Genomic DNA, 56,176 nt, shown 5'->3' with positions numbered 1-56,176 from the left:
CTTCGGCGGTGAGCCCGTAATCGGCGAGGGAATATTTGTGCTTCGGCGCCCGGGGACCGGTCTGGCTCTCGGCGTGGCTGTCCTGCATCGCCTTTCGTGCCTCATCGGTGAGCGTCAGGCCGAAATGGCGGTAGACGCTTTCGACCGTTCCCAGCGGATCGGCGATCAGATCGTGGTAGTCGACGTCAAAGAACTGGGCAGGGTTGTGTTTGGCACGTTCGGTGTTGAATCGATGCAAACCGCGCGACCAGGTTTCCATCGCGTCGGCGCCGATCTGAGCGCCGTGGAACGTCGTCGACCATCCTTCGGCGGTGTGCTGCGCCAACGAGCACATCGATGCCAGGATCGTCTCCACCGGCCGATGGGTCTGGATCACCAGCGCATCGGGGTAGGTGGCCAGCAACGCGTCCAGCGCGAAGAGATGGCTGGGATTTTTGAGCACCCAACGTTTTTCGACGTCGTTAAGTCCGATCAGCGCGAGGTTGCGACGATGCCGCCGGTAGGACGGCGTCCAATCCTGCTCCGAAAGCCAGTGTGCGTAGCCGGGTAGGTGCGCCAGCGTCTCGTAGGACACCGAATGCAACGACTGGCGCAGCAGCTGCCAGCACTCCTCCAGCTCGTAGGCTGCCATGAAATGCAGGCCGGTGTAGTCCGGGTTCTCCTGGTGATGCTGGGTGAACTGCGCGTCCAATTGGCGATACCACGGGTTGGATGCCCAGGTGTCGCGCGGTGGACGCGGCTGCGGAAACTCGGCCAGCCACAGATGCAGGCCCTGGTGGTGGGGGTCTGCACCCAGCAGGCGGTGCAAGATCGTGGTGCCGGTACGTGGCAACCCGGTGACGAAGATCGGTCGTTCGATGGCGACGTCGGCGTGCTGCGGGTACTGCTTCCAGGCGGCCTCGGAAAGCAGCCGAGCCACCAGCGCGCCGCGCAAAAAGAAACGATTCATCTTGCTGCCCAACACCGTCAGGTTGGCGTCGCGCTGGTAGGAGTCCAGCAGCACGCTCAGCGCTTCGCGGTAGTTGTCGTCGTCGGGACCGAAGTCGTCGAGTCCGACCAGCTTGGTCGCCGACGCGTGCAGGTCTTCGACGGTGCCGATGTCGGTCCGCCCGGCTAGATCAGTCATCGTCTTCCCTCATCGCTTCGTCCCGCTCGCCGCCCGGCGGCTGGGGGCGCCCCACCGCATGGTCGACGGCGGCATCAGGTGTGGTATTCCCCGCAGTTGACGTCCAGTGTCTGCCCGGTGATGCCGCTGGACAGATCGCTCGCCAAGAACAGGATCGCCGAGGCGACCTCATCCTCGGTGGGCAGCCGCTTGAGGTCGGAGTTCGCCGCGGTGGCCTGGTAGATCTGCTCGGCGGTGGTGCCGTACTTGCCGGCTTGATGGTTGAAGTACGACTGCAACGTGTCGCCCCAAATATAGCCGGGTGCAACAGAATTGACTCGAATTCCCTGATCGCCCAGCTCGGTGGCCAGCGAGTGCGACATCGACAGCAACGCGGATTTGGCCATCTTGTACGCGCCGTACTTCGCCTGCGAGTGCCGCAACACCATGGAGTTGACGTTGACGATCGACCCGTGCGAGGTGGCCAGCGCCGGGGTGAACGCCTGGATCAACCGCAACGCTCCCAGCGCGCTCAACTCGATCGCGTCGCGGATGTGCGCAAAAGTAGTGCCGGCCAACGGCTTCATCGAGGGCACCCGAAACGCATTGTTGATCAGCACGTCGGCCTTGTCGTAGGTGGCCATCGTCTGCTCGACGAGGTTGTTCACCTGATCGTCGTCGGTGATGTCGGTACACACCGCCAACGCCTTGTGGCCAGCGTCCTTGATCTGCTGAGCGACGTCCTCCAGCCGCTCCGCGGTGCGCGCGGCGAGCACCAAATCCGCCCCGTCGCGCGCACATCGGTGCGCCAGCGTGGTGCCCAGACCCGGGCCGACGCCGCTGATGATGACCACCTTCTTGTTGAGCATCCCGAGCATCGTCACCCCAGCATCCTTGCTTGAATTTGCTGCTGGCGCAGTGCAATTCGTGATCGCCAGTCGTCTTCGGAAATCTTGTTGTGGTCGAAATACGGCAGCGCGGCGGGCACCTGATCGATGTCGACAATCTCCACGGTGGGCCCGTCCGCGTCGGTGAGCTCCCGTGACACCCGCTGCCAGCGGAACTGCAGGAAGCCACGCCGATGGCCCACCGTCTCGACCCAGTTGGTCACGCCCGGACTTTGGTCGGCGACCACAAGGCGCACCATGCCATCCGGATCCGCTTGCGCCTGAGTGTTGTTCAGGGACGTCTGGTGGTTGATGTAGTCCAGCGAGATGTACCAGAGACTGCCCAGTTGGAAGCCGAGGTAGGGCGCATCCGACACCGGGATCGTGATCACCATCGCCTGATCGGGCCGCAGGTCGAAGTGCCCCACCGACGAGTACTGAGTGGCCAGTCCGCCGGGTGTCAACCGCGGCGCCACCATCGTGTTGACCGGGATGTCCAGGTAGAACCACTGCGGAAACTGCAGCCAGGTCTTCACCCGTTGCACCAGCTGCTTTGCGGCTGTGGCATAACGCTTTTCGATGGTCTGCCGGGTCAGCGGCGGCGGCGCGGTGCCGGCGGTGTCCAGTCGGGAGATCGCCAACGTGCCGCGCCGGGCCGACCAGTCGCCGTACACCTCACGGATCACCAGCTGTCCGGGGCTGGTCGGTCGCACCCGCCACTCGAAGGTGCCGTCGGCCGCGATCTCCAGTTCACGGTCGTCGAAGGCGGCCTGGCTGACCGGCACGAAGTCGTCGGTGTATTCACCGCCGAGTAACTGGAAGCTCAGGTCGGTGGTGGTGCCGCGTACCCCGCTGACCACGTAGTCGTGGTTTGCGTGCACGCGGGTGCCGAAGTAGAGGGTGTCGGGATTGTCCAGACCCATCTTGGTGAACGGTCCGGTGCCCGACTGCAGGAACGGATGGTCGCGGTCGTAGTCGAAGGCCAGATGGGTGCAGGCGGCGATGCAACCGGCCAGATATTGCAGCCCCTCGAGCAGGTCGGCCTCGGTCTCGATGAATGGCGCCTCGGCGACGAGTTGCTCGGCCTCGGCGATCGCCGAAGTCAGGGGAGCGGAAAAGGCATGGGTAGACACGCCTAGACGCTAGAACGTGTTCTACTTTTTAGTCAATGGCGAACATCCCCGCGCGTCGTCGCCGACGTTTAGCAACGAGGCCCGCTCGCTAAGAGGTGCACTGCTGGGATAGGTCGATCAGGTGCTGCCGGACGTCGGGATGCCGGTTGAGGTAGTCGATCACGTTGGGTCCGCCGCCCTCGGCCTGCGACCTGGCGGACAGCTGCGCCTTGACGTCCGGGTGCCGGGTCAGATACGCGTCGATGGACTGGCCCACCGTCTGGTTGCAGGGTTGCGCGTTCGCGGCCGCCGCCAGCGGCAGCGCGATGACCGTCGCGGCCGTAGCGGTCAGTAGCCCCCCGGCGAGCAGGCCGTACAGTCCGCGGCGACGGCCGCATGTGTTGGATGTGCTCATGGCGTCAGGCTACCCGCGCCGGCTGTGGTCCGGCTGTGCCGCGGCTGTGCGGTATGCCAATCCGGTCAGCGCGCTGCGGCGCCGTCCCGCTCACGCTTGATTTCCAACGCGATGTCGATGAGCTGGTCTTCCTGACCGCCGATCAGCTTGCGCTGACCGGCGCGGTGCAGCAGTTCGTGGGCGGGCACGCCGTAGCGCTCGCCTTGCCGGACCGCGTGCTTGAGGAAGCTGGAGTAGACCCCGGAGTAGCCCATGATCAGCGCGTTGCGGTCGAGCAGACATTCGGCGGGCATGGCGGGGCGCACGATGTCCTCGGCGGCGTCGGCGACGTCGAAGAAGTCGATGCCGGTCTTGACGCCGATCTTGTCGAACACCCCGATCAGCGCCTCGACCGGCGCGTTGCCCGCACCGGCCCCGAACCGGCGCACGCTGCCGTCGATCTGCTTGGCACCCGCGCGCACGGCTTCGACCGAGTTGGCGACGCCCAGACCGAGGTTCTCGTGCCCGTGGAACCCGACTTGGGCGTCGTCGCCGAGCTCGGCGACAAGCGCCGCGACCCGGTCCGCCACCCCTTCGAGCACCAGGGCGCCGGCGGAGTCGACAACGTAGACGCACTGACAGCCGGCGTCGGCCATGATGCGTGCCTGGGCGGCCAGCTTCTCCGGCGCGATGGTGTGGGCCATCATCAGAAACCCGACCGTTTCCAATCCCAGCTCGCGGGCCAGACCGAAGTGCTGGATCGACACGTCGGCCTCGGTGCAGTGGGTGGCGATGCGCACGATCGAGCCGCCGTTGTTCTGGGCCTCCTTGATGTCCTCTTTGGTGCCGACGCCGGGCAGCATCAGAAACGCGATTTTGGCATTTTTGGCCGTCTCGGCGGCGAGCTTGATCAGCTCCTGCTCTGGGGTTTTGGAGAAGCCGTAGTTGAACGACGACCCGCCCAGTCCGTCGCCGTGCGTCACCTCGATCACCGGCACGCCGGCGGCGTCGAGGGCGGCGACGATCGCCTGGACCTCATCCTTGGTGAACTGGTGGCGTTTGTGGTGGGAACCGTCGCGCAGCGACGTGTCCGTCACGCGTACGTCCCATACCGGGTTGAAGAAGATGTCAGATGTCATTGCGCCACTCCTCCGGTGACCGCGAGCGTCTCCTTGGCGATCTCCTCGCCGACCTTGGTGGCCGCCGCGGTCATGATGTCCAGGTTGCCGGCATACGGCGGCAGATAGTCGCCCGCGCCTTCGACTTCGACGAACGTCGTGACCAGATGATTGCCCCCGTTGACCACCGAGGGTTCGTCGAACTGCGGCTCGTTGAGCAGTCGGTAGCCGGGGACGTAGGTCTGCACCTCGGCGACCACGTCGCGGATGGATTGGGCGATCGCGTCGCGGTCGGCGTCCTCGGGGATGGCGCAGAAGATGGTGTCGCGCATGATCATCGGCGGATCGGCCGGGTTCAAGATGATGATCGCCTTGCCGCGCGCGGCGCCGCCGATGGTCTCGACGCCCTTGCTGGTGGTCTTGGTGAACTCGTCGATGTTGGCCCGGGTGCCCGGCCCTGCCGACACCGACGCCACCGACGCCACGATCTCGGCGTAGGGCACTCCTCCTTTGTCGACCCCTTTGTCGACCAGCGCCCGACTGACCGCGTACACGATCGGAATCGTGGCCTGCCCGCCGCAGGTGATCATGTTGACGTTCGGCGCATCCAGATGCTCACGCAGGTTCGCCGGCGGAATGACCGCCGGACCCACCGCGGCCGGCGTCAGGTCAATGGCCCGGATGCCGGCGGCCTCGTACTTCGGCGCCGCGTCGCGGTGCACGTAGGCGCTGGTGGCCTCGAACACCAGGTCGGGTTTCTCGGACTGGGCGAGCAGCCAGTCGACTCCTTCGTGGGTGGTTTCCAGTCCCAGCTTGCGGGCCCGTGCCAGGCCTTCGCTGTCCGGATCGATGCCGACCATCCAGCGCGGTTCCAGCCAGTCCGACCGCAGTAGCTTGTAGAGCAAGTCGGTGCTGATGTTTCCCGACCCGACAATCGCCACACTCGCCTTCGACGGCATGATGCTCCTTTGCGAGGCTTTAAATCACCTGATTCAAAGCTAATCGGTGCCTATTCAAACGACAAACGAACAGATCCCAACCCGGCGAAGTCGGCGACGAACTCGTCGCCCGGGCGGGCATCGATCGCCCTGGTGCACGAGCCGGGAAGCACGACGTCTCCCTTGCGCAGCCGTACCCCGAAACTTTCGACCTTGCGGGCCAGCCAGGCCACCGCGGTCACCGGATTTCCCAATACGGCGTCGCTGCGCCCCTGGGCGATGACTTCGCCGTTGCGAGTCAGCACCGCGTCGATCGTCTTGACGTCGATGTCGGCCGGCGACACACGCGCCTCGCCCAGCACGAAACCCGCCGACGACGCGTTATCGGCGATGGTGTCGCACAGCGCGATCTTCCAGTCGGTGATCCGGGTGTCGATCAACTCGATCGCCGGCGCCAGCGCCTCGGTCGCGGCCAGCACGTCCTCTTCGGTGCAGCCGGCCCCGGGCAGGTCCTCGGCCAGCACGAAGCCCACCTCGACCTCCACCCGCGGGTAGAGATAGTTGCTCGTCTTGACCGGAACGTCCTCGAAGACTTCCATCTCGTCGAGCAGGTGACCGTAGTCCGGCTCGTCGACACCCATCATCTGCTGCATCGCCTTGCTCGACAGGCCCACCTTGTGGCCCAGCACCCGGGCGCCCTCGGCCACCCGCTGCCGGATGTTGATCAGCTGAATCTCGTAGGCGTCGACGACGTCGATGTCGGGGTTCGCGGACGTCAACGGCGGAATCGGCGCACGGCTGCGCTCGGCCTGCGCCAGGTCGGCAGCCAGCTCGTCGCGGGTCGCAGAACTGAGCATTTACCGAAGTCCCCTCGTTCGTTTGACCGGGCCGGTAGCGGCCAGCCCGGGCAATTCTATAACGTGTTCTACATGACAGCGCAGGAGTACGACGTCGTGGTGGTCGGAAGCGGCGGAGCCGGCATGGTGGCCGCCCTTACCGCCGCGCACCGCGGACTTTCGACAGTAGTCCTGGAAAAGGCGCCCCACTTCGGCGGTTCCACCGCGCGCTCCGGCGGCGGTGTCTGGATCCCGAACAACGAGGTCCTCAAGCGCGATGGGGTGCGCGACACCCCGGAGGCGGCCCGCACCTACCTGCACGGCATCATCGGCGACGTCGTGGAGCCGGAACGCATCGACACCTACCTGGACCGCGGTCCGGAGATGCTGTCGTTCGTGCTCAAGCACACCCCGTTGAAAATGTGCTGGGTGCCCCGTTACTCCGACTACTACCCCGAGGCGCCCGGCGGTCGCGCGGAGGGACGCTCGATCGAGCCCAAGCCGTTCAATGCCCGCAAGCTCGGCCCCGACGAGGCTGGACTGGAGCCGGCATACGGCAAGGTTCCGCTCAACGTGGTTGTGATGCAGCAGGATTACGTGCGGCTGAACTTGCTCAAGCGGCATCCGCGCGGGGTGCTGCGCAGCCTGAAGGTGGGCGGGCGCACCATGTGGGCCAAGGCGACCGGCAAGAACCTCGTCGGGATGGGCCGGGCGCTGATCGGGCCGTTGCGCATCGGGCTGCAGCGGGCCGGGGTGCCAGTGCGCCTCAACACCGCGCTCACCGAGCTCTATGTCGAGGACGGCGTGGTGCGTGGCGTCTACGTCTGTGACACCGACGCGCCGGAGTCGTCTGAACCGCAACTGATCCGGGCTCGCCGCGGGGTGATCCTGGCTTGCGGCGGCTTCGAACACAACGAGCAGATGCGAGTCAAATATCAGCGCGCACCGATCACCACGGAATGGACGGTCGGCGCCAAGGCGAACACTGGTGACGGCATCATCGCCGGCGAAAAGCTCGGCGCCGCACTGGATATCATGGAAGACGCTTGGTGGGGACCGACGGTGCCGCTGGTCGGGGCGCCATGGTTCGCCCTATCCGAACGCAACTCGCCGGGGTCGATCATCGTCAACATGTCGGGCAAGCGCTTCATGAACGAGTCGATGCCCTACGTCGAGGCCTGCCATCACATGTACGGCGGAGAGTTCGGTCAGGGCCCCGGTCCCGGGGAGAACATTCCCGCGTGGCTGGTGTTCGACCAGCAGTACCGAGACCGCTACATCTTCGCCGGATTGCAACCGGGGCAACGTATTCCGAACAAGTGGATGGAATCCGGGGTCATCATCCGTGCCGACACGCTCGAGGAGCTGGCCGAGAAGGCCGGCCTGCCGGTCGCCGAGTTCACCGCGACGGTGGCGCGATTCAACGGCTTCGCCCGCTCGGGTGTCGACGAGGACTTCCACCGCGGCGAAAGCGCCTATGACCGGTACTACGGCGATCCGACCAACAAGCCCAACCCGAATCTTGGTGAGCTCAGCCACGCACCGTATTACGCCGCCAAGCTGGTGCCCGGCGACCTCGGAACCAAGGGCGGTATCCGCACCGACGTGCACGGCCGCGCGTTGCGCGACGACGGCAGCATCATCGATGGCCTGTACGCCGCGGGTAACGTCAGCGCCCCGGTGATGGGGCACACCTATCCGGGGCCGGGCGGCACCATTGGGCCGGCGATGACCTTCGGGTACCTCGCCGCATTGCACATCGCTGGAGAGAACTGATATGCCGATCGACGTCGACGTCGCGTTGTCCGCCGAGCTGGAGCCGCTCCAATTCTCGTGGTGCAGCAGCGACATCCAGCTTTACCACCTGGGGCTCGGGGCGGGGAAAGACCCGATGGATCCGCGCGAGCTGCGCTACCTTGTCGACGACACCCCGCAGGTGTTGCCGACGTTCGGCAACGTCGCGGCGTCGTTTCACATGACCAAGCCGCCGACCGTGCAGTTCCCCGGAATCGACATCGAGTTGAGCAAGGTGCTGCATGCCAGCGAGCGGATCGAGGTGCCCGGCCCGCTGCCACCGTCCGGTTCGGCTACCGCAGTCACCCGGTTCACCGATATCTGGGACAAGGGTAAGGCCGCGGTGATCTGGAGCGAGACGACGGCGACCGCGCCGGATGGCACGCTGCTATGGACGCAGCGGCGGTCGATTTACGCGCGTGGTGAAGGCGGGTTCGGTGGCGAGCGTGGGCCGTCAGGGACGATGGATGGGTCGCACGCGGCGCCGGACCGGGCCCCGGACCTGGAGCTCGAGGTGCCGATTCTGCCGCAGCAGGCGCTGCTGTACCGGCTGTGCGGCGACCGCAACCCGCTACACTCCGACCCCGAATTTGCCGCTGCTGCAGGGTTTTCCCAACCGATCCTGCACGGATTGTGCACGTACGGCATGACCTGTAAGGCCATCACGGACGCGCTGCTGGACGGGGACGCCGGGTCCGTCGCCGCCTACGGGGCACGCTTCTCGGGTGTGGCGTTTCCGGGTGAGACGCTGCGCGTCAACGTGTGGAAAGAAGACGGCCGCTTCTTGGCCGGCGTCATCGCGCCCTCGCGCGATGACGCCGTGGTGCTCAGCGGCGTCGAGCTCGTCCCCGCTTAGGCGTTGCCCCTGCCGAGCGTGAAGTTAACTTCACGCTCGCGGCCCAGCGTGCAACTAACTTCACGCTCGACGGGCGCGGGCGGCGCGAACACGTCGGATGATCTCCGCGGGCCTATCCCCCGCGACCACCCGGACGACGATCCAGCCGAGTTGATCGAGCCGTTCTAACCGCCGGACATCCCAGGTGTATTGCCGTCGGTCATTGCGGTGCTGCTCACCGTCGTATTCGACCGCGACCTTGAGGTCCTCCCAGTCCATATCGAGATAGGCGATCGCACTGCCGAATTCATCGCACACCGGAATCTGTGTCTGCGGCCTTGGTAGGCCGGCTTCCACCAGAAGGAGCCGCAGCCATGTCTCCTTCGGCGACTGCGCACCCGCGTCGAACAGAGCAAGCGCACGGCGAGCTCGTGTGATGCCTCGTCGTCCTGGATAGCGCTGAGCCAACAGCTCTACATCGGCCGCTTTGACTTCCACGGCACGAGCCAACGAATCGATGGCGGCAACCGCGCTGGTGGTTGGATACCAGCATCCCAAATCCAGCACCGTCCTCGCCGGCGTCGTCGTCGGAACATTGTTGACGATGCCGATCTCGTCTTCCTCGATGCGGTCCCCCCGCGTGTGAATGCCTGGCAGCCGGTGGCGTTCTCGTGGATCAAATCGACCGTCGTCGCGCCATCGACCCATTTGCTGCCGTATAACGCGGCCGCAGACAGTCCCGCGACAACGCCTTGTCGCTTCGCCCACAGCCATCCCGCTTGCGCGCGCAGTGCGGCAGTGATCTCTACGTCCCGATGCACATAGACGTCGCGGAGCAGCCGGGTATGTCGGGTGACTAGCTGACTCGCAGTGACCAGTCCGCACGCGATCGCCTCGCTACCGACGAAGGGCTCAGCCATCGCCGCAGCGTCGCATGGCCCGCGCCCTGCGTCACTTCACCCAACGAGCGTGAAACTAACTTCACGCTCGGCCGCGATCGTGAAACTAACTTCACGCTCGGCGCGAAAACGTAAGGGAGCTGCCGAGGATCAGTCCCGACGTGGGGACGCCCGTTCCCGCGGTGACGAGCACATGCTCGACGTCGGGCACCGGGTTGACCGAGGTGCCGCGCAGCTGCCGCACGCCCTCGGCGATTCCGTTCATCCCGTGTATGTAGGCCTCGCCCAGCTGGCCGCCGTGAGTGTTGATGGGCAGCCGGCCGCCGATTTCGACCGCACCGTCGGCGATGAAGTCCTTGGCCTCGCCCTTGGCGCAGAAACCCAACTCCTCCAATTGGATCAGCGTGAACGGCGTGAAGTGGTCGTAGATGACGGCGGTCTGGATGTCGGCCGGCGACAGCCCCGACTGCTGCCACAGCTGCTTGCCCACCACACCCATCTCGGGAAGTCCGAGTTCGGGACGGTAGTAGCTGACCATCGTGTACTGGTCGGGGCTGGAGCCCTGCGCCGCCGCCTCGATGACTGCCGGACGCTGTTTGAGGTCTTTCGCGCGCTCCGCCGAGGTCACCACGATCGCGACCGCACCGTCGGTCTCCTGGCAACAGTCGAGCAGCCGCAATGGCTCGGCGATCCACCGCGAATTCTGGTGTTCCTCAATGGTTATCGGCTTCTCGTAGAAGTACGCCTTCGGGTTCTTGGCGGCGTGCCTGCGGTCAGCCACCGAGATGGCGCCGAAGTCGCGGCTCGTCGCGCCCGACCAATGCATGTAGCGCCGGGCGATCATCGCGACCTGCGCGGCCGGCGTCGACAGACCATGCGGATAGGAGAACGAGTTGTCCGCGGCGGTCGAATCGGCTTGCACCCCGGCGTTTCCCACCAGTCGGGTCTGCACCTGGCCGAACCGCATGCCGGAGCGTTCGTTGAACGCCCGGTAGGCCACCACGACGTCGGCCACCCCGGTCGCGACGGCCATCGCCGCATGCAGGATGGTTCCGCACGCCGCGCCGCCGCCGTAGTGCGTCTCGGCGAAGAACTTCAGGTCGCCGATTCCCACCGCCCGCGCCACCGCGATCTCGGTGTTGGTGTCCATCGTGAAGGTAGTCAGGCCGTCGACGTCCGACGGGCTCAAGCCCGCGTCGTCGAGCGCGTCGAGCACCGCTTCGGCGGCCAGCCGCAACTCGCTTCGACCGGAGTTCTTCGAGAAGTCGGTCGCACCGATACCGGCGATCGCCGCCTTACCCGACAGCATCAAGCGTCCCCAATCGTGAGTGTCACCGTCGCGATGACGTGATCTCCAAGGCTGTTGCTTCCCAGCACTTTCACCGTGATCACGCCGTCGTCGACCGCGGTGACCTCACCGGTGAAGGTCACCGTGTCGTAGGCGTACCACGGCACTCCCAGGCGCAGACCGATCGATTTGATCAGCGCGGACGGTCCGGCCCAGTCGGTGACGAAGCGTTGCACGAGTCCGGTGTCGGTCAGGATGTTGACGAAGATGTCCTTGGATCCCTTGGCCTGCGCCAGGTCCCGGTCGTGATGCACATCCTGGAAATCGCGGGTGGCCAGCGCCGTCGAAATGATGAACGTCGGATCGCCGTAGAGCTTGAGCTCGGGCAGCGTTGTGCCCACCTCGATGGCCGGTGCACTCATGCTTGTGGCTCCCACGCGTAGAGGGTCCATGCCGGACCGGATTCGCCGTCCGGGAAGTCGATATAGGTTGCCCGGACCGGCAATCCGATCTGCACCTCGGCGGGGTCTACCCCGCGCAACTCGCCGAGCATGCGCACTCCTTCGTCAAGCTCCACCAGCGCGATCACGAAGGGCAGCGTGCGGCCGGGGACCTTGGGCGCGTGGTGCACGACGAAGCTGTACACCGTGCCCGTGCCGCCAGACACCACATAGTCGGTCGGCTGCTCCTTGTCCTGCCACACCGCGGGCACCGGCGGATGCTGCAGGCTGCCGTCGGGCCGCCGCTGGATCCGCAACTCGTGCGCCGCGACGCCCTCCCAGAAAAACGCCGTGTCCCGCGACACCGCGGGCCGCATCATCGCGTCGGCGCCCAGGTCCGGCGGCACGGCAGACGCTTCTGCAGCTTCGCGCGGTTTGAATTTGAGGATGCGCCAATTCATTTCGGCGACATCCTCGTCACCGACCCGCCAGATGATGTGCTGGTTGATGAAGTAGCCCTCACCCAGGGCGGTCTGCTTGGGACCGACCACCTCACCCATCTCGGAGGTGATGCTGACTTCCTCGCCGGGGCGCAGATAGCGGTGATAGGTCTGTTCGCAGTTGGTCGCGACCACGCCCACATACCCGGCGTCGTCGAACAGCTTCATCATCGGGCCCATCGGGTCGTCGGCAGGCCGCTCGCCACTCAGGCCGAACATCGTCCACACCTGAATCATGGCCGGAGGGGCCACAATTCCCGGATGACCGGCGGCCCGGGCCGCGGCCTCGTCCACGTAGATCGGGTTGCGGTCGCCGAGCGCTTCCACCCAGTTGTTGATGATCGGCCGATTCACCGGATCCCGGCCCGCGCGGGGCTTGGGTCCACCGGCTGCCTTGATTTCCGCGATCGCCTCGGCGATCTCGGCCGGCCCGGTCATCGGGGCACCCTCGGCACCTTCAGCCCTGCCGCCGCGATCATTTCGCGCATGACCTCGTTCACGCCTCCACCGAAAGTAATCACCAGATTGCGTTTGGTCTGGGAGTCTAGCCACTCGAGCAGCTCGGCGGTGTCCGGGTCTGCCGGGTTGCCGTATTTGCCGACGATCTCCTCGGCGAGCCGCCCGATGTACTGAATGCGCTCGGTGCCAAAGACTTTCGTCGACGCCGCGTCCGCCACGTTGATGTCTTCACCGGCGGCGGCGACCTGCCAGTTCAGCAGCTCGTTGATCCGCCACATCGAGTAGATCTCACCGAGCGCCCGCTTGACGTCGGAGTGTTCGATCGGCGTGACGCCGTCACCGCCGGGCTTGGACGCCCAGGCCCGCAACCGGTCATAGATGCCGGCGGTACGGCCGGCCGGTCCGAGCATCACCCGCTCGTTGTTGAGCTGGGTGGTGATCAACCGCCATCCGCCGTTCTCCTCGCCGACCAGCATGTCGGCCGGCACCCGCACATCGTTGTAGTAGGTGGCGTTGGTGTGGTGGGCTCCGTCGGACAGGATGATGGCAGTCCAGGAGTAGCCCGGATCCTTGGTGTCGACGATCAGGATGGAAATGCCCTTGTGCTTAACGGCTTCCGGATCGGTGCGACAAGCCAGCCAGATGTAGTCGGCGTCGTGTGCACCCGTGGTGAAGACCTTCTGGCCGTTGACGATGTACTCGTCGCCGTGGCGCACGGCGGTGGTCCGCAACGACGCGAGGTCGGTGCCGGCCTCCGGCTCGGTGTAGCCGATCGCGAAATGCACCTCGCCGGCCAGGATCGCCGGCAGGAACTTCTTCTTCTGCAACTCGCTGCCGTATTGCTGCAGGGTCGGCCCGACCGTTTGCAGCGTGACGGCGGGCAACGGCACATCGGCACGGTGCGCCTCGTTGACGAAGATCGACTGCTCGATCGGTCCGAAACCCAAGCCGCCGAACTCCTTCGGCCAACCGACTCCGAGCTTGCCGTCCTGGCCCATGCGCCGGATCACCGCGCGGTATGCCTCGTTGTGCCGGTCGGACTCCATCGCCTTCGCCTCTTCGGGCGAGATCAGGTTCGAAAAGTATTCGCGTAGCTCCGCTTGCAACTGCCGCTGCTCCGGAGTCAGGTCTATGAACATTGCGCTCCCACCAGATCTAGACGATGAGAAGGCCCACCCAACAGTCGGGTCAGGTCCTTGATCGTGGAGTAGTACCGATGCATGGGGTAGGTGATGTCCATTCCCATGCCGCCGTGCAGGTGGTGGCAGATCTGCATCACCGGCGGGGCCTGCGAGGCGATCCAGTACCCGAGCACGTCCAGGTCGGCCTGTCCGTCCCGACCTTCGGACAGCCGCCAAACCACCGCTTTCGCCGCCAAATCGATGGTGCGCGAAGCGATGTAGACCTCGGCCAACTGCGCGGCCACGGTCTGGAAGGTCGACAGCGGCTTGCCGAACTGCTTGCGCCCGGCCACGTAGTCCGCGGTCAGCCGCAGCGCGCCGGCCACCAGGCCGTCCGCGACGGCGCCGATCGCCGCCAGCGCCAGCTCGTTGACCCGGCGCGCGGTCGCGCCACCGAGCACGTCGGTTTCGGGCACCGCGACAGCGGCGAACGTCACGGTGTACTCGTCGGCACCATTGGACGTCGGCGTGCGAACAAGCTGCACGCCATCGGCTTTCGGCGACACCACGACGACCGCGTTGTCGGCCGTCACGATGAGCCACTCGGCCTGTTCGGCATAAGCCACTGCGACCTTGGTGCCCGACAACCGACCGTCGGCGAACGTGGTGACGGGCCGGTCGGGCAGCGCCCGGCCGGGCTCGTTAAGCGCCGCGGTCAGCACCGTGCCCTTGGGCACGCCCGCCAAGAAGCGGTCCTGTTGTTCGGCGGAGGCCAAGTCGAGCAGCGTCAACACGCCGAAGCCCAGCGTTGCCAGCGCCGGGGTGATGGCCCCGTGGCGGCCCACCTCGGTCAGCACCGTAGCCACCTCGGGCAACCCGACGCCGTCGCCGCCGAGGCGCTCGGGCACCGGCAACGCCGTCACACCCCCGCTGACCAGCGCGTCCCAGCTGAGATCCCGATCGAGTACCGACGTGGCAACATCGGCGACAGCCTGTTGTGTCGCAGTGGGATTGAAGTCCATCAGGACGTCACCGCGCTCTTTCCGGTGTAGTCCACCTGCCAGTGCTTGATGCCGTTGAGCCATCCCGACCGTAGCCGCTCCGGCTCGCCGATCGACTTCAGGTCCGGCATGTGATCGGCGACCGCGTTGAAGATCAGGTTGATGGTCATCCGGGCCAGGTTCGCGCCGATGCAGTAGTGCGCGCCGGTGCCGCCGAAGCCGACGTGCGGGTTGGGGTCGCGCAAGATGTTGAACGTGTGCGGGTCGTCGAAAACCTCTTCGTCGAAGTTGGCGGACCGGTAGGACATCACCACCCGCTGCCCCTTCTTGATCAGCACACCGCCCAGCTCGACGTCTTCGTTGGCGGTACGCTGGAATGCCGAAACCGGTGTGGCCCAACGGATGATCTCGTCGGCGGCCGTGGCCGGCCGGTCCTTCTTGAACAGCTCCCACTGATCGGGGTTGTTGGCGAAGGCGATCATGCCGTGGGTGATCGAGTTGCGGGTGGTTTCGTTGCCCGCCACCGCGAGCATCACGACGAAGAAGCCGAACTCGTCATCGGAGAGCTTCTCGCCGTCGATGTCGGCCTGGATGAGCGTGGTGACGATGTCGTCGGTCGGGTTCTTGCCCCGCTCCTCGGCCATCGCCATGGCGTAGGCGATCAGCTCCATCGACGACTGCGCCGGATCGACCGTGGCGTATTCGGGGTCGGTGCCGCCGGTCATCTCGTTAGACCAGCGGAAGAGCTTGTCGCGATCCTCCTGCGGCACGCCGAGCAGGCCGGCGATGGCCTGCAGCGGCAGCTCGCAGGACACCTGCTCGACGAAATCACCGCTGCCCTCGGCCGCGGCGGTCTTCGCGATGTTCTCGGCGCGCTGAGCCAGTTCGGCCTCCAACCGTCCGATCGCGCGCGGGGTGAATCCGCGGGAGATGATCTTGCGCAACCGGGTGTGGTGCGGTGCGTCCATGTTGAGCATGACGCTGCGCTGGAGTTCGACCTGCTCGCGCTTCATCTCCGGCGGCCAGGTCGGGATAGCGCCGTTCTGCCAGCTGGAGAAGACGTCGCTGCGCCGCGACACCTCCTTGACGTCGGCGTGCTTTGTGACGATCCAGTAGCCGTGGTCCTCGAAGCCGCCGGTACCGCCCGGTATGTCGACCCAGTGAATCGGCTCCGCCTTGCGCAGCTCGGCCAGCTCCGCAACGGGCAGCCCCGCGAGGTTCACGTCGGGGTCGAGAAAATCGAAGTCTGCGGGAATGTTGGGGGGTGCCATGTGAGTGCGCTCCTTTTACAACACTAATTGCAACGTGTTCTAGTGCCAGTAAAACACGGCTCCTGCGCAGATAAAAGGCAGGTCATCATCGCCGCTTGTCAGAGTAATGAAACGTGTTCTAGCCTGACCGAATGGGTAACCCTGTCATTGTTGAAGCCACACGCAGCCCCATCGGCAAACGGAACGGATGGCTGTCCGGCCTGCATGCCACCGAGTTGCTGGGGGCCACGCAGAAGGCACTAGTCGAGAAGGCCGGTATTGACCCCGGCATGGTCGAGCAGGTGATCGGCGGCTGCGTCACGCAGTTCGGCGAGCAGTCCAACAACATCACCCGGGTCAGCTGGCTCGTCGCCGGTTTGCCCGACCATGTCGGCGCGATGACCGTCGACTGCCAGTGCGGCAGCGGTCAGCAGGCCAACGGTCTGATCGCCGGCCTGATCGCCGCGGGGGCCATCGACGTCGGCATCGCGTGCGGCATCGAAGCGATGAGTCGCGTCGGGTTGGGCGCCAACGCCGGGCCCGACCGCAGCATCCTGCGGCCCGCGTCGTGGGACATCGACCTGCCCGACCAATTCACCGCCGCCGAGCGCATCGCCAAGCGCCGCGGCATCACGCGTGAGGACATCGACCAGCTCGGCTTCGACTCACAGCGCAAGGCTCAGCAGGCGTGGGCCGAGGGCCGGTTCGACCGCGAGATCAGCGGCATCGAGGCGCCGGTGCTCGACGAGAACAAGCAACCGACCACAGAACGCCACGTCGTCACCAAGGACCAGGGCCTGCGTGACACCACCCTCGAGGGCCTGGCGTCGCTGAAGCCGGTGATCGAGGGCGGAATCCACACGGCGGGCACGTCGTCACAGATCTCCGACGGTGCGGCCGCGGTGTTGTGGATGGACGAGGACAAGGCCAAGGCGCTGGGGCTGCGGCCGCGGGCCCGCATCATCAGCCAGGCGCTGGTCGGCGCGGAGCCCTACTACCACCTGGACGGCCCCGTGCAATCGACCGCGAAGGTGCTCGAGAAGGCCGGCATGAAGATGGGCGACATCGACATCACCGAGATCAACGAGGCATTCGCGTCGGTGGTGCTGTCCTGGGCTCGCGTGCACAACCCGGACATGGACAAGGTGAACGTCAACGGCGGCGCGATCGCGTTGGGTCACCCGGTGGGCAGCACCGGCAGCCGGCTGATCACGACCGCGCTGCACGAGCTGGAGCGCACCGATCAGAGCACCGCGTTGATCACGATGTGCGCGGGCGGCGCCCTGTCCACCGGCACGATCATCGAGCGCATCTAACGCATTGATCGTCTCCGAGGAGAACCGCATCGCCGCGGCGCAGGCCTACATCGACGCGCTTGTCAGCCATGCCGGCGATGCGGTTCCGTTCGCGGCCGGCTGCACCCGCACCGAGCAGGGAATCAAGAACGGGTTCTCCGGAAACCACTTGCGGCGCAGCCTGAATCGTGGTCTGCAGTATCGCCTGATCGCCGAGACGACATCGCCGGACTATTCCATCGCCGGCGACGAGGTGCGGGCGGAGTACGTGGTGTTGACCAAGGCGGCATTCGGCGGTCGCAGGCTGGCCGCCCGGGTTGACGAGACGTTCCTGATCCCCGCCGAAAGCCCAACCGGGCAAGCCGAAATCCAGCACATCAAGGTTCGGTTTCATCCGTTCATTCAGCGCTAAGGGGCCGAGCACATGGAAAAACCGAAAGCTCTCAACTCGCCCGTCGTCGGCTTCTTCATCAAGTGGATGTCGAAGGGCAACGCGTGGATCTACAAGCGCAGCAACGGAAATTTCGGCGGCGTCTTCCAGAAGAGTCCGGTTGCACTGCTGACCACGACCGGCCGCAAAACCGGCCAGCCGCGGGTGAGCCCTCTGCTATACCTGCGCGAGGGCGACCGCGTCGTCCTGGTCGCCTCCCAGGGCGGCCGCGACAAGCACCCATTGTGGTACCTCAACCTGAAGGCCGATCCCAAGGTGACCGTGCAGATCAAGGACGAGGTGCTGCAGTTACAGGCGCGGGACGCCACCCCGCAGGAGCGCGCCGAGTACTGGCCGAAACTGGTGGCGACGTACCCGAACTTCGATGACTACCAGTCGTGGACCGATCGGGTTATTCCGGTGGTCATCTGCGACCCCTAGCGTTTCGGGATGCTCCGGGCGGGAATCATCCGGACACCATGTCTCAGCAACGGTGGATTCGTAATTCTCGGCTATTAGCCGTCCTGCTCAGGTATTTCGCGCGCGCCCACATTTTCGTGTACCGCCACACCGACGGCATCCTGGGCGCGCGGCTGCTGTGGTTGCCGGCGGCATTGTTGACCACGATCGGGCGCAAGTCCGGGGAACCGCGCACCACCGCCACGCTGTACCTGCGCGACGGTGATCGGGTCGTGCTGCCGGCTTCCTTCGGCGGGCGCGACGAGCATCCGCTGTGGTATCGCAACCTCAAGGAGAATCCACACGTGCAAGTGCAGATCGGTGCCGAGCATCTGCAGCTGCGGGCTCGCGACGCCACCGATGCCGAACGCGCCCGGTATTGGCCGCCGTTGATGCGGATGTACCCGCCTTACCGGAACTATCGTGCGGCGGCCGACCGGGTGGTTCCGTTGGTCATCTGCGAACCCTAGCCGCTGCTATCCCGCAAACGTGCACTCAGTACGCCCAATCAGCGGCGCTGTCAATGCACATTCGGGCGGAAGGGTCAGGCGCCGTAAACCGGGACCGGTGGACGCGACTTGGCCAACAGGTCGGCGACGACCGGGCCCAGCTCGGCGGGGTCCCAACGCGCGCCCTTGTCGATCTGCGGCCCGTGCGCCCAACCCTCGGCGATGCGGATCTTGCCGCCCTCGACCTCGAAAACCTTCCCGGTGACGTCTCGGGACTCGACGCTGCCCAGCCAAACCACCAGCGGGGAAATGTTTTCTGGTGCCATAGCATCGAAATCCTGGTCCTGCGTGGCCATCATCTCGGCGAAGACCGTCTCGGTCATGCGGGTGCGCGCGGACGGCGCGATGGCGTTGACTGTCACGCCGTAGCGGCCCATCTCGGCAGCGGCGACCAGCGTCATGGCGGCGATACCGGCCTTGGCGGCGCTGTAGTTGCCCTGCCCGACGCTGCCCTGCAGGCCCGCACCCGAACTGGTGTTGATGATCCGTGCATCAACGGTTTTGCCCTCTTTGGACTGGGCACGCCAGTACGACGCGGCGTGGCGCATGGTGGCGAAGTGGCCTTTCAGATGCACGGCGATGACGGCGTCGAACTCTTCCTCGCTGGTGTTGGCCATCATCCGGTCGCGCACGATGCCCGCGTTGTTCACCAGGACGTCGAGCCCGCCATAGGTGTCGACGGCGCTCTGGATCAGGGCGGCGGCCTGCTCCCAGTCGGCGACGTTGGAGCCGTTGGCGACCGCTTCGCCACCGGCCGCGGTGATCTCGTCGACGACCGACTGTGCGGCGCTGCCGCCAGTAGCCGGTGAGCCGTCCAGACCCACACCGATGTCGTTGACGACGACGCGCGCACCTTCGGCCGCGAATGCCAATGCGTGCGCGCGGCCAATTCCGCCGCCCGCTCCGGTGACGATGACGACACGGCCGTCAACTAGCCCCATATTTTCTCGTCTCCTCTACTTGATCGCGCTGGCGTTCGTGGTCGCCAGATAATGTGGCGGCTCGCCGCCCCCGTGCACCTCCAGCGACGCGCCGCTGATGTAGCCCGCGGCGTCGGAGGCCAAAAACGCTGCGGCCCAACCGACATCCTCGGGCTTGGCCATCCGTCCCAGCGGCACGTTCCGGGAGATCGCGGCGATCGATTCGGCGTCGCCGTAAAAAAGGTCGGCTTGTTCGGTTTCGACCATGCCGACCACGCAGGCGTTGACCCGCACATTCGGTCCCCACTCCACCGCCAATGTCTGGGTGAGGCTTTCCAGCCCGGCCTTGGCCGCTCCGTACGCTCCGGTGCCCGGGGAGGGGCGTCGGCCGCTGAGACTGCAGATGTTCACAATCGACCCGCCGCCCGCCTGTTGCTGCATCTTCTCGTTGGCGAACTGCGAAACCAGCAGCGGGCCAATCAGGTTGAGCTCGATGATCTTGCGGTTGAACTTCGGACTGGACTCCGCCGTCAGGACGTAGGGCGACCCACCGGCGTTGTTGACCACGACGTCGAGACGGCCGTGCCGTTCGACGATCGTGTTGATCAACGACTTGACGGCTTCCTCGTCGCGAACATCGCAGGGATGAAATTCATGCGGCAGCCCCTCGACGGCGCGGCGTGCACAGGTGACGACGGTCGCGCCCTGCTGCGCGAAGACCGCACTGATGCCGAGGCCCACACCGCGGACCCCACCGGTCACCAGAACCACCCGCCCGGCCAATCCAAAATTGATGGCGCCCACGGAAAGGGGGCCTGCCTCGGCGCGAGTCACTGTGCTAGCGTACCAAGCAAGTGCTTGCTTAGGTAGTCGGCCGCAATTTGTTCAGGAAGTGCCAATTGACGATCACATCCACCAGCACCGAACCGGGCATAGTCGCGGTCACCGTTGACTATCCGCCCGTCAACGCCATCCCGTCGCAAGGCTGGTTCGAACTCGCCGACGCGATCACGGCGGCGGGCGCCGACCCCGAAACCCACGCCGTGATTCTGCGGGCCGCGGGCCGCGGGTTCAACGCCGGCGTCGACATCAAGGAGATGCAGCGCACAGAGGGTTTCACCGCGCTCATCGACGCCAACCGCGGGTGCTTCGCCGCCTTCCGCGCCGTCTACGAATGCGCCGTACCCGTCATCGCGGCCGTGAACGGTTTCTGCGTCGGCGGCGGCATCGGACTGGTCGGCAATGCCGACGTCATCGTCGCCTCCGACGACGCCACCTTCGGGCTGCCCGAAGTGGAACGCGGCGCCCTCGGCGCGGCGACACATTTGTCCCGGCTTGTCCCCCAACACATGATGCGGCGACTATTCTTCACCGCGGCCACCGTGGACGCCGCGACCCTGCACCACTTCGGTTCGGTGCACGAAGTGGTGCCACGCGACCAGCTGGACGAGGCCGCACTTCGAGTGGCCCGCGACATCGCAGCCAAAGACACCCGCGTCATCCGCGCGGCCAAAGAAGCGCTGAACTTCATCGACGTCCAGCGCGTCAACTCGAGTTACCGCATGGAACAAGGCTTTACGTTCGAGCTGAACCTGGCCGGTGTGTCGGACGAGCACCGCGACGCGTTCGCCGGCACCAGCAAGGGCGAGAGGAGCGGCGCGTAGTGGCCGACAAGAGAACGACGCTGGGCGAAGCGGTCGCGGGATTGCGCAGCGGCATGACCATCGGCATCGGGGGCTGGGGCTCGCGACGCAAGCCGATGGCGTTCGTGCGCGCCATCCTGCGCACCGATATCCAGGACCTGACGGTGGTCAGCTATGGCGGACCCGACCTCGGCCTGCTCTGCGCGGCGGGCAAGGTCAAACGCGCCTACTACGGCTTCGTCTCGCTGGACTCCCCGCCGTTCTACGACCCATGGTTCGCCAAGGCCCGCGGCGCCGGCCAGATCGAGGCGCGAGAGATGGACGAGGGCATGCTGCGGTGCGGACTGCAGGCCGCAGCCCAACGGTTGCCGTTCCTGCCGATTCGTGCCGGGCTGGGCAGCTCGGTGCCGGACTTCTGGGAGGGCGAGTTGCAAACCGTGACTTCGCCCTACCCGACCGATGGCGGCCACGAGACCCTGATCGCCATGCCGGCACTGCGCCTGGATGCCGCGTTTGTCCACCTGAATCTCGGTGACAGTCAAGGCAATGCCGCCTACACGGGGATAGATCCCTACTTCGACGACCTGTTCCTGATGGCCGCCGATCGGCGCTACCTCTCGGTGGAGCGCGTCGTCGCGACCGAGGACCTGGTCAAGGCGGTGCCTCCGCAGGCGTTGCTGGTCAACCGCATGATGGTCGATGCCGTCGTGGAAGCGCCCAACGGCGCCCACTTCACCACCGCGGCACCGGATTACGGTCGCGACGAGAAGTTCCAGCGGCACTACGCCGAGGCTGCATCGACCGAGCAGGGCTGGCAGAAGTTCACCCAAACCTATCTGTCCGGCAGCGAAGACGACTATCAAGCCGCCGTGCGCGCGTTTGGCGAGGAGGCCGTGAAATGAGCGCCACCCGGGCCGAAGTGTGTGCGGTCGCCTGCGCCGAGTTGTTCCGGGACGCCGGTGAAATCATGGTCAGTCCAATGACGAACATGGCGTCGGTGGGGGCGCGGCTGGCCCGGCTGACCTTCTCCCCCGATATCCTGCTGACCGACGGCGAGGCGCAGCTGCTGGCCGACACCCCGGCCCTGGGCACCCCGGGCGCCGTCGAAGGGTGGATGCCGTTCGGCCGGGTCTTCGAGACCCTGGCCTGGGGCCGGCGGCATGTGGTGATGGGCGCCAATCAGGTTGACCGCTTTGGAAATCAGAACATCTCGGCGTTCGGACCACTGCAGCGGCCCACGCGGCAGATGTTCGGTGTGCGCGGCGCACCCGGCAACGCCATCAATCACGCGACCAGTTACTGGGTGGGCAACCATTCCAAGCGGGTGTTCTGCGAAAAAGTGGACATCGTCTGTGGAATCGGCTGGGACAACGTCGATGCCGACAACCCGGCATTCCGCTTCGCCAACACCTATCGAGTGGTGTCCAATCTCGGCGTCTTCGACTTCGGCGGCCCCGACCGGACCATGCGAGTGGTGACCCTGCACCCCGGGGTGACGCCCGACGCCGTGCGAGATAACACCTCGTTCGAGATTCACGGCCTTGACTCCGCCGGGGAGACTCGGCTGCCGACCGACGAAGAGTTGCGCCTGATCCGCGAGGCTATCGATCCGAAATCGCTGCGCGACAGAGAGATTCGGTCGTGAGGCTGCGCACTCCGCTGACCGAGCTGGTCGGAGTCGAGCATCCGGTGGTGCAAACCGGGATGGGTTGGGTGGCCGGTGCGCGGCTGGTGGCGGCCACCGCCAACGCGGGCGGGCTCGGGATCCTGGCGTCGGCCACCATGACCCTGGACGAGTTGGCGACGGCCATCAAGAAGGTCAAGGCCGCGACCAACAAGCCGTTCGGCGTCAACATCCGCGCCGACGCCGCCGACGCCGGCGATCGGGTCGAGCTGATGATCCGCGAGGGCGTCAAGGTCGCGTCCTTCGCGCTGGCGCCCAAGCAGGAGTTGATTGCCCGCCTCAAAGAGGCCGGCGCCGTGGTGATCCCGTCGATCGGCGCGGCCAAGCATGCGCGCAAGGTGGCGAGCTGGGGGGCCGACGCGATGATCGTGCAGGGCGGTGAGGGCGGGGGTCACACGGGTCCCGTCGCGACGACCCTGCTGTTGCCGTCGGTGCTGGATGCGGTCCGGAGCAGCGGCATCCCGGTCATCGCGGCGGGCGGGTTCTTCGATGGCCGTGGTCTGGCCGCGGCACTGGGCTACGGCGCGGCCGGGGTGGCGATGGGTACCCGGTTCCTGCTCACCTCGGATTCGACCGTGCCGGACGCGGTCAAGCAACGCTATCTACAGGCGGCGCTGGACGGCACCGTGGTTACCACTCGCGTCGACGGGATGCCGCATCGCGTGCTGCGCACCGGACTGGTTGAAAAGCTGGAAAGCGGTTCGCCGATAAGGGGTTTCACCGCCGCGGTGCGCAATGCCGGGAAGTTCAAGCACATGTCGCAGATGACGTGGCGGTCGATGATCGCCGATGGCATGGCGATGCGCCACGGTAAAGACATGAGCTGGTCGCAGGTCGTGATGGCGGCCAACACGCCGATGCTGTTGAAAGCCGGCCTCGTCGAGGGGAATACGGAAGCCGGTGTGCTGGCGTCGGGTCAGGTCGCCGGCATCATCGAGGATCTGCCGTCGTGCGCCGAGCTGATCGAGTCGATCGTGGGGGATGCGATCAAGCACCTGCAGTCGGCGGCCGCCCTGATCGAGGACTGACGGCGCCTCGACTGTTGCGCTGCGGCTTTGACAGTCACGCCACGGCGTGGTCCGTCGGCGTGTCGCCGCCCGGGACGCACACCCAAAGCCGCAGCGCAACAGTCGAGGCGGTGATGCGTCGTTTACCCTGCCAGTGTTGCACCGCGCCATCGGCTACAAGCGCTCGATGATGGTGACGTTGGCCGTGCCGCCGCCCTCGCACATCGTCTGCAAACCGTAACGGCCGCCGGTACGCTCGAGCTCGTTGAGCATGGTGGTGAACAGCTTTGCGCCGGTGGCGCCCAGCGGGTGACCGAGGGCGATCGCGCCACCGTTGGGGTTGACCTTCTCCGGGTCGGCCTTGACTTCCTTGAGCCAGGCCATCACCACCGGTGCGAACGCCTCGTTGATCTCCACGGTGTCGATGTCGCTGATCGACAGGCCGGTCTTGTCCAGCGCGTAGCGCGTGGCCGGAATGGGACCGGTGAGCATGAACACCGGGTCGGCCGCCCGGGCACTGATGTGGTGGATGCGCGCGCGTGGCGTCAGCTTGTGGTCCTTGACTGCCTGCTCGGACGCCAGCAGCACCGCGCTGGCACCGTCGGAGATCTGGCTGGCCATCGCCGCGGTCAGCCGGCCGCCCTCCACCAGGGTCTTCAGGCCGGCCATCTTCTCCAGCGACGACTCGCGCGGTCCCTCGTCCACCCGGAACGGCCCGGATTCGGTTTCCACGGTGAGGATTTCGTTGTCGAAGTGGCCGTTGCGGATCGCCGCGAACGCGCGCTCGTGGCTGGCCAGTGAATACTGCTCCATCTCCTCGCGCGACAAGTTCCACTTCTCGGCGATCATCTCCGCGCCGCGGAACTGGGAGATCTCCTGATCACCGTAACGGTGCAGCCACTGTTTGGACTCGTTGGTCGGCGAGGTGAAGCCGAATTGCTCGCCGACCGTCATCGCCGACGAGATTGGGATCCAGCTCATGTTCTGCATGCCGCCGGCCACGATCAGGTCGGCCGTACCCGCCATAATCGCCTGTGCACCAAAGGAAATCGCCTGCTGACTGGAACCACATTGGCGGTCCACGGTGACGCCCGGAACCTCCTCGGGATAACCGGCCGCCAGCCAGGACAGCCGCGCGATGTTGCCCGCCTGACCACCGATGGCATCGACGCACCCGGCGATCACATCGTCCACCGCGGCCGGGTCGACGTCGACCCGGTCGAGCAGTCCCCGCCACGCATAAGCGCCCAGGTCGACGGGATGGACCCCGGCCAGTGCACCGTTGCGCTTGCCGACCGCGGTACGTACAGCGTCAATGACGTACGCCTCAGCCATGGTGTCGCTCCTCCTCATCACTTCGTTCTGCATCGTCACCGACACGAGCCATGGTGTCGCTCCTCCTCATCACTTCGTTCTGCATCGTCACCGACACGAGCCATGGTGTCGGTCCGCCTCATCACTTCGTTCTGCATCGTCGTTGGTGATCCCGCCGAGCACGATGGCGAGATATTGCTGTCCCACCTGTTCCGCGGTGAGCGGCCCGCCGGGTCGATACCAGCGCACCGACACCCAGGTGGTGTCGCGGATGAACCGGTACACGAGGTCGACGTCGAGGTCGGGCCGGAAGTACCCCCCGTCGACGCCTTGATGCAGCAGCTCGACCCACATCTTGCGCTGCTGCCGGTTCATGTCCTCGATGTAGGCGAACCGGGGTTGGGCCAGCAGCCGCTGGGCTTCGTCCTGATAGATCACGACCTGCGCGTGCCGATGCTCGATGGCTTCAAACGACGCCATAAACAGTCCCTTGAGCCGCTCCAGCGGATTGGGTTCGGCGTCGATGATTTCGCGGTACCGGGCGAACAGCCAATCCAGGAAGCTGCGCAGCACTTCGTCGACCATCTCCTCTTTCGAGGCAAAATGGTGATACAGACTGCCCGACAAAATCCCGGCTCCATCAGCGATGTCCCGCACGGTGGTGGCACGCAGTCCGCGCTCGGCGAACATCGTCGCGGCGAGTTCGAGCAACTCGTCTCGTCGACTATTGGCCTGACCGGGCACGCGGTCCATCCGATCAGAGTATCAACCAAGCGCTTGCTTGGCCAGTTGGCATCAGGGGTGCTGGCTGGACACCGAGATCACCTCGCCGGTGAGGTAACTCGAGTAGTCGCTAGCCAGGAACGCGATGGTGGCCGCGACCTCCCAGGGCTCGGCGGCGCGGCCGAACGCCTCCCCGGCGGCCAACCGGTCCAGCAGCTCGGCCGACGACGTCTTTTCCAGGAACTTGTGCCGGGCGATGCTCGGGGACACCGCGTTGATGCGAACCCCATACTCGGCGGCTTCGATTGCGCTGCAACGGGTTAACGCCATCACCCCGGCCTTGGCGGCGGCGTAGTGCGACTGCGAGTGTTGCGCCCGCCAGCCCAGCACGCTCGCGTTGTTGACGATCACGCCGCCGTGTTGCGCGTCGCGGAAGTAGCGCAGCGCCGCGCGGGTGGCGCGCAGCACCGAGGTCAGTGTGACGTTCAGGACGCGGTCCCACTCCTCGTCGGTCATGTCCACCACCGCGGTTTGGCCGCCCAGCCCGGCATTGTTGACCAGCACGTCGATGCGTCCCAACCGGGCGTTCGCCGAGGAGATCAGCGCGTCAACCTGCGCCGTCGACGTCACGTCGCACACCACGTGCTCGACCCGGCCGAGGCCCAAACCCGACAGTTCCTCGGCGGTCTGGCCAAGCCGGCGCTCGTGATGGTCGGAGATCACGACGTCGGCCCCCTCGGCGAGGGCCCGGCGCGCGGTCGCCGCGCCAATGCCGGTACCCGCTGCCGCGGTAACGACGACGACCTTGCCCGTCAGAAGTCCATGTCCCGCAATCTCTTTCGGAACCTCGGACAGACTCATGCTTCCTCCAATGTCTTCGCGCAAGCGCTCATCCCCGAACTTCTCGGGGTAGGCCGAGCACCCGCTCGGCGATGATATTGCGCTGGATCTCGTTGGATCCGCCGTAAATGGTGTCGGCGCGGGTGAACAAGAACAGTCGCTGCCACTCGTCGAATTCACCGTCGGACAACGTCATACCGGGCTTGCCGATGATATCCATCGCGAGCTCACCCAGATCGCGATGCCAGTTGGCCCACAACAGCTTTGACACGTTATCTTGGCCCGGCTGCTCGACGTCCATCGTGGCCAGGGCGTAGGAGCGCATGGCCCGCAGACCGGTCCAGGCCCGGGTGAGCCGAGCCCGGATGACGGGATCGTCGGCGGCCCCGTTGCGCTGCGCGAGCTGCACGAGATTGGAAAGTTCACGCGCATAGCGGATTTGCTGGCCGAGCGTGGAGACGCCACGTTCGAACGTCAGCGTCCCCATCGCCACCCGCCAGCCGTCGCCGGGTGCGCCAACGACCATGCTCGCGTCGGTGCGGGCGTCGTCGAAGAACACCTCGTTGAATTCCGCGGTACCCGTGATCTGGACGATCGGGCGCACCTGCACGCCCGGCTGATCCAGCGGCACCAACAGATACGACAGGCCCGCGTGCCGCTTGGAACCCTTCTCGGTGCGCGCCACCACGAAGCACCACTGCGACAGGTGCGCCAGCGACGTCCACACCTTTTGCCCGTTGATCACCCACTGGTCGCCGTCCAACTCCGCGGTCGTGGAGACGTTGGCCAGGTCACTGCCGGCGCCGGGTTCGGAATAGCCCTGGCACCACAGCTCGGTGACGTCGAGGATGCGCGGCAGGAAGCGCTGCTGCTGCTCGGGTGTCCCGAACGCGATCAGCGTGGGACCCAGCAGCTCCTCGCCGAAGTGATTGACCTTGTCCGGCGCGTCGGCCTTGGCGTACTCCTCATAGAACGCGACCCGATGCGCCGTCGACAGTCCGCGGCCGCCGTGCTCGACGGGCCACCCCAGACAGGTCCACCCCGCCGCGGCTAGATGCTGGTTCCACGCCCGGCGCTCTTCGAACGCCTCGTGCTCGCGACCGGGTCCGCCGAGGCCCTTCAGCGCTGCGAATTCGCCGACCAGATTGTCGGCCAGCCAAGTGCGGACCTCCGCCCGGAACTCCTCGACGTCCTGCATGCCCTGTAGGCTAACCTACCAAGCACTTGCTTTGTTAGGAGCGTCGCCGATGGCCGCCGTGCACCGGGGAGGAGATAGAGCTTTCATGCGTCACGCCCCGACACTGCAGCGGCTGCGACGACACGCCGTGCAAGGTCGCAATGGTTTACGTCTCGGCGGCGGCGAGCGGCGCTGATGACTCCGCGCACCGTGCCCGCGGCGTTGGATCGTCTCGTCGACCAGCTGCCCGACCACCCCGCGTTGATCACCGACGAGCGCTCCTTCACCGCGACCGAACTGCGCGACGAGGTGCACCGCGCGGCCGCCGCGCTGATCGCGCTGGGTGTCGAGCACGGCGATCGGGTGGCCGTGTGGTCGCCCAACACCTGGCACTGGGTGGTGGCCTGCCTGGCGATTCATCACGCCGGCGCCGCGATGGTCCCGCTGAACACGCGCTACACCGCGGCTGAAGCCGGCGACATCCTGGCCCGCACCGGTGCGCCGGTGTTGTTCGGCATGGGCCGCTTCCTCGGCCACGACCGCGTGGCCGACCTGCACCGCGAGGCGCTGCCGGTGCTGCGGCACATCATCCGTATTCCGATCGAGGCGGACGACGGGACGTGGGACGAGTTCATCGCCCGCGGCACCGACAGGAGCGCGGTGCTCACCCGCGCGGCCGCCGTCGCACCCGACGACGTCAGCGACATCCTGTTCACCTCCGGCACCACCGGACGCAGCAAGGGGGTGCTGTGCGCACACCGGCAATCGCTGTCGGCGTCGGCGTCCTGGGCGGCCAACGGCAAGATCACCAGCGACGATCGCTACCTGTGCATCAACCCGTTCTTTCACAACTTCGGCTACAAGGCCGGAATCCTGGCGTGCCTGCAGACGGGCGCGACGCTGATCCCCCACCTCACCTTCGACCCGTTGCGCGCGCTGCAGGCCATCGAGCAGTATCGCATCACCGTATTGCCCGGGCCGCCAACGATTTACCAGACGCTGCTTGATCACCCGGCACGCGGCGACTACGACCTGAGCTCGCTGCGATTCGCGGTGACCGGCGCCGCGACCGTGCCAGTCGTGTTGGTGGAACGCATGCAATCCGAGCTCGACATCGACATCGTGCTGACCGCTTACGGCCTCACCGAGGCCAACGGCATGGGTACCAGCTGCCGAGCCGACGACGACGCTGTGACCGTCGCGACCACCTGCGGGCGCCCGTTCGCCGACTTCGAATTGCGCATCGACGCAGCCACTCCCGGGGAAGCCGGCGAGGTGCTGCTGCGCGGCCCGAATGTCATGCTGGGCTATCTGGACGACCCGGCGGCCACCGCAGCGGCGATCGACGCCGACGGCTGGCTGCACACCGGCGACATCGGCGCGGTGGACCGAAACGGCAACCTGCGCATCACCGACCGACTCAAGGACATGTACATCTGCGGCGGTTTCAACGTCTACCCCGCCGAGGTCGAACAGGTGCTGGCCCGGATGGACGGGGTGGTCGACGCGGCGGTGATCGGGGTTCCCGACGAGCGTCTCGGTGAGGTAGGACGGGCGTTCGTGGTGCCCCGCCCGGGCGCCGAACTCGCCGAACAGACGGTAATTGCTTATTGCCGAGAACATCTGGCGAACTTCAAGGCACCTCGATCGGTGCGGTTCGTCGACGCGTTGCCCCGCAATGCGGGTGGCAAGGTGGTCAAGCCACAACTGCGAGAATGGACCTGATTTTGGACCTGGAACTGGACGAAGAAACGCTGGCGTTCGCGGCGGAGGTCCGCGAATTCCTCGCGGCCAACGCCGACTCGATTCCCACCAAGTCGTACGACAACGCCGAAGGCTTTGCCCAGCACCGGCATTGGGACCGGGTGTTGTTCGACGCCGGCCTGTCGGTGATTACCTGGCCGACCAAGTACGGCGGCCGCGCCGCGCCGCTGCTGCACTGGGTGGTGTTCGAGGAAGAATACTTTCGCGCCGGCGCACCGGGGCGTGCCAGCGCCAACGGCACCTCGATGCTGGCGCCAACGTTGTTCGCCCACGGCACCGAAGAGCAGCGCGATCGGATCTTGCCGAAAATGGCCAGCGGAGAACAGATCTGGGCCCAAGCTTGGTCGGAACCCGAGTCCGGCAGCGACCTGGCCTCGTTGCGGTCCACCGCGACCCGGACCGAAGGCGGCTGGTTGCTCAACGGGCAGAAGATCTGGAGTTCGCGATCCCCGTTCGCCGAAATGGGCTTCGGACTCTTCCGGTCTGACCCGACCGCCGAGCGCCATCACGGGCTGACCTACTTCATGTTCGACCTGAAGGCCAAGGGTGTCACCGTGCGCCCCATAGTGCAGCTGGGCGGAGACACCGGCTTTGGCGAGATCTTTCTCGACGACGTCTTCGTGCCCGACCGCGATGTCATCGGCACCCCGAACGAGGGTTGGCGCGCGGCGATGAGCACCTCGAGCAACGAGCGCGGCATGTCGCTGCGCAGCCCGGCCCGATTCCTGGCGGCCGCCGAAAGATTGGTGCAGCTGTGGCGGGACGCTGGCTCACCCGTCGAGTTCACCGACCGGGTTGCCGACGCCTGGATCAAGGCGCAGGCCTACCGGTTACAGACCTTCGGCACGGTGACGCGGCTGGCCGCCGGCGGCGAGTTGGGCGCGGAATCGTCGGTCACCAAGGTGTTCTGGTCCGACCTCGACGTGGCGATCCACCAGACCGCGATCGATATTCGCGGCGCCGACGGCGAGATCGCCGGCCCGTGGACCGACGGCCTGCTGTTCGCACTGGGCGGGCCGATCTATGCCGGTACCAACGAGATTCAGCGCAATATCATCTCCGAGCGGTTGTTGGGTCTGCCGCGCGAGAAGTCCGGAGGCACCAAGTGAAATTCGCGCTCGACGAGCAGCAGCGTGACTTCGCGGCGAGCATCGACGCGGCGCTGGGCGGTGCGGACTTGCCCGGCGCGTCGCGTGCCTGGTCCGACGGTGACCTCGCCCCCGGCCGCAAGGTGTGGGAGCAATTGGCCGACCTCGGCGTCACGGCGCTGGCCGTGCCAGAGAAATTCGACGGACTGGACGCTCATCCGGTGGACCTGGTGGTCGCGCTGGAACGACTGGGTCGGTGGTGCGTGCCGGGACCGGTCGCCGAATCCATCGCCGTGGCACCGGTTCTGCTGGCCGGTCAGGCCGACCACAGCGCCGCGCTGTCCTCCGGGGAGTTGATCGCCGCGGTCGCGCTGCCGCCGGACATGCCGCGGGCGGTGGATGCGAACGCCGCCGGCCTGGTGCTGCTGGCCGGCCCCGACGGGGTCAGCACGGCAACCGCGGGGGCCTGCCACCGCTCCGTCGACCCCAGTCGGCGCCTGTACGACGTCACCGCGACCGCTGCACCGTGGCAGGCGGACATTCAGCGCGCCTACGAGTTCGGGGCGCTGGCCACCGCCGCGCAGCTGGTCGGGGCCGCCGAGGCGCTGCTGACCGACAGCGTCGCCTACGCCAAACAGCGCTCGCAGTTCGGTCGCATCATCGGCTCGTATCAGGCGATCAAACATAAGCTGGCCGACGTGCACATCGCGATCGAGTTGGCGCGCCCGCTCGTGTACGGGGCCGCGCTGGCGCTGGCCGAGGATGCGGGCACCGCGGCGCGCGACGTGAGCGCGGCCAAGGCAGCGGCGGCCGATGCCGGTCTGCTGGCCGCCCGCTCTGCCTTGCAGACCCACGGCGCAATCGGTTTCACCCAGGAACACGACCTTTCCCTATGGTTGCTGCGGGTACAGGCATTGCGCTCGGCCTGGGGCACTCCGGAGGCGCACAAGCGCCGGGTGCTGGCGGTGCCATGAGCCGCGTGCCAAAGGCGCCATCGAACCGCGTGCCGAAGGCGCCATTGAATCGCGCCGGCGACGACGCAGCACGCAGTAATGAGGAGGAGCGGCGCCATTGAATCGCGCCGGCGACGATGCAGCACGCAGTAATGAGGAGGAGCGGCGCCATTGAATGAAGAACGGGAACTGCTGCGCGACACCGTCGCCGCGCTGGTCGCCAAGCACGCCAATTCGGCGGCCGTTCGCGCGGCGATGGAATCCGAGCGCGGCTACGACGACGGACTATGGCAGCTACTGTGTGAGCAAGTGGGTGCCGCCGCTCTGGTGATCCCCGAGGAACTGGGCGGCGCCGGTGGTGAATTGGCCGATGCGGCAACGGTTTTGCAAGAACTCGGCCGCGCCCTGGTGCCCTCGCCGCTGCTGGGTACCACGCTGGCGGAGCTGGCATTGCTGGCGGCACCCGAGCCGGACACCGAAACAATCGAAGCGCTGGCCGCCGGAACGTCGATCGGGGCACTGGTGCTCGACGCCGACTACGTGGTCAACGGCGACATCGCCGATGTCGCCGTCGCCGCCACCGACGGCCGGTTGCGCCGGTGGACGAGGTTCAGCGCAGAAGCCGCGACCACGATGGACCCCACCCGTCGGCTGGCCGCCCTGCGGCCGCAGGACACCGTCGAATTGGGTCCCGACCCCGGGCTCGCCGACACCGCGGCGAGCCTACTGGCAGCCGAGCAGATCGGCGCCGCCGAGCGTTGCCTGGAGCTGACGGTCGAATACACCAAGAGCCGAGTGCAGTTCGGTCGGCCGATCGGCAGCTTCCAAGCACTCAAACACCGGATGGCCGACCTGTACGTGATGATCGCCGCGGCCAAGGCCGTGGTGTCAGAGGCCTGCAACGATCCCAGCCCCACCACCGCGGCCACCGCTCGGCTGGCCGCCACCGAGGCGCTGTGTACTGTAGCGGGCGAGAGCATTCAGCTGCATGGCGGCATCGCGATTACCTGGGAGCACGACATGCATTTGTATTTCAAACGCGCGCACGGCAGCGCCCAATTGCTGGGCGCCCCTCAAGAGATGCTGCGCCGACTGGAATCCGAGGTGTTTCAGACGTCGTGAACGATTCGGTCGCGCTGCGCGCCGGCATCCCGCCGTTCCATGTGATGGACGTGTGGCTGGCGGCCGAGGAGCGTCAACGCAGGCACGGCGACTTGGTCAACCTGTCGGCAGGCCAACCGAGTGTGGGCGCCCCGGAGCCGGTACGCGCGGCCGCCGCGGCCGCCCTGCAGCGCAACCAGCTCGGCTACACCGTGGCCCTGGGCATCGCCGAGCTGCGCGCCGCGATAGCAGCGAATTATCAACCCGTACACGGAATCTCCGTCGATCCCGATGCGGTGGTCATCACCACGGGCTCGTCGGGCGGATTCTTGCTGGCGTTTCTGGCGTGCTTCGACGTCGGGGATCGAGTCGCGATGGCCAGCCCGGGTTACCCCTGTTACCGCAACATCCTGTCCGCGCTGGGCTGCGAGGTGGTCGAGATCCCCTGCGGCGAACAGACGAGATTCCAGCCCACCGCGCAGATGCTCGCCGAACTCGACCCGCCGGTGCGCGGCGTCGTCGTCGCCAGCCCGGCCAATCCCACCGGAACCGTCATTCCCCCCGCGGAACTGGCGGCGATAGCGTCCTGGTGCGATGCCTCCGGCGTGCGGTTGATCAGCGACGAGGTCTACCACGGCCTGGTCTACGACGGCGCCCCGCGAACCAGCTGCGCCTGGCAAACCTCACGAAATGCCGTGGTGGTCAATAGCTTTTCGAAATATTACGCGATGACGGGGTGGCGGCTGGGCTGGCTGCTGGTCCCGCGCGAGCTGCGCCGCGCGGTGGATTGCCTGACCGGAAATTTCACCATCTGCCCGCCGGTGCTGTCCCAGATTGCCGCGGTGGCCGCGTTCACCCCGGAGGCAACCGCCGAGGCCGACCGCAACCTGGACCACTACGCGGCAAACCGGAACCTGCTGCTGAACGGCTTGCGTGGCATCGGCATTGACCGGCTGGCGCCCACCGACGGTGCCTTCTACGTGTACGCCGACGTCTCCGACTTCACCGAGGACTCGCTGGCGTTTTGTTCAAAGTTGTTGGCCGATACCGGCGTTGCGATTGCTCCCGGCGTCGACTTCGATACCGAGCGAGGCCACAAGTTCGTTCGGCTCTCGTTCGCCGGACCGGCAAACGACATCGAAGAGGCGCTGCGCCGGATCGGCCCGTGGCTGTCCGTCAGCGGTTGAACTTGCCGGCGAGATACTCCGTCCGGCAGGCGCTGCGGGCGAGTTTGCCGCTCGTCGTGCGGGGAATGGTGCCCGCGGCGACCAGCCGCATGTCGGCGACGCGTACCTGGTGATTGCGCGAGATGGCGGCCCGCACGGCGTCGGCGACCGCACCGAGGTCGGCGCGGCCGGCCCCGGCCGCTCGCTCGGCCACCACCACCAACTGCTCCCCGGAGCCACCGTCGACGGAGCCCAGCGCGTCGGCGGGCACGGAGAACGCGGCAACGTAGCCGGTGCGGATCGCCGCTGAGGCCCCGCCGACCGTGGTCTCGATGTCGAATGGATAGTGATTGCGGCCGTCGATGATGATCAGGTCCTTGATGCGGCCTGTCAGATACAACTCGCCGTCGAGGTAGACACCGAGATCACCGGTCGCCAACCAGTAACCGTTGTCGGCGGCACCCTCGGCGTGGCTGCCGTCGTCCAGCCGGGACTGCAGCTTGTTACCGAACACCCGTCGGGTCTCGTCCTCACGCCCGAAATAGCCGCGGCCGATGTTGTTGCCGTGCAACCAGATTTCACCCACCGTGCCGTCGGGCACCTCGGCGCCGTCGGAGTTGGCGATCACGGCCCACTGATCGGGGATTGGCTGGCCGCAGGACACCTGGGCGACCGCGCCCGGCGCATCGGGGGCGACGACCACCGCGCGGCCCTCGCCGAGCTGCTCCCGGTCGAGGTAGACCGCACTGGCCGCAGCGGCCTGGGAGATGCTGGCCACCGACAGCGTCGCCTCGGCCATTCCGTAGGACGGCTTGACCGCATTGGACGGCAGGCCGTACGGGGCGAACGCGTTCGTGAATTTCTCCACGGCCGACATGGTGACCGGCTCGGACCCGTTGAGGATGCAGACCACGTTGCGCAGGTCGAGTGTCTCACCGGCCGGGGGTAACCCACGCTCGGCGGTCAGCTCGAACGCGAAGTTGGGAGCCGCGGCGAAGGTGCGGCCGTGCCTCGACTCGATGCTCAACTGCTTGATCCAGCGGTAGGGCCGGCGCAGAAACGCCATCGGATCCATGATCGTCATGTGTGCGCCGAAGAACGCCGTGAACATGATCATCATCAGACCCATGTCGTGAAACAGGGGTAGCCAACTCACCGTTCGGACATCCACATCCAGGCCGCCGCTCATCACCATCTGCATCGCGTTGGTGTAGACGGACCGATGCGTGATCTCCACGCCGGCCGGTGACCGGGTGGAACCCGACGTGTACTGCAGATAGGCGATGTCGTCGGTGTCGAGATCCGCGCCCTTGAACATCGCGCCGAGCGTCTCCGGCAGTTCGTCCACGGCGATCATCCGGGGTCGCTGGCCCGGCGCCAGCGTCCGGATGAACGTCCGGACCGACTCGGCGGCGCTGGCGGTGGTCAGGACCGCGGCGGGCCGGGCATCGGCCAGCACCGCGGCCAAGCGCTCGGTGTGGCCCGCCATGGTCGGCGCGAAGAGTGGGACGGCGATTGTGCCGGCGTAGACGGCGCCGAAAAAGGCCGCGACATAGTCCAGGCCCTGGGGGGCGAGGATCGCCACCCGGTCCCCTGGCTGGGTTACCTGCTGCAGGCGAGCGCCGATCGAGCAGACCCGGACCCAGAGCTCGTTCCAGCTGAGCACCACGGGATGTCCGTCGGGTTCGTGCGAGTAGTCCAGAAAGCGGTAGGCGGGGTCGTCACCGTGCAGCGCGCGGTTGTGGTCGAAGTACGACGTCAGGGTCAGGCCGTCGGGAACATCGATCCGGGACCCGCGACTCTGGCGACGGGCCGTCTCGCCCGATGTGGGCACAGCAGTATCCACCAAGTGATCCCGACTCACGGTAGAACAGGTTAATGGGCGTGCGTCTGATTTGCCGCACTGGTTGCTTATGGCACAGCTCACGCCAACCCGTATTGTCGCTGCTCATGGCCCGCTAACGCCCGCCCGGACGGCGCGTAAATAATTTGCCAGCATCGAATATCGAGCCCGATTTCGGCGCATTTCCGGTCGCCGCGGATGCCGGCAAATGGCCGTCAATTGCCAAGCGTTGCGGCGATCCGCGCTTCGAGCTCACCGCGCGGGCCGAGACTGTCGAGGTCGATCCCGAAGCGGTCGGCCAGGACGTCGACGACCGCGGCCGCATCGTCGAGGACGGTCTTATCGGTCCCGCTGGCGCGGTGGACGGCCAAATTCCGGCCTGACAGATTGACCCGGGCGTCGTCGGTGACCGTCGCCGCGATCAGCCCGGTCACGAAGTGCGAGCCGGGGTTGGTCGAGACGTACCAGCTGCCCACCGTGAGGTCGATCTGCGGCCGGGTCTGCGGGGTGAACTCGTACAGCGACTGCCACTCACCGCGGACCTCGGCCTGCAACACCAGGCCGTCGCCGCGGTCCGCCAACCGGTAGGGCTCATGCGTTGTTTGCTGGACGGTCCCCGTCTCGAAGCGGATCGGCGACGTCAGGGTCTGGCCGCCAAAACCGACGTCGACGAGATAGGACCCCTGCGAGCCGGGGAACGTGACGGCAAGCGCGGTGTGGGTCATCGCCGGCACCGGCGCGTCTGGCGCCAACATCCAGACCACCCGCCCGGCCAGCCGGCGCACCCGGAAGCCGAGTTCGGCCAGCACGTAGCCCATCAGCCCGTTCTGTTCGTAGCAGTAGCCACCCCGGCGCCGGGTCACCAGCTTGTCGAACAACGCAGCAGGGCCCAGATCACCGACCGGCACGCCCAGCAACGGGTCGAGGTTCTCGAACGGGATGGTCCGGGTGTGGGCCGTCATCAGGTCCTGCAGCACCTCGAGTGTCGGCTCGGCGGGGCCGCGGTAGTCGACCCGGTCGAAGTAGCCGGCCAAGTCCAGTCTCATCCGTCCATTCTGGCCGAACGCCGAAGCGGCGGGCCGGGCGCGCCTGCGGCGACTGCCCGGGGCATCGCACATCGTGAGTTTGTTTGATATATGTCTAATACGGGGATCCGTACCGGATCGGCCCGGTGGCCCGACCCCTCGACGGGCCACCGGGCACCCTCACCCGGGCACCCGCGGTCTTGTTTCAGGCGTGTCGTACACGGGGAACCGAGTGGGGTAAAGCCACGCCGCCGCACAGATATCGGAGCCCCTGATGAGCCACAACACCTTATGGATCGTGATCGCCGTCGTAGTCGCGCTGCTGCTGATCGCCGGCGTGATCGTCGCCATCAACGCCACCCGCGGTCGTCGCCATCGGCAAGCCGAGCAGATTCGTGAGCAGGCCCGGCTGGAGTCGGCCAAACTCGAACGACGCGAGGCGCTCGCCCAGGAAACCGCCGCCAAAGCCCGCGCCGCGCAAGCCGAGGCGGAGGTCAAGGCAGCCGAGGCCGCTCGGTTGCAGGAACATGCCGCCGCGCATCAAAGCGAGGCCGCGGCATCGCGCGAACAACTTGAACAGCAATGGGATCGGGCCGACCGCATCGATCCCAAGGCCGGAAAGCACGGCCGCCACGAGGCCGACGGCGACAAAGCCGCCGCCGACGCCCCAGCATCATCGGCCGAGCCGGCACAAACGACCACGGACGCAGGCGTAGCCCCGCAGGAAACCTATCGCGGCACCCAACGCTGACGCGGCGGTGCCGGTGCGGCGCTACAGCCAGGTGTCCTGGGTTGTGGTGGTGAGAAATGCTTCCAGGTCGTCGCGCCACTGCGCGGGGGTGGTCTTGTCCGGCTCGATACCGGTGTACTCGCCGCGATAGAACAGCAGGGGTCGCGGCTTGATCTTCGGTGCCTCCGAAAGGGATTGCACCGCACCGAAAACCACGAAGTGGTCGCCGCCGTCGTGCACCGAGGACACCGTGCAGTCGATGTAGGCGAGCGAGCCATCAATGATTGGCGAGCCCAATTCCGATGGATGCCAATCTATCCCGGCGAACTTGTCCGCCTCCTTGGAACCGAATCGCGCGGAAACGCCCTTCTGCTGCTCGGTGAGCATGTTGACGCAGAACCGGCCGCTGGCCTCAATGGCCCGCCACGACCGCGACACCTTGGTGGGGCAAAACAGCACCAGCGGCGGATCGAGCGACAGGGCCGCAAACGACTGACAGGCGAAACCGACAGGAACGTCGTCATGCACGGTGGTGATGATCGTTATCCCGGTGCAGAACTGGCCGAGCACGTTTCGGAAGGTACGTGGATCGATGGGCGCGGCGGTCATGGTCGGCCTCGGAATCAGCTTTTGAAGCCGACGCTGAAATCGTGACCCCACAGGCTGACGGCCGTGCTTTCCCGGGCAACCCAGTCGTCGCCTTCGACCGTTCTTCCCTCGCAACCAAATTCGATGTCGAATCCACTTGGCGTCTTCATGTAGAAGGACAACATCAGATCGTTGACGTGGCGGCCCAGGGTGGCCGACATCGGCACCTTGCGGCGCAACGCCCGGTCCAGGCACAGGCCGACGTCGTCGGTCTGTTCGACCTCGACCATCAGGTGCACGATGCCGCTGGGCGTCTGGCCGGGCATGAAGGCCAGGCTGTGGTGACGCGGATTGCAGCCCAGGAACCGCAGCCACGCCGGCGGACCGTCGGCGGGCCGGCCCACCAGTTGGGGCGGCAGCCTCATCGAGTCGCGCAGCTTGAAATCCAGTACGTCCCGGTAGAAGTGCAGTGTCTCTTCGTCGTCGCGGGTGGTCAGCACGACGTGTCCCAGACCCTGCTCCGCGGTGACGAACTTGTGCCCGTACGGGCTGACCACCCGGCGGTGCTCTAGGGCCGCGCCGTGAAACACCTCGAGGCAGTTACCGGACGGATCGGCGAACCGGATCATCTCGTCAACCCGGCGATCGGCCAGCTCGGCGGCGGTCGCTTCCTTGTAGGGCGTGCCCTCAACGTCGAGTCGATTCCGAATCTCCTGCAGCCCAGCAGCATTCGCGCATTCCCAACCGGCCTCGATGAGCCGGTCCTGCTCACCGGGAACGATCACCAGCCGGGCCGGGAAGTCGTCCATGCGCAGATACAGCGCACCGTCGGTGCTGCCTCGACCCTCGACCATGCCGAGAACTTTCAAACCGAAATCGCGCCAGGCCGCCATGTCGGTGGCCTCGATACGCAAATACCCTAGAGATCGGATCCCCATGCTGCTCACCGCGCACCTCCCAGAAAATCGATGGTGAGCTTGTTGAACTCGTCGAACCTCTCCACCTGCGCCCAGTGCCCGCATTGCCCGAACACGTGCAACTGAGCACGTGGAATGGTTTTCAGGGCGACCAGCGCGCCGTCGAGCGGGTTGACCCGATCCTCGCGGCCCCAGATCAGCAGCACCGGCTGACGCAGCCGGTGCACCTCGCGCCACATCATGCCGAGCTCGAAATCCGCACCGGCGAAAGACATTCCCATCGCGCGGGTGGCCGCCAGCGATTCCGGCGTGTTGGCCAGCGCGAACCGCTGCTCGACCAGCTCGGGGGTGATCAGTTTCTGGTCGTAGACCATCACCCGCAGAAACGCCTCGAGGTTCTCCCGGGTCGGCTCGGCGGAGAACTTGCCCAACCGCTTGACGCCTTCGGTCGGGTCCGGGGCGAACAGATTGACGCTCACCCCGCCCGGACCCATCAGCACCAGGCGTCCGGCGCGGTCGGGGTAGTCGAGCGCGAACCGGACCGCGGTACCACCGCCCAGCGAATTGCCCACCAGCGGAACACGTCCCAGCCCCAGCTGGTCGAACAGGCCGTGCAGCGCCCGGGCCGCGTAGCGATTGAACTGCCCGTGCTCGGCGCGCTTGTCGGAGTGACCGTAGCCCGGCTGATCGACGGCCAGTACATGGAACTGCCTAGCCAACACCGGGATATTGCGGGAGAAGTTCGTCCAGCTCGCCGCCCCAGGACCACCGCCGTGCAGCAGTACCACCGTTTGTTCGTTGCCTACCCCCGCCTCGTGGTAGTGCAGCCGCAGCGGCCCATCCACGTCCACCTCCGCGAAGCGCGAGGTGGATTCGAAGGTCAGTTCCTCGGTCTCGGACTGAGTCGCTGCCATCGCCTAGACCATGGTGTCGCCGGGAGGCAACCCGAACTCGTGATTGCCGAAGATCTGGTAGGCGCGCTCGGGGTCGTTGGCCGCGTGCACCCGTCCGGCGTGCGCATCGCGCCAGAACCGTTGCACCGGTTGATCGTTGGCCAGCGCCGTGGCGCCGGACGCCTCGAACAACCGGTCGATGGAGGCGATCGCACGTCCGGTGGCCCGAACCTGGTCGCGTCGCGCACGGGCGCGCAGCTCGAACGGGATCTCCGTGCCGGCGGCCAAGAGCGCATACTCGTCGGCGACATTTCCGCTCAGCTGGCGCCACGCCGCGTCGATGTCGCTGGCGGCCTCGGCGATGCGCACCTTGGCGAACGGGTCGTCCTTGGCCTTCTCACCGGCGAACGCCGCACGCACCCGCTTGCCCTGGTGCTCGACGTGGGCGTCGTAGGCGCCGTAGGCCATCCCGACGATGGGCGCCGAAATAGTCGTGGGATGCATTGTGCCCCAGGGCATTTTGTAGACCGGAGCGGTGTTCGTCTGGTAGCCGCCGGCGGTTTGGTCGTTCATGGCCTTGTAGGACAGGAAGCGGTGCCGTGGCACGAAGACGTCCTTGACGACGATGGTGTTGCTTCCCGTGCCGCGCAGCCCGACGACGTGCCAGACGTCGTCGATGCGGTACTCGCTGCGCGGGATCAGGAAGCTGCCGAAGTCGACGGGCCGGCCATCCTTGATGACGGGCCCGCCCAGGAACGCCCAGGTGGCGTGGTCGCAGCCCGACGACCAGTTCCAGGAGCCGCTGACCAGGTAGCCACCGTCGGTCACGACGCCGGCACCCATCGGGGCGTACGAGGACGACACCCGGGTCTTGGGGTCCTCGCCCCACACCTCTTCCTGGGCCTGCTGGTCAAACAGTGCCAGATGCCAGTTGTGCACGCCGATGATCGAGCTGACCCAACCGGTGGAGCCACATGCGCTGGCGATGCGCCGCACCGCCTCGTAGAACAGGGCGGGGTCGCATTGCAGACCCCCCCACTGCTCGGGCTGCAGCAGGGTGAAAAAGCCGACCTCGTCGAGTTCGGCAACGGTCACGTCGGGCAGCCGGCGCAGGTCCTCTGTCGCCTGAGCGCGCTCCCGGATTTTGGGGAGCAGATCGTCGATCCCCGCCAAGACCGACTGCGCGTCACGCTGTTGAATGGACGTCACTTACGTTTGCCTCCTGGGCCAGACTTACTCCACTGGACTTACCCAGCAGACTAGAACATGTTCTGATTTGTGTCGAGCAGGGTATTCCTGCGGCTGGTAGCGATATAAATCGGCTTTTCTGTAACATGTTCTAGTTGTCAGGAAAGGGAGGGCGGGTCTTGACGGAAGCAGATCTGGACGAGCCGCTGGGCGACCACGTCCTTGAGCTGCAGATCGCCGAGGTCGTCGACGAAACGAACGAAGCGCGCTCCCTGGTGTTCGCGGTGCCGGACGCGTCGGGCGACCCCGCGATTCCGCCCGAACGGCTGCACTACGCACCGGGCCAATTCCTGACCTTGCGGGTGCCCAGCGAGCGCACCGGGGCGGTGGCGCGGTGTTACTCGCTGTGCAGCTCACCGTTCACCGACCAGGCGCTCACGGTCACGGTGAAACGCACCGCCGACGGCTACGCATCCAACTGGCTGTGCGACAACGCGAAGCCCGGCATGCGGATTCACGTGCTGGCACCCTCGGGCAACTTCGTGCCCAAGACGCTCGACGACGATTTTTTGCTATTGGCCGCGGGCAGCGGAATCACCCCGATCATGTCGATCTGCAAGTCCGCGCTGTCGGAGGGCAGCGGTCAGGTGACGCTGGTCTACGCCAACCGCGACGAGAACTCGGTGATCTTCGCCGAGGCGCTGCGCGAGCTGGCCGCCGACCACCCCGACCGGCTCACGGTGCTGCACTGGCTGGAGTCGTTGCAGGGGTTGCCCAGCGCTGCCGCGCTGGTCAAGCTGGCCCGGCCGTTCACCGACCGGCACGCCTTCATCTGTGGGCCCGGCCCGTTCATGGAGGCCGCACGGCAGGCGCTCGAAACACTGAAAGTGCCTGCGTCCCATGTGCATATCGAGGTGTTCAAATCGCTGGAGTCAGATCCCTTCGCCGCGGTGACAATCGACGACACCGAGACGGGCGATCAACCGCCGGCCACCGCCGTCGTGCAGTTGGACGGGGAAACCCATACCGTGTCGTGGCCACGCAACGCCAAGTTGCTCGACGTGCTGCTGGCCAAGGGCCTCGATGCGCCGTTCTCCTGCCGAGAAGGACACTGCGGGGCATGCGCCTGCACGCTCAAAAGCGGCAAAGTGAACATGGAAGTCAACGACGTGCTCGAGCAGCAGGATCTCGACGACGGGCTGATCTTGGCCTGTCAATCTCACCCGGAATCTGATTCGGTAGAAGTCACCTACGACGACTAGTCGCGCAGTTACGTTCTCCCCTTGAGATTCGACGGAAGGAAGCGCCGATGTTGCGCTCGGTCACGGGCACGCTGATCGCCGGCGCTGCCGCCGGACTGATGTCGACCGTGCTGCCCCTGCCCGTACCCGTTGCTGTTCCCGTTGCCGAGGCGGCGAGCAACACCGCCACCACCCTGTTCCCGTTGGACGGGCCCAACCAGCTGGAGACGCGGGCCGTCCTCAACTGCTTCAAATCCGATGGCCACTGCGACTTCAACGTCGGCGCGGACATGCAGACACCCAACGGCGTCACAGGGTTCCCGCCCGGCCTGTGGGCGCGCCAGACCACCGAGATCCGTTCGTCCAACCGGATGGCCTACCTGGACGCGCACGCCAACGGCCAGTACGAGCGGGTGATGAAATCCATGGGCACCGACGAGATCACCACGGTGTACTTCGGCGAGGGCCCGCCGGAGAAGTACCAGAGCACCGGCCGGATCGACTCCACGGATTGGTCGACGGGACAACCCAAGACCGATGTCAACGTCATCGTGTGCACCCACATCCAGGTGGTCTATCCCGGGGTCAACATCACCTCGCCGAGCACCTGCGCGCAGACGACGTTCTCCTGACGCGGTCCGGATCCGGGCCGCGTGCCCTCATGCCGGAATGACGCCGGTTTCCAGGTCTTCGAGCAGGCTGGGGCCGGTGGGGCGCCAGCCGAACCGTTGGCGGGTCAGCGCGCTCGACGAGGGCTGGTCGACCGCGAACATTGTGCCGAGCGGCCCGAATTTGTCGGGCGCCGCGGGTTCGACGGGGACATCGAGCCGGCGGCCGATCACCTCGGCGATCCGCCGCATCGGGTCCCCCTCGTCGCCCACCGCGTGCAGGACCGAGCCCGGCGGGGCCTGTTCGAGGGCGATGCGGAACAACCTCGCCGCGTCGTCGCGATGCACCGCGGGCCAGCGTTGCGTGCCGTCGCCGACATAGGCCGACACCCCAGTGTGTTGCGCGGCCCGCATCAGCAGGCCGGCAAAGCCGTAGCGCCCGCCGGCGTCGTGCACTGAGCGCGGCAATCGCACCACGGCCGATCGCACGCCGCGCCCAGCGAGATCGACGACGGCCCGGCCGGTGCGGCCGCGCCCCGACATCGGGCCCTCGGTGGTGAACGGGTCGTCCTCGGTGCTGGGCCGTCCGGTCACCGCGGGAGTCCCGCCGGCCAGCACCAGCGCCTTGCCGGTGTCCACGAGCGCGTCGCCCAGCGCGGTGACCGCGCGGGCCTCGTCGCCGATCGCGTCGCCGGCACGGCTGAAGTCATGGGAGAACGCCAGGTAGACAACGCCGTCGGCGTCGGTACCCGCCTTCGCTAAGAGGTCGAGGTCGGTGATGTCGCCGCGCAGCGGCTCCGCACCCAGGCCTGCGACGGTCGCCGCCGCGGCCTCCGAGCGCGCCAGGCCGACGACCTGATGGCCGGCGGTGAGCAAGTCCGCGACGACGGCCGAGCCGATCCCTCCGCTGGCTCCAGTGACGAGTACGCGCACGAACAGCTCCTTCGGGTGATGGGACTTTTATCCCATCACCCTACACCGGTGATGGGACCATGGTCGCGTCACTATCGTGGGACCATGGCCCGCTGGGAACCCGACGCGCGCGAACGCCTGGTCGCCGCGGCACTCGAGCTGTTCAACGAACAGGGATACGACGAGACGACCGTGACGCAGATCGCCGAGCGGGCCGGCCTGACCAAGAGCACGTTCTTCCGCCATTTCCCGGACAAGCGCGACCTGCTGGCGGCGGGTCAGGACGCGATCGCACAGCTACTGCGCGAGGGCATCGCCGCGGCGCCCGCCGACGCGACACCGTTGACCGCGGTGTGCTCGGGCCTGAAATCGGCGGCGGCGGCCTTCACGTCGTTCAACCGCGAGCTCGCGCCCCGACTCAAGGCCGCGATCGCCCCCAGCCGCGAACTTCAAGAACGCAACGCGCTCAAGCAGATTGGGCTCGCCCTGGCGATGGCCGAAGCGCTGCAGACCCGGGGCATTCCCGAGTCGACGGCGGTGTTGGCCGCGGAGCTGGGGGCGCTGGCGTTCAAAAAGGCCTATGCCCGCTGGGGCGAACCGGGCGAGAGCGGCGATCTGGGTGTCATGGCCTGCCAGGAGTTACGCGAACTCCACTCCGCCGCGGCCGATCTCGGCTAGCGCGGCAGGCCCAGCAGTCGCTCGGCGGCGACCGTGAGCAAGATCTGCTCGGTGCCGCCCGCGATCGTCAGGCAGCGGGTGTTGAGGAAGTCGAACACCGCGCGGTTGTGGACCAGGCCACCGCCCTCGGCGACGTCCATCGTGAATTCGGCCAGCGCCTGCCGGTAGCGGACCCCGATCAACTTGCGCACGCTGGATTGCGCGCCGGGGTCCTGGCCGCCCACCGCGAGCTGGGCGATGCGCTGGTCGAGCAGGGCACCGGTCTGCGCCAACACGATCAGCCGCGCCAGCCGGTCCTGTTCGGCAACGTCGAGATCCCGCGCCGCCAAAAGCTTTAGCAGGTCTTCCATCGGATTGCCCAGGGCCGTCCCGTTGGCCATCGCCACCCGCTCGTTCGCCAAGGTGGTGCGGGCCAGCCGCCACCCGTCGTTGACCGCACCGACCACGAGCTCGTCGGGCACGAACACGTTGTCCAGGAACACCTCGTTAAACAGCGAGTCGCCAGTGATCTCCCGCAGCGGCCGGATCTCGATGCCGGGCGAGGTCATGTCGACCAGAAAATAAGTGATGCCTTTGTGTTTCGGGGCGTTCGGATCGGTGCGCGCCAGGCACACGCCCCAGCGGGCCTTGTGCGCCGCAGACGTCCAGACCTTCTGCCCGGTCAACAACCAGCCGTCACCCGGCTCTTCGGTGCGCACCGCTTTGGTGCGCAGCGACGCCAGGTCGGAGCCCGCCCCGGGCTCGGAAAACAGTTGGCACCAAAGGAATTCGCCGCGCAGCGTGCCCGGCACGAATCGCTGCACCTGCTCGGGTGTGCCGTGCTCGAGGATGGTCGGTGCCGCCCACCAGCCGATCACCAGGTCGGGCCGTTCGACGCCGGCGGCGGCCAGTTCCTGATCGATGAGCAGCTGTTCTGCCGGAGCGGCGGCACGCCCGTAGGGTTTGGGCCAGTGCGGCGCCTGCAATCCCGCTTCGGCCAGCGCAAGTTGCCGCTTCTCGACTGGCAGTGCGGCAATCTCGGCGACCGCCGCGGCGATCTCGGCGCGCTGGCTCTCGACCTCGGTGAGATCGATGCTCAGGCGGCGCCGTACCCCGTCCTGGGTCAGCGCGGTGACGCGGCGGAGCCATCGCTCGGGGCCGCGTTGCGATCCAGCCAGGAACCGGCCGATCGCGTGCGCGCGGCGCAGGTACAGATGTGCGTCATGCTCCCAGGTGCAGCCGATGCCGCCGAGAACCTGGATACAGTCCTTCACGTTGGCCTTGGCCGCGGCGATGCCGACGCTCGCTGCCAGGGCAGCAGCGATGGAGAACTGCCGGGCGTCTTCGGAATCCGGGGACTCGCGGGCCGCGCGCGCCGCATCGGCCGCGGCCACCTCGGCCTGCTCGGCGCGGCACAGCATCTCCGCACACAGATGCTTGATGGCCTGGAAGCTGCCGATCGGCTTGCCGAACTGCTCGCGCACCTTGGCGTAGGCGACGGCGGTGTCCAGCGACCAGCGGGTGATCCCGGCCGCCTCGGCCGCCAGCACCGTCGCGGTCAGGTTCTCGAGGCGCTCGCGCGATACGTCGATCGGCGTGGCCGGCGCCGACGACAGCACCACACGCGCCAGCGGCCGGGAGAAGTCGGTGGCCTGCAGCGGCTCGACGGTGACGCCGTCGGCGGCGGTGTCGACCAGCACCCATTGCTCGGCGGCGGGCAACAGCAGCAGCCCCCCGGCGGCGCCGCCGAGCACGAAGTCGACCGTTCCCGACACCGAGGCGCCGTCGAATCGCGCGGCGCCCTCGAGCGCGAGCCCGGCGAAACGCTCGCCGGAGGCCAGCCCCGACAGCACCTCCGGGTCGGTGAGAACGAGTGTTGCCAGCGCGGTGGTCGCGATCGGCCCAGGGACCAGCGCCTTGGCCGCCTCCTCGACCATCGCGCACAGGTCCTCGACGCTGCCGCCGGCCCCGCCGGCGTCCTCGGAGATGGCCACCCCGAACAACCCGAGGTCGGCCAGCCGAGCAAACACCGGTCGCCACGCGTCGGCATCACCCTGCTCTACCGCGCGGATCGCCGCGGTCCCGCCCGGACCGGACGTCGTGTTACGGGCCCAGTCGCGAACCAACTCGCGCGCCGCAAACTGTTCGTCGGTGACGGTCGCTACCACCTGGAGGCCCTCCGTGTACTGGATTCAGCGTGACCGTTAGGGGCACTACTGCAGACTAGAACGTGTTCTAATAGTGCCAGCGAACGACCCTCAAGTCGAACGCCATCGCAGCAGGACAGGTCGCTGGCCCGGCGGAACGGAGGTGGGAAATTCACATTCGGCTTGCGTATCGTTTGCGAACGAACCGCCCGCAAGAGGAGCAACCCGTCAGATGTCGCCAACGAACGTCAACGAGGGCCACGTCTCTGACTCGCAGCCGCGCGAGGTCATGAACGTGGCCGTTCTCGCCGAGTCCGAACTCGGCTCGGAGGCACAACGGGAGCGCCGCAAACGCATCCTGGACGCGACGATGGCCATCGCGTCGAAGGGCGGGTACGAGGCTGTCCAGATGCGGGCGGTGGCCGACCGGGCCGACGTGGCCGTCGGCACCCTGTACCGCTATTTCCCGTCGAAGGTGCACCTGCTGGTCTCGGCCCTGGGCCGGGAATTCAGCCGCATCGACGCCAAGACCGATCGCTCCTCGATGACCGGCGGCACCCCGTTCCAGCGGCTGAATTTCATGGTCGGCAAGCTCAACCGGGCGATGCAGCGCAATCCGTTACTCACCGAGGCGATGACACGTGCCTACGTCTTCGCCGACGCGTCGGCGGCCAGCGAGGTCGACCAGGTGGAGAAGCTCATCGACAGCATGTTCGCGCGCGCGATGAGCGACGGTGAACCGACCGAGGACCAGTACCACATCGCCCGGGTGATCTCCGACGTGTGGTTGTCCAACCTGCTGGCCTGGCTGACCCGGCGGGCCTCGGCGACCGATGTCAGCAAGCGGCTGGACCTGGCCGTGCGACTGCTGATCGGCGACACCGACTCGAAGTAGCGCTACACGGGCGGACCGGCGGTGCGGCCCCGGATCAGCTCGGTGTCGAGCAACTCGACAACCGGCAGCCCGGACCGTGGCGGGCTGAGCAGCAACTCCCCGGCCCGATGACCCTTCTGCAGGCTGGGCTGCGCCACCGTCGTCAGGCCCCGGTTGATGGCATCGGGCACGCCGTCGAAACCGGTGACGCTGATCTGGCCGGGCACGTAAATGCCATGTGCACGAAGGTAATCCATCGCCGACAACGCCAGAACGTCGGCGGTGCACATCAATGCGGTGATCCGCGGATTGGCCTCCAGCGCCACCTTGGCCGCCTCGCCGCCCGAGGTCGACAGGTGCTCGTAACTTTCCACCACGGTCAGCGACTCCGGAGCCAGCCCGACGGCCCGCATGGCGTCCCACACCCCGGCAATACGTTCCCGCTGCACGCTGAACATCAACGAGCGCAAGCGATCCGCGTCCGCCACGCCTTGCCGGCGGTCCTGACCGAGGCGCATGGTCAGCAACCCGATCTCGGTATGACCCAACCCCAGCACGTAGTCGGCGAGCTGGCGCATCGCCGCCCGGTCGTCGATGCCGACCCGCGACACCCCGGACAGCCCGGCGGGTTGATCGACCACCACCACGGGCAGCCGCCGCTGCAACACCAGCTGAAGGTGGGGATCGTCGTCCCGCACCGAATACACCACGAAGCCGTCCACGCCCGCGCTCAATACCGCGGCATTGCCGTCGTCCGGGCTCCGCGTCGGCCCGACCGCGACCAGCAACAGCCCCTGGCCGCGCTCTTCGCACGACTCCGCCACTCCCGCAACGAAATCGCGAGCCGCCGGGTCGTTGAAGAAGTACGTCAACGGCTCGGCCATCAGCAGCCCCACGGCGTCCGCCCGGCGGGTGCGCAACGACCGCGCCACCGGGTCTGGGCCGGCGTAGCCGAGCCGTTTGGCGGTGGCCAGCACCCGTTCGCGCATATCGGGCGAGAGCTGATCCGGCCGATTGAACGCGTTCGAAATCGTGGTTCGTGACACCTTCAGCTCGGCAGCCAACGACGCCAGCGTCGCACGCCGTCGTGGTGTCGGGCTCACGTTGGCTGACGCTACCGCCCATCACTTGGCCGCGCTCCCACCGGCGCGATCTGCTAATTTGTTGAGAACGATTTTCAACTCGGATGCGTCTGCTGGCGGGGGGTGGCGAGCAGGAGCCCGCAACCGTATGCGCTGATGGGACCGGAATGAGCCAAGTCGAAGGGCAGCGCCGACGGGCCGGCTCGCGGCTCGCCAGCCGCACTTTCGCGGCGGCCTGTTTGATGGGCGCGACCGCCCTTGCGGGCTGCGGAGCGGGCGGTTCGGGACACCTTCATGACGCCGGCATCGTCGCCTCGACCGACGTCTGGGGCAGCGTCGCCCGCGCGGTCGCCGGACGGCATCTGGACGTCAAGTCGATCCTGCGCGGCTCCAACGTCGACCCACACACCTACCAGGCCACCGCCGCGGACGCCGCGAGCGTCGCCGACGCCCGGTTGGTGATCTGCAACGGCGGCGGCTACGACCCCTGGCTGACCCAGGTGCTCGCCCAGCATCCCGACATCAAACCGGTGGACGCCTACTCGTTCGCCCCCAAGCCGGACAACGCAACACCACCCAACGAACACGTCTTCTACGACCTCACCGTGGCCAAGGCGGTGGCCACCACCATCGCCGACCGGCTCGCGGCCGACGACGCAAACGACGCCGCCGACTACCGGGCCAACGCCGCCGCATTCGACCGCGACGCCGACGCCGTCGTCGCCGCGGAACGCTCGATCGCCCGCACGTATCCCGACGTCTCCGTCGTCGCCACCGAACCGGTGGCCTACTACCTCCTTCAAGCCACCGGACTGGTGGATCGCACTCCCCCCGCGTTCGCCAAGGCCAACGAGAACGGAACCGACCCGGCACCGGCCGACATGGCGTTCGTCCTCGACCTGGTCAACCATCGTCAGGTGGCGGCGGTGCTGGTCAACCCGCAAACGGAGACACCCGCGATCACCGGCCTGCAGGACGCAGCCCAACGCGCGGGCGTTCCGGTCGTCCTGGTGACCGAGAGCCTGCCCGACGGCATGGAGTATCTGAATTGGCAGCGTGCCACGGTCAACCAATTGCAGGCGGCGCTGCGATCGGGCCGGACCGATGCCGGTCATTGACCAAACCCTCGAGACGACCGAGCCGCGCCCGCCCGCGGTCTCACTGTCCGGTGCCCGGCTGGCGTTCGGCGAGCGTGTCCTGTGGGACGGGCTGGACCTGACCGTGTCGCCGGGCGAGTTCATCGCGGTTCTGGGTCCCAACGGAACCGGCAAAACCTCGTTGCTCAAGGTCCTGCTGGGACAGTTGCCGCTGAGCGCGGGCGCCGTCGAGGTGGACGGCAAGGAAGTCACCTCGGGCAGCGGGGACATCGGCTACGTCCCGCAGCACCGCCCGATCGACCGGGACGTGATGCTGGTCGGGCGCGACCTGGTCGGGCTCGGCGTGGACGGGCACCGCTGGGGCACCGAACCGCTGCGATTCGCCCAACGGGCCCGGCGCCGGCAGGCCGTCGACCGGGCGCTGGCACAGGTCAACGGCGAACAGCTGGCCGACGTCCGCGTCGGGTTGATGTCGGGCGGGGAGTTGCAGCGCATGCGCATCGCCCAGGCCCTGGCCAGCGACCCGATGCTGCTGCTGTGCGACGAGCCGTTGCTGACGCTGGACCCCGCCAACGCCAAGCTGGTCGCCGCGCTCATCGACCGGCGCCGCCGTCAGGCCAACACCACGGTCATGGTGGTCACCCACGAGATCAACACGATCGTGTCCTACGTCGACCGCGTGCTCTACCTCGTCGACGGCCGATTCCGCATCGGCACCGTCGAACAGGTCATGAACACCGAGACCCTCTCCACGCTGTACCGGGCCGACATTCAGGTCGTCAAGGTCCCCAGAGACCACGGGGATCGCTACGTCGTGATCGGCGAAGACGGCGGGCACGCGTTATGAACGACCAGCTCTCCGAGGTGCTGGGCAATCTGTTCGCCTTCGACATCACCGCCCGACTGCTCGGCCACGACTTTGTCCAACAGGCGGTGCTGGCGGCCGCGCTGCTGGGGCTGGTCGCCGGGCTGATCGGTCCGTTCATCGTGATGCGGCAGATGTCGTTCGCCGTGCACGGGTCCAGTGAACTGTCGCTGACCGGGGCCGCGTTCGCGTTGCTCGTCGGAATTCAGGTCGGTCTCGGCGCGCTGATCGGCAGCGCGGTGGCCGCCGCGCTGTTCGGGATCCTCGGCGGTCGGGCGCGGGAGCGCGACTCGGTGACCGGGGTGGTGCTGGCGTTCGGGCTGGGCCTGGCGGTGCTGTTCATCTACCTCTACCCGGGGCGCACGACGACAAGCTTCGCGCTGCTCACCGGGCAGATCGTCGGGGTCGGCTACACCGGGCTGGCCATGTTGGCGTTGGTGTGCCTGCTGGTGGTCGCGGTGCTGGCCGCGTGCTACCGGCCGCTGCTGTTCGCCACGGTCGATCCCGACGTCGCCGCCGCGCGTGGCGTTCCGGTCCGAGCGCTGGGCATCGTGTTCGCCGCGCTGGTCGGCGTGGTGGCCGCCCAGGCCGTGCAGATCGTCGGCGCGCTGCTGGTGATGTCGCTGCTGATCACGCCGGCGGCCGCGGCCGCGCGGGTGGTCGCCTCACCGACCGCGGCCATTGTGGCCTCGGTGATCTTCGCCGAGACCGCGGCCGTGGGAGGCATCGTGCTGTCGCTGGCGCCCGGCATCCCGGTGTCGGTCTTCGTCGCAACGATCTCGTTTCTGATCTATCTGCTGTGCTGGCTGCGGGGGCGACGGCAGGAGGCCGCCGCTTAAGCTGGTCCCACGCAGTGATGCACTGGCCAAAGCAGGGGGAGACAACGGTGCGCCGGCAGTTCGCGGTGTGGGCGCTGACCGCAGCGGCCACCTTGGTGGGTGGTTGCACCACGAGCGTCGCCGGGCGCGCGATGCCGGCGGACCGATCGGGGGGCCCGGCTCGCGATCCGGTGGCGGTATCGGCGCTGGAGGGGCTGCTGCTCGGGGTCGTCGAGGTCAACAATGCGCTGGGCGCTACGTCGATGAGGGTGTGGGTGACCAACAAGGGCATGTGGGACTGGAGTTCCGGTATCAGCGACAAGAACTGCCTGGCGGTCGACGGGCCCGCCCAGGAGAAGGTCTACTCCGGCACGGGCTGGACCGCGGTGCGCGGCCAGCGGCTCGACGACAGCGTCAACGACTCCAAAAAGCGGGACCACTACGCCATTCAGGCCGTCGTCGCGTTTCCGTCCGCGCACGATGCCGACGCCTTCTACGGATCGTCGGTCCAAAGTTGGTCGGCCTGCTCGAATCGGCGTTTCTCCGACGCCGTGCAGGGCCAGCCGGACACGGTGTGGACGGTCGCCGGCGTCACCAACGACAACGGCATGCTCAGCACTGCGGAGGTGCAGGAGGGCGGCGACGGGTGGACCTGCCAGCGGGCGCTGACCGTCCGCAACAACGTCGCCGTCGACGTCGTTACGTGCGCCTACAGTCAGGCCGGGACGCGGGCCGCCGACATCGCGGGCCGGATCGCGGCGAAGGTGTCGCAGGGGTAGTAGGCGATGCACCGGTTGACTCGCTGGCCGACGGCCTTGCTCGCGGCCCCGTTGGCGTGCGCGCTGACGGTGGCGATCGCCGGCTGCACCCGGGCGGTCGACGGCACCGCGATGGCCGCCGAACCCGGGTGGCGCATCCCCGCGACGTCGACGACCCTTACCTCAGCCCCGCCGATGCTGCCCCCGACGGCCCTGGAGGCCATGCTGCTGAATCGGGACCAACTCATCGCCGTGGCTGGTGGCACCGCCATGGCCACCACCATGGCCTTGGTCGGCACCGCCACCAGCACGTCGGACTCCGCACAGATCGTCGACGATCGCACCTGCCTGGGACTGAGCTCGGTGGGCGATGTGACGGTGTACGCCAACAGCGGATACGTCGCCATGCGCGGCAACCAGTTCAGCACCCCCAACGCGGTGGCGGCCGACGTCACGCAGCTGGTCACGTCGTTCACCACGCCCGGCGACGCGCGGGCGCTACTGCAGCGCGCCCGACAGGATTGGCAGCAATGCGCGCAGCGGCGGTTCGGCTTCCACTCCTCCAACGGCAACCACAGCTATTTCCTAACCCACGACGTGCGGGCCGGCGATTCCCGCATCACACTGTCGATGCGCCAGGAGGAAGACGCGCGCTGGGGCTGCTCGCACGCGATGGCGGTGCAGCGGGCCGTCGTGGTCGAGGCGCGGGTCTGCCTGCTCAACGAGGACACCGACGCGGCGGTCAACAGCCTGCTCGATCAAATCGTCGCCAAGGTTCCCCAATAAGCTAGGCGGATGGCCGTCATCGACCTCAACGCCGACTTGGGCGAGGGCTTCGGCGTCTGGCGGCTCGGCGACGACGACGCCATGCTCGGGATCGTCACCAGCGCCAACGTCGCGTGCGGCTTTCACGCGGGTGACCCGGCCGGTCTGCTGCGAGTCTGCCGCGGCGCCGCCGCGCGGGGGGTGCGCATCGGCGCCCAGGTGAGCTATCGCGACCTGGCCGGATTCGGACGGCGCTTCATCGATGTCGACCCCGCGGACCTGACGGCGGACGTGGTATATCAGATCGGCGCATTGCAGGCGATCGCGCGCGCGGCCGGGTCGACCGTCAGTTACGTCAAGCCCCATGGCGCGCTGTACAACACGATTGTGACCAATCCCGAGCAGGCCGCCGCCGTCGCCGAGGCGGTGCGCTTGGTGGACGACACGCTGCCCGTGCTGGGCATGGCGGGTTCGGCGTTCTTCGCCGCGGCCGAGCGGCTGAATCTGACGACGGTCGCCGAGGCATTCGCCGATCGTGCCTACCGGTCCGACGGACAACTGGTCTCCCGCCGGGAACCGGGTGCCGTGCTGCATGACCCGGAGACGATCGCGCAGCGGGTGCAGGACATGGTGTCCTGCGGGCGGGTTACCGCGGTCGACGGCAGCCCGGTCCAGCTGCGCGTGGAATCGGTTTGCGTGCACGGTGATTCGCCGGGCGCGGTGCAGATCGCGACGGCGGTCCGGGACGGGCTGCGGGCCGCGGACATCGATGTCAGGGCGTTCTGCTGATGCGGCTGCGGCTCGGGCGACCCGACATCGCGCGATATTCCGACCGGTTCGACGTGCCCGTTGCCGGCCCGGATGCCGGACCGTGGGTGACCTGGCTGGGGGTGGCGACGCTGCTCATCGACGACGGGTCGTCCGCGCTGCTGACCGACGGCTACTTCTCACGCCCCGGCCTGGCCCGGGTCGCCGCCGGCAAGGTGGCACCGTCACCGGCGCGGGTGGACGGCTGCCTGGCCCGGGCCGCGGTGTCGCGGCTGGCGGCCGTCATCCCGGTACACACCCACATCGACCATGTCCTGGATTCCGCGCTGGTCGCCGACCGCACCGGCGCGCAATTGGTCGGCGGCGAATCGGCGGCCAACGTGGGGCGCGGCTACGGCCTGCCGGAGGAGCGGCTGGTGGTGGCGGCTTCGGGTGAGCCGATTCGGTTGGGTGCCTACGAGGTGACGCTGGTGGAGTCGCATCACTGTCCGCCGGACCGCTTCCCCGGCGTGATCGACGCACCGTTGGTGCCGCCGGTGAAGGCGGCCGCCTATCGCTGCGGGGAGGCCTGGTCGGCACTGATCCAGCATCTGCCGACGGGCAAGCGGCTGCTGATCCAGGGCAGCGCCGGCTTCGTCACGGGCGCACTGACCGGCCGGCACGCCGATGCCGTGTACCTGTCCGTCGGTCAACTGGGCCTGCGACCTCGGTCCTACCTGCTCGACTACTGGGCGGAAACCGTGCAGGCGGTGGGCGCGCGCCGGGCGATCGCCATCCACTGGGACGACTTCTTCCGCCCCTTGTCAAAGCCGTTGCGGGCCTTGCCCTATGCGGGCGATGACCTCGATGCGTCCATGCGCATCCTCGACGAGCTGGCGGCACGCGACGGTGTCGCACTGCACCTGCCGACGGTGTGGCGGCGCGAGAACCCGTGGCAGTGAAGCGGTCCAGACGTTGACACTGACCGTCGCGCTGCTGTTGCTTGCTGTCGTTCTCGGCTTTGCCGTGGTGCGTCCGCGCGGGTGTCCGGAAGCGGTCGCGGCGGTTCCGGCCGCCGCCATCGTGATTGCGGTGGGCGCGGTCTCGGTCGATCAGGCGGTCAAGCAGGTCGCCGGATTGTCAGGCGTGGTCGCGTTTTTGGGCGCGGTGCTGGTGTTGGCCAAGCTGTGCGACGACGAGGGCCTTTTCGAGGCGGCGGGGGCGGCGATCGCCCGGACCCCCCGCGGCTCGCACGGACTGCTGCGCCAGGTGTTCCTCATCGCCGCCTCCATCACGGCCGTGCTGAGCCTGGACGCCACCGTGGTGTTGCTGACGCCGGTGGTGCTGGCGGCGGTGCGCCGGCTGCGAACCCCAGTGCGGCCCTACGCCTATGCGACCGCGCACCTGGCCAATGGCGCCTCCCTGCTGTTGCCGGTGTCCAATCTGACCAACCTGCTGGCATTTCACCTCGCCGCCATCTCGTTCACCCAGTTCACCCTCGTGATGGCATTGCCGTGGCTGCTCACCGTCGCCACGATGTATGCGGTGTTCCGCTGGTTTTTCGCCGCGGATCTGCGCGCCGCCCCGAACCCCGAAGAACTCGGGCCGGCACCGCGACCACCGGTGTTCGTCTTGGTGGTGGTGGGGCTGACGCTGGCCGGGTTCGCGTTGTCCGAACCGCTGGGCGTGCCGCCCGCGTGGGTGGCCCTGGCCGGCGCGGCGGTGCTGGCGGTGCGCAGCCTGCGCCGCGGACATACCACCGTGACGGAAACCCTTCGGTCGGTGCACGTTTCGTTCTTGGTGTTCGTGCTGGCCCTGGGCGTCGTGGTGCAGGCGGTGACGCTCAACGGAATGGATCGGATGATGTCGGCGGTGTTGCCACACGGCTGCGGGCTGCCGGCGTTGCTGGCCATCGCCGCGGTGGCCGCGCTGCTGGCCAACATCGTCAACAATCTGCCGGCGACGCTGGTGCTGTTGCCGCTGGTCGCACCAGTCGGGCCGGTGGGAATCCTGGCGGTGTTGATCGGGGTCAACATCGGGCCCAACCTGACCTATGTGGGATCTTTGTCAAACCTGTTGTGGCGGCGTGTACTTCGTCGACACGACGTCGAGGCGGGCGTCGGGGAATACACCCGGCTCGGGCTGTGCACGGTGCCGCCGGCGCTGGTGGTGGCGGTGGTCGCGCTGTGGGGATCGGCACGAGCGCTGGGCCTCTAGGAGTCTGCTGAATTATGCACGTTGGGGGCGGGGTGGCTCGCGGCGCTTGTTGGCGCTGATTTGAAGTCAGACCCTGGGGTCGACAGAAGAGGTCCCCCCGCCGTTGTTCAGCGTGGCATCGCGGTAACGTGCTTGGCAATGACCAAGGGCGGCT

The 56,176-nt window shown here is 67.0% G+C and carries 56 protein-coding genes and 1 pseudogene (1 of these 57 cut by a window edge); 28 read left to right on the top strand and 29 right to left on the bottom strand.

Going from position 1 to position 56,176, the window contains the following annotated elements; genetic code table 11:
• The 7 genes from AWC25_RS05075 to AWC25_RS05045 all read right to left on the bottom strand — a co-directional run.
• On the bottom strand, positions 1-1,126 hold the 5' portion of the coding sequence (locus AWC25_RS05075; protein WP_085166438.1) for a sulfotransferase family protein. 29 nt of this gene lie to the left of the window's left edge; 1,126 of the gene's 1,155 nt are visible here — the first part of the coding sequence; the start codon lies at positions 1,124-1,126; the stop codon falls past the left edge of the window.
• A gap of 74 nt (positions 1,127-1,200) precedes the next feature.
• Positions 1,201-1,983: an SDR family oxidoreductase gene (locus AWC25_RS05070; RefSeq protein WP_069401592.1), complete on the bottom strand. Its 783-nt coding sequence runs from the start codon at positions 1,981-1,983 to the stop codon at positions 1,201-1,203.
• 2 nt (positions 1,984-1,985) lie between these two features.
• A complete protein-coding gene (locus AWC25_RS05065) occupies positions 1,986-3,125 on the bottom strand; it encodes a hypothetical protein (RefSeq protein WP_069401591.1) in 1,140 nt (379 codons plus the stop codon).
• Between the two features lie 88 nt (positions 3,126-3,213).
• Positions 3,214-3,519 carry a hypothetical protein gene (locus AWC25_RS05060; RefSeq protein ID WP_069401590.1) on the bottom strand — a complete coding sequence of 102 codons (306 nt, stop codon included), beginning with the start codon at positions 3,517-3,519 and terminating at the stop codon, positions 3,214-3,216.
• Positions 3,520-3,584: 65 nt separating this feature from the next.
• The gene (gene dmpG / locus AWC25_RS05055; protein WP_069401589.1) at positions 3,585-4,637 is read right to left on the bottom strand and encodes a 4-hydroxy-2-oxovalerate aldolase; all 1,053 of its coding nucleotides are present in this window, start codon (positions 4,635-4,637) and stop codon (positions 3,585-3,587) included.
• Complete coding sequence (locus AWC25_RS05050; protein ID WP_069401588.1) at positions 4,634-5,575, bottom strand: acetaldehyde dehydrogenase (acetylating); 942 nt, start codon at positions 5,573-5,575, stop codon at positions 4,634-4,636. The genes dmpG and AWC25_RS05050 overlap by 4 nt, the downstream gene beginning before the upstream one ends.
• A 50-nt stretch (positions 5,576-5,625) precedes the next feature.
• Complete coding sequence (locus tag AWC25_RS05045; protein WP_069401587.1) at positions 5,626-6,411, bottom strand: 2-keto-4-pentenoate hydratase; 786 nt, start codon at positions 6,409-6,411, stop codon at positions 5,626-5,628.
• A gap of 72 nt (positions 6,412-6,483) precedes the next feature.
• Here AWC25_RS05045 and kstD point away from each other — a divergent pair, with 72 nt between their 5' ends.
• Together kstD and AWC25_RS05035 are read left to right on the top strand one after the other, a co-directional pair.
• Positions 6,484-8,166: a 3-oxosteroid 1-dehydrogenase gene (gene kstD / locus AWC25_RS05040; RefSeq protein ID WP_085166466.1), complete on the top strand. Its 1,683-nt coding sequence runs from the start codon at positions 6,484-6,486 to the stop codon at positions 8,164-8,166.
• Position 8,167: 1 nt separating this feature from the next.
• A complete protein-coding gene (locus AWC25_RS05035; protein WP_069401586.1) occupies positions 8,168-9,040 on the top strand; it encodes a MaoC family dehydratase in 873 nt (290 codons plus the stop codon).
• Positions 9,041-9,100: 60 nt separating this feature from the next.
• On the opposite strand, the pseudogene AWC25_RS05030 reads toward AWC25_RS05035, so the two are convergent.
• The 7 genes and pseudogenes from AWC25_RS05030 to AWC25_RS05000 form a co-directional block, all read right to left on the bottom strand.
• Positions 9,101-9,939: pseudogene (locus tag AWC25_RS05030) on the bottom strand (hypothetical protein).
• A gap of 91 nt (positions 9,940-10,030) precedes the next feature.
• Entirely contained in the window at positions 10,031-11,227 is a 1,197-nt protein-coding gene (locus tag AWC25_RS05025; RefSeq protein ID WP_069402324.1) for a lipid-transfer protein, read from the bottom strand.
• The gene (locus AWC25_RS05020) at positions 11,227-11,628 is read right to left on the bottom strand and encodes a MaoC family dehydratase (RefSeq protein WP_069402325.1); all 402 of its coding nucleotides are present in this window, start codon (positions 11,626-11,628) and stop codon (positions 11,227-11,229) included. The genes AWC25_RS05025 and AWC25_RS05020 overlap by 1 nt, the downstream gene beginning before the upstream one ends.
• Entirely contained in the window at positions 11,625-12,584 is a 960-nt protein-coding gene (locus AWC25_RS05015) for a bifunctional MaoC family dehydratase N-terminal/OB-fold nucleic acid binding domain-containing protein (RefSeq protein ID WP_085166437.1), read from the bottom strand. Before AWC25_RS05015 ends, AWC25_RS05020 begins: the two co-directional genes overlap by 4 nt.
• Complete coding sequence (gene fadE29 / locus AWC25_RS05010) at positions 12,581-13,744, bottom strand: acyl-CoA dehydrogenase FadE29 (protein ID WP_069402327.1); 1,164 nt, start codon at positions 13,742-13,744, stop codon at positions 12,581-12,583. Before fadE29 ends, AWC25_RS05015 begins: the two co-directional genes overlap by 4 nt.
• The gene (locus tag AWC25_RS05005) at positions 13,735-14,748 is read right to left on the bottom strand and encodes an acyl-CoA dehydrogenase family protein (RefSeq protein ID WP_069402328.1); all 1,014 of its coding nucleotides are present in this window, start codon (positions 14,746-14,748) and stop codon (positions 13,735-13,737) included. Before AWC25_RS05005 ends, fadE29 begins: the two co-directional genes overlap by 10 nt.
• On the bottom strand, positions 14,748-15,998 hold the full coding sequence (locus tag AWC25_RS05000) for a cytochrome P450 (RefSeq protein ID WP_069402329.1): 1,251 nt from the start codon (positions 15,996-15,998) through the stop codon (positions 14,748-14,750). The genes AWC25_RS05005 and AWC25_RS05000 overlap by 1 nt, the downstream gene beginning before the upstream one ends.
• 131 nt (positions 15,999-16,129) lie before the next feature.
• On the opposite strand from AWC25_RS05000, the gene AWC25_RS04995 reads away from it, so the two are divergent.
• From AWC25_RS04995 to AWC25_RS04980, 4 genes are read left to right on the top strand one after another with little or no spacing between them, the layout of a single operon-like run.
• Entirely contained in the window at positions 16,130-17,293 is a 1,164-nt protein-coding gene (locus AWC25_RS04995) for a steroid 3-ketoacyl-CoA thiolase (protein WP_069402330.1), read from the top strand.
• A gap of 4 nt (positions 17,294-17,297) precedes the next feature.
• Positions 17,298-17,684: a DUF8021 domain-containing protein gene (locus AWC25_RS04990; protein WP_069402331.1), complete on the top strand. Its 387-nt coding sequence runs from the start codon at positions 17,298-17,300 to the stop codon at positions 17,682-17,684.
• A gap of 12 nt (positions 17,685-17,696) precedes the next feature.
• Positions 17,697-18,143 carry a nitroreductase family deazaflavin-dependent oxidoreductase gene (locus tag AWC25_RS04985; RefSeq protein WP_085166436.1) on the top strand — a complete coding sequence of 149 codons (447 nt, stop codon included), beginning with the start codon at positions 17,697-17,699 and terminating at the stop codon, positions 18,141-18,143.
• A gap of 38 nt (positions 18,144-18,181) precedes the next feature.
• Entirely contained in the window at positions 18,182-18,631 is a 450-nt protein-coding gene (locus tag AWC25_RS04980; protein WP_069402333.1) for a nitroreductase family deazaflavin-dependent oxidoreductase, read from the top strand.
• A 74-nt stretch (positions 18,632-18,705) separates the two neighbouring features.
• Here the strand turns inward: AWC25_RS04980 and AWC25_RS04975 are convergent, their stop codons facing one another.
• Together AWC25_RS04975 and AWC25_RS04970 are read right to left on the bottom strand one after the other, a co-directional pair.
• On the bottom strand, positions 18,706-19,611 hold the full coding sequence (locus AWC25_RS04975; protein ID WP_085166435.1) for an SDR family oxidoreductase: 906 nt from the start codon (positions 19,609-19,611) through the stop codon (positions 18,706-18,708).
• 15 nt (positions 19,612-19,626) lie between these two features.
• Positions 19,627-20,385, bottom strand: coding sequence for an SDR family oxidoreductase (locus AWC25_RS04970; RefSeq protein ID WP_069402365.1), 759 nt, complete (start codon positions 20,383-20,385; stop codon positions 19,627-19,629).
• A 104-nt stretch (positions 20,386-20,489) separates the two neighbouring features.
• Here AWC25_RS04970 and echA20 point away from each other — a divergent pair, with 104 nt between their 5' ends.
• The 4 genes from echA20 to ipdC are packed head-to-tail and all read left to right on the top strand — an operon-like array spanning position 20,490 to position 23,945.
• Positions 20,490-21,254, top strand: a complete 765-nt coding sequence (gene echA20 / locus AWC25_RS04965; RefSeq protein ID WP_069402335.1) for a (7aS)-7a-methyl-1,5-dioxo-2,3,5,6,7,7a-hexahydro-1H-indene-carboxyl-CoA hydrolase — start codon at positions 20,490-20,492, stop codon at positions 21,252-21,254.
• The gene (gene ipdA / locus AWC25_RS04960; protein WP_069402336.1) at positions 21,254-22,135 is read left to right on the top strand and encodes a cholesterol ring-cleaving hydrolase subunit IpdA; all 882 of its coding nucleotides are present in this window, start codon (positions 21,254-21,256) and stop codon (positions 22,133-22,135) included. Before echA20 ends, ipdA begins: the two co-directional genes overlap by 1 nt.
• Positions 22,132-22,878 carry a cholesterol ring-cleaving hydrolase subunit IpdB gene (ipdB, locus tag AWC25_RS04955; protein WP_069402337.1) on the top strand — a complete coding sequence of 249 codons (747 nt, stop codon included), beginning with the start codon at positions 22,132-22,134 and terminating at the stop codon, positions 22,876-22,878. Before ipdA ends, ipdB begins: the two co-directional genes overlap by 4 nt.
• Entirely contained in the window at positions 22,875-23,945 is a 1,071-nt protein-coding gene (gene ipdC, locus AWC25_RS04950; RefSeq protein ID WP_069402338.1) for a (3aS,4S,5R,7aS)-5-hydroxy-7a-methyl-1-oxo-octahydro-1H-indene-4-carboxyl-CoA dehydrogenase, read from the top strand. The genes ipdB and ipdC overlap by 4 nt, the downstream gene beginning before the upstream one ends.
• Before the next feature lie 153 nt (positions 23,946-24,098).
• Here ipdC and fadA6 read toward each other — a convergent pair whose 3' ends face one another.
• The 4 genes from fadA6 to ipdE1 form a co-directional block, all read right to left on the bottom strand.
• Positions 24,099-25,259, bottom strand: a complete 1,161-nt coding sequence (gene fadA6 / locus AWC25_RS04945) for a steroid 3-ketoacyl-CoA thiolase FadA6 (RefSeq protein WP_085166465.1) — start codon at positions 25,257-25,259, stop codon at positions 24,099-24,101.
• An 87-nt stretch (positions 25,260-25,346) separates the two neighbouring features.
• Positions 25,347-25,991, bottom strand: a complete 645-nt coding sequence (gene kstR2, locus AWC25_RS04940; protein ID WP_085166434.1) for a TetR family transcriptional regulator KstR2 — start codon at positions 25,989-25,991, stop codon at positions 25,347-25,349.
• Positions 25,992-26,033: 42 nt separating this feature from the next.
• On the bottom strand, positions 26,034-26,822 hold the full coding sequence (gene ipdF, locus AWC25_RS04935; RefSeq protein WP_069402341.1) for a (5R,7aS)-5-hydroxy-7a-methyl-1-oxo-2,3,5,6,7,7a-hexahydro-1H-indene-carboxyl-CoA reductase: 789 nt from the start codon (positions 26,820-26,822) through the stop codon (positions 26,034-26,036).
• 28 nt (positions 26,823-26,850) lie between these two features.
• Entirely contained in the window at positions 26,851-27,999 is a 1,149-nt protein-coding gene (gene ipdE1, locus AWC25_RS04930; RefSeq protein WP_069402342.1) for an acyl-CoA dehydrogenase IpdE1, read from the bottom strand.
• Between the two features lie 174 nt (positions 28,000-28,173).
• On the opposite strand from ipdE1, the gene fadD3 reads away from it, so the two are divergent.
• The 5 genes from fadD3 to AWC25_RS04905 all read left to right on the top strand — a co-directional run bounded on the left by fadD3 (position 28,174) and on the right by AWC25_RS04905 (position 34,071).
• Positions 28,174-29,703 (top strand): 3-((3aS,4S,7aS)-7a-methyl-1,5-dioxo-octahydro-1H-inden-4-yl)propanoate--CoA ligase FadD3, encoded by a 1,530-nt coding sequence (gene fadD3, locus AWC25_RS04925; RefSeq protein ID WP_069402343.1) that lies wholly within the window; start codon positions 28,174-28,176, stop codon positions 29,701-29,703.
• A gap of 2 nt (positions 29,704-29,705) precedes the next feature.
• The gene (locus AWC25_RS04920) at positions 29,706-30,851 is read left to right on the top strand and encodes an acyl-CoA dehydrogenase family protein (RefSeq protein ID WP_069402366.1); all 1,146 of its coding nucleotides are present in this window, start codon (positions 29,706-29,708) and stop codon (positions 30,849-30,851) included.
• On the top strand, positions 30,848-31,804 hold the full coding sequence (locus AWC25_RS04915; RefSeq protein WP_069402344.1) for an acyl-CoA dehydrogenase family protein: 957 nt from the start codon (positions 30,848-30,850) through the stop codon (positions 31,802-31,804). Before AWC25_RS04920 ends, AWC25_RS04915 begins: the two co-directional genes overlap by 4 nt.
• Before the next feature lie 150 nt (positions 31,805-31,954).
• Entirely contained in the window at positions 31,955-32,905 is a 951-nt protein-coding gene (gene ipdE2 / locus AWC25_RS04910) for an acyl-CoA dehydrogenase IpdE2 (RefSeq protein ID WP_085166433.1), read from the top strand.
• A complete protein-coding gene (locus AWC25_RS04905; protein WP_069402346.1) occupies positions 32,902-34,071 on the top strand; it encodes a pyridoxal phosphate-dependent aminotransferase in 1,170 nt (389 codons plus the stop codon). Before ipdE2 ends, AWC25_RS04905 begins: the two co-directional genes overlap by 4 nt.
• Here the strand turns inward: AWC25_RS04905 and AWC25_RS04900 are convergent.
• Together AWC25_RS04900 and AWC25_RS04895 are read right to left on the bottom strand one after the other, a co-directional pair.
• Positions 34,061-35,896, bottom strand: a complete 1,836-nt coding sequence (locus AWC25_RS04900; RefSeq protein WP_232327275.1) for a fatty acyl-AMP ligase — start codon at positions 35,894-35,896, stop codon at positions 34,061-34,063. The two genes, AWC25_RS04905 and AWC25_RS04900, sit on opposite strands and share 11 nt — an antisense overlap.
• A gap of 212 nt (positions 35,897-36,108) precedes the next feature.
• Positions 36,109-36,939, bottom strand: a complete 831-nt coding sequence (locus AWC25_RS04895) for an arylamine N-acetyltransferase family protein (protein WP_069402348.1) — start codon at positions 36,937-36,939, stop codon at positions 36,109-36,111.
• A 253-nt stretch (positions 36,940-37,192) separates the two neighbouring features.
• On the opposite strand from AWC25_RS04895, the gene AWC25_RS04890 reads away from it, so the two are divergent.
• Positions 37,193-37,669, top strand: a complete 477-nt coding sequence (locus AWC25_RS04890; RefSeq protein ID WP_069402349.1) for a hypothetical protein — start codon at positions 37,193-37,195, stop codon at positions 37,667-37,669.
• Positions 37,670-37,690: 21 nt separating this feature from the next.
• Here the strand turns inward: AWC25_RS04890 and hsaB are convergent, their stop codons facing one another.
• From hsaB to hsaA, 4 genes are read right to left on the bottom strand one after another with little or no spacing between them, the layout of a single operon-like run.
• Positions 37,691-38,257, bottom strand: coding sequence for a 3-hydroxy-9,10-secoandrosta-1,3,5(10)-triene-9,17-dione monooxygenase reductase subunit (gene hsaB, locus AWC25_RS04885; RefSeq protein ID WP_069402350.1), 567 nt, complete (start codon positions 38,255-38,257; stop codon positions 37,691-37,693).
• 14 nt (positions 38,258-38,271) lie between these two features.
• On the bottom strand, positions 38,272-39,174 hold the full coding sequence (gene hsaC / locus AWC25_RS04880) for an iron-dependent extradiol dioxygenase HsaC (protein ID WP_069402367.1): 903 nt from the start codon (positions 39,172-39,174) through the stop codon (positions 38,272-38,274).
• 5 nt (positions 39,175-39,179) lie between these two features.
• On the bottom strand, positions 39,180-40,067 hold the full coding sequence (hsaD, locus tag AWC25_RS04875) for a 4,5:9,10-diseco-3-hydroxy-5,9,17-trioxoandrosta-1(10),2-diene-4-oate hydrolase (protein WP_085166432.1): 888 nt from the start codon (positions 40,065-40,067) through the stop codon (positions 39,180-39,182).
• Between the two features lie 3 nt (positions 40,068-40,070).
• On the bottom strand, positions 40,071-41,255 hold the full coding sequence (hsaA, locus tag AWC25_RS04870; protein WP_085166431.1) for a 3-hydroxy-9,10-secoandrosta-1,3,5(10)-triene-9,17-dione monooxygenase oxygenase subunit: 1,185 nt from the start codon (positions 41,253-41,255) through the stop codon (positions 40,071-40,073).
• 158 nt (positions 41,256-41,413) lie between these two features.
• On the opposite strand from hsaA, the gene AWC25_RS04865 reads away from it, so the two are divergent.
• Complete coding sequence (locus tag AWC25_RS04865) at positions 41,414-42,496, top strand: ferredoxin--NADP reductase (protein ID WP_085166430.1); 1,083 nt, start codon at positions 41,414-41,416, stop codon at positions 42,494-42,496.
• Between the two features lie 47 nt (positions 42,497-42,543).
• A complete protein-coding gene (locus AWC25_RS04860; RefSeq protein ID WP_069402354.1) occupies positions 42,544-43,107 on the top strand; it encodes a hypothetical protein in 564 nt (187 codons plus the stop codon).
• 27 nt (positions 43,108-43,134) lie between these two features.
• Here the strand turns inward: AWC25_RS04860 and AWC25_RS04855 are convergent, their stop codons facing one another.
• Complete coding sequence (locus tag AWC25_RS04855) at positions 43,135-44,016, bottom strand: SDR family oxidoreductase (protein ID WP_085166429.1); 882 nt, start codon at positions 44,014-44,016, stop codon at positions 43,135-43,137.
• A gap of 84 nt (positions 44,017-44,100) precedes the next feature.
• On the opposite strand from AWC25_RS04855, the gene AWC25_RS04850 reads away from it, so the two are divergent.
• On the top strand, positions 44,101-44,673 hold the full coding sequence (locus tag AWC25_RS04850; protein WP_085166428.1) for a TetR/AcrR family transcriptional regulator: 573 nt from the start codon (positions 44,101-44,103) through the stop codon (positions 44,671-44,673).
• Here AWC25_RS04850 and AWC25_RS04845 read toward each other — a convergent pair.
• Entirely contained in the window at positions 44,670-46,820 is a 2,151-nt protein-coding gene (locus AWC25_RS04845; RefSeq protein ID WP_085166427.1) for an acyl-CoA dehydrogenase family protein, read from the bottom strand. The two genes, AWC25_RS04850 and AWC25_RS04845, sit on opposite strands and share 4 nt — an antisense overlap.
• Before the next feature lie 274 nt (positions 46,821-47,094).
• Here AWC25_RS04845 and kstR point away from each other — a divergent pair, with 274 nt between their 5' ends.
• Positions 47,095-47,694: a cholesterol catabolism transcriptional regulator KstR gene (kstR, locus tag AWC25_RS04840; protein ID WP_069402368.1), complete on the top strand. Its 600-nt coding sequence runs from the start codon at positions 47,095-47,097 to the stop codon at positions 47,692-47,694.
• 2 nt (positions 47,695-47,696) lie between these two features.
• Here kstR and AWC25_RS04835 read toward each other — a convergent pair whose 3' ends face one another.
• Positions 47,697-48,776, bottom strand: coding sequence for an Rv3575c family transcriptional regulator (locus AWC25_RS04835; protein WP_085166426.1), 1,080 nt, complete (start codon positions 48,774-48,776; stop codon positions 47,697-47,699).
• A gap of 221 nt (positions 48,777-48,997) precedes the next feature.
• Here AWC25_RS04835 and AWC25_RS04830 point away from each other — a divergent pair, with 221 nt between their 5' ends.
• The 8 genes from AWC25_RS04830 to AWC25_RS04795 are packed head-to-tail and all read left to right on the top strand — an operon-like array spanning position 48,998 to position 56,022.
• Entirely contained in the window at positions 48,998-49,873 is an 876-nt protein-coding gene (locus AWC25_RS04830; RefSeq protein ID WP_372513392.1) for a metal ABC transporter solute-binding protein, Zn/Mn family, read from the top strand.
• The gene (locus AWC25_RS04825) at positions 49,860-50,699 is read left to right on the top strand and encodes a metal ABC transporter ATP-binding protein (RefSeq protein WP_069402360.1); all 840 of its coding nucleotides are present in this window, start codon (positions 49,860-49,862) and stop codon (positions 50,697-50,699) included. The genes AWC25_RS04830 and AWC25_RS04825 overlap by 14 nt, the downstream gene beginning before the upstream one ends.
• Entirely contained in the window at positions 50,696-51,556 is an 861-nt protein-coding gene (locus AWC25_RS04820; protein ID WP_069402361.1) for a metal ABC transporter permease, read from the top strand. Before AWC25_RS04825 ends, AWC25_RS04820 begins: the two co-directional genes overlap by 4 nt.
• A 47-nt stretch (positions 51,557-51,603) precedes the next feature.
• The gene (locus tag AWC25_RS04815) at positions 51,604-52,314 is read left to right on the top strand and encodes a sensor domain-containing protein (protein ID WP_084229514.1); all 711 of its coding nucleotides are present in this window, start codon (positions 51,604-51,606) and stop codon (positions 52,312-52,314) included.
• Between the two features lie 6 nt (positions 52,315-52,320).
• On the top strand, positions 52,321-53,079 hold the full coding sequence (locus tag AWC25_RS04810; RefSeq protein WP_084229515.1) for a sensor domain-containing protein: 759 nt from the start codon (positions 52,321-52,323) through the stop codon (positions 53,077-53,079).
• 9 nt (positions 53,080-53,088) lie between these two features.
• Complete coding sequence (locus AWC25_RS04805) at positions 53,089-53,847, top strand: LamB/YcsF family protein (RefSeq protein ID WP_069402362.1); 759 nt, start codon at positions 53,089-53,091, stop codon at positions 53,845-53,847.
• The gene (locus AWC25_RS04800; RefSeq protein WP_069402363.1) at positions 53,847-54,767 is read left to right on the top strand and encodes an MBL fold metallo-hydrolase; all 921 of its coding nucleotides are present in this window, start codon (positions 53,847-53,849) and stop codon (positions 54,765-54,767) included. The genes AWC25_RS04805 and AWC25_RS04800 overlap by 1 nt, the downstream gene beginning before the upstream one ends.
• A 13-nt stretch (positions 54,768-54,780) precedes the next feature.
• The gene (locus AWC25_RS04795; protein WP_069402364.1) at positions 54,781-56,022 is read left to right on the top strand and encodes an SLC13 family permease; all 1,242 of its coding nucleotides are present in this window, start codon (positions 54,781-54,783) and stop codon (positions 56,020-56,022) included.
• Positions 56,023-56,176: the final 154 nt, after the last annotated feature.

It is taken from the genome of Mycobacterium sherrisii (assembly GCF_002102355.1).
Taxonomy (GTDB): Bacteria; Actinomycetota; Actinomycetes; order Mycobacteriales; family Mycobacteriaceae; genus Mycobacterium; species Mycobacterium sherrisii.
Note: the sequence above shows the minus strand (reverse complement) of the source record. Positions and strands in the feature narration are given on the sequence as shown.

Bases quoted from the DNA above. Each gene is read 5' to 3' on its own strand.
- AWC25_RS04850 (WP_085166428.1), top strand. From the start codon at position 44,101: ATGGCCCGCTGGGAACCCGACGCGCGCGAACGCCTGGTCGCCGCGGCA.
- hsaB (WP_069402350.1), bottom strand. From the start codon at position 38,257: ATGACCGCCGCGCCCATCGATCCACGTACCTTCCGAAACGTGCTCGGC.
- AWC25_RS04825 (WP_069402360.1), top strand. From the start codon at position 49,860: ATGCCGGTCATTGACCAAACCCTCGAGACGACCGAGCCGCGCCCGCCC.
- AWC25_RS04895 (WP_069402348.1), bottom strand. From the start codon at position 36,939: ATGAGACTGGACTTGGCCGGCTACTTCGACCGGGTCGACTACCGCGGC.
- hsaC (WP_069402367.1), bottom strand. From the start codon at position 39,174: ATGGGGATCCGATCTCTAGGGTATTTGCGTATCGAGGCCACCGACATG.
- AWC25_RS05005 (WP_069402328.1), bottom strand. From the start codon at position 14,748: ATGGACTTCAATCCCACTGCGACACAACAGGCTGTCGCCGATGTTGCC.
- AWC25_RS04980 (WP_069402333.1), top strand. From the start codon at position 18,182: ATGTCTCAGCAACGGTGGATTCGTAATTCTCGGCTATTAGCCGTCCTG.
- AWC25_RS05025 (WP_069402324.1), bottom strand. From the start codon at position 11,227: ATGCTGTCGGGTAAGGCGGCGATCGCCGGTATCGGTGCGACCGACTTC.
- AWC25_RS05060 (WP_069401590.1), bottom strand. From the start codon at position 3,519: ATGAGCACATCCAACACATGCGGCCGTCGCCGCGGACTGTACGGCCTG.
- AWC25_RS05000 (WP_069402329.1), bottom strand. From the start codon at position 15,998: ATGGCACCCCCCAACATTCCCGCAGACTTCGATTTTCTCGACCCCGAC.
- fadD3 (WP_069402343.1), top strand. From the start codon at position 28,174: ATGACTCCGCGCACCGTGCCCGCGGCGTTGGATCGTCTCGTCGACCAG.
- AWC25_RS04800 (WP_069402363.1), top strand. From the start codon at position 53,847: ATGCGGCTGCGGCTCGGGCGACCCGACATCGCGCGATATTCCGACCGG.
- kstD (WP_085166466.1), top strand. From the start codon at position 6,484: ATGACAGCGCAGGAGTACGACGTCGTGGTGGTCGGAAGCGGCGGAGCC.
- ipdB (WP_069402337.1), top strand. From the start codon at position 22,132: ATGAGCGCCACCCGGGCCGAAGTGTGTGCGGTCGCCTGCGCCGAGTTG.
- AWC25_RS05035 (WP_069401586.1), top strand. From the start codon at position 8,168: ATGCCGATCGACGTCGACGTCGCGTTGTCCGCCGAGCTGGAGCCGCTC.
- fadA6 (WP_085166465.1), bottom strand. From the start codon at position 25,259: ATGGCTGAGGCGTACGTCATTGACGCTGTACGTACCGCGGTCGGCAAG.
- AWC25_RS05070 (WP_069401592.1), bottom strand. From the start codon at position 1,983: ATGCTCGGGATGCTCAACAAGAAGGTGGTCATCATCAGCGGCGTCGGC.
- AWC25_RS04860 (WP_069402354.1), top strand. From the start codon at position 42,544: ATGTTGCGCTCGGTCACGGGCACGCTGATCGCCGGCGCTGCCGCCGGA.
- AWC25_RS05015 (WP_085166437.1), bottom strand. From the start codon at position 12,584: ATGACCGGGCCGGCCGAGATCGCCGAGGCGATCGCGGAAATCAAGGCA.
- AWC25_RS04995 (WP_069402330.1), top strand. From the start codon at position 16,130: ATGGGTAACCCTGTCATTGTTGAAGCCACACGCAGCCCCATCGGCAAA.
- AWC25_RS04830 (WP_372513392.1), top strand. From the start codon at position 48,998: ATGGGCGCGACCGCCCTTGCGGGCTGCGGAGCGGGCGGTTCGGGACAC.
- dmpG (WP_069401589.1), bottom strand. From the start codon at position 4,637: ATGACATCTGACATCTTCTTCAACCCGGTATGGGACGTACGCGTGACG.
- AWC25_RS04985 (WP_085166436.1), top strand. From the start codon at position 17,697: ATGGAAAAACCGAAAGCTCTCAACTCGCCCGTCGTCGGCTTCTTCATC.
- ipdF (WP_069402341.1), bottom strand. From the start codon at position 26,822: ATGAGTCTGTCCGAGGTTCCGAAAGAGATTGCGGGACATGGACTTCTG.
- AWC25_RS04975 (WP_085166435.1), bottom strand. From the start codon at position 19,611: ATGGGGCTAGTTGACGGCCGTGTCGTCATCGTCACCGGAGCGGGCGGC.
- AWC25_RS04820 (WP_069402361.1), top strand. From the start codon at position 50,696: ATGAACGACCAGCTCTCCGAGGTGCTGGGCAATCTGTTCGCCTTCGAC.
- fadE29 (WP_069402327.1), bottom strand. From the start codon at position 13,744: ATGTTCATAGACCTGACTCCGGAGCAGCGGCAGTTGCAAGCGGAGCTA.
- kstR2 (WP_085166434.1), bottom strand. From the start codon at position 25,991: ATGGACCGCGTGCCCGGTCAGGCCAATAGTCGACGAGACGAGTTGCTC.
- AWC25_RS05020 (WP_069402325.1), bottom strand. From the start codon at position 11,628: ATGAGTGCACCGGCCATCGAGGTGGGCACAACGCTGCCCGAGCTCAAG.
- AWC25_RS05050 (WP_069401588.1), bottom strand. From the start codon at position 5,575: ATGCCGTCGAAGGCGAGTGTGGCGATTGTCGGGTCGGGAAACATCAGC.
- AWC25_RS05045 (WP_069401587.1), bottom strand. From the start codon at position 6,411: ATGCTCAGTTCTGCGACCCGCGACGAGCTGGCTGCCGACCTGGCGCAG.
- AWC25_RS04890 (WP_069402349.1), top strand. From the start codon at position 37,193: ATGAGCCACAACACCTTATGGATCGTGATCGCCGTCGTAGTCGCGCTG.
- ipdE1 (WP_069402342.1), bottom strand. From the start codon at position 27,999: ATGCAGGACGTCGAGGAGTTCCGGGCGGAGGTCCGCACTTGGCTGGCC.
- hsaD (WP_085166432.1), bottom strand. From the start codon at position 40,067: ATGGCAGCGACTCAGTCCGAGACCGAGGAACTGACCTTCGAATCCACC.
- AWC25_RS04805 (WP_069402362.1), top strand. From the start codon at position 53,089: ATGGCCGTCATCGACCTCAACGCCGACTTGGGCGAGGGCTTCGGCGTC.
- AWC25_RS04810 (WP_084229515.1), top strand. From the start codon at position 52,321: ATGCACCGGTTGACTCGCTGGCCGACGGCCTTGCTCGCGGCCCCGTTG.